At 39.7% G+C, this 57,671-nt stretch carries 62 protein-coding genes, 1 pseudogene and 2 riboswitches (2 of these 65 cut by a window edge); of the genes and pseudogenes, 11 read left to right on the forward strand and 52 right to left on the reverse strand.

The window, feature by feature from the left end; genetic code table 11:
- The 10 genes from solA to ACAN53_RS09780 all read right to left on the reverse strand — a co-directional run.
- A protein-coding gene (gene solA / locus ACAN53_RS09735; protein WP_379969416.1) for an N-methyl-L-tryptophan oxidase crosses the window boundary here: on the reverse strand, window positions 1-108 show its start. Its footprint begins 1,026 nt before the window's first position; only the first 108 of its 1,134 coding nucleotides appear in the window; it begins with the start codon at window positions 106-108; the stop codon falls past the left edge of the window.
- Between the two features lie 56 nt (window positions 109-164).
- Entirely contained in the window at window positions 165-1,442 is a 1,278-nt protein-coding gene (locus ACAN53_RS09740; RefSeq protein ID WP_379969418.1) for an acetylornithine deacetylase, read from the reverse strand.
- Between the two features lie 200 nt (window positions 1,443-1,642).
- Window positions 1,643-2,437 carry an urease accessory protein UreD gene (locus ACAN53_RS09745; RefSeq protein WP_379969420.1) on the reverse strand — a complete coding sequence of 265 codons (795 nt, stop codon included), beginning with the start codon at window positions 2,435-2,437 and terminating at the stop codon, window positions 1,643-1,645.
- Between the two features lie 11 nt (window positions 2,438-2,448).
- Window positions 2,449-3,060 carry an urease accessory protein UreG gene (ureG, locus tag ACAN53_RS09750; protein ID WP_379970301.1) on the reverse strand — a complete coding sequence of 204 codons (612 nt, stop codon included), beginning with the start codon at window positions 3,058-3,060 and terminating at the stop codon, window positions 2,449-2,451.
- A gap of 20 nt (window positions 3,061-3,080) precedes the next feature.
- Window positions 3,081-3,764, reverse strand: coding sequence for an urease accessory protein UreF (locus ACAN53_RS09755; RefSeq protein WP_379969422.1), 684 nt, complete (start codon window positions 3,762-3,764; stop codon window positions 3,081-3,083).
- On the reverse strand, window positions 3,757-4,203 hold the full coding sequence (gene ureE, locus ACAN53_RS09760; RefSeq protein WP_379969424.1) for an urease accessory protein UreE: 447 nt from the start codon (window positions 4,201-4,203) through the stop codon (window positions 3,757-3,759). The genes ACAN53_RS09755 and ureE overlap by 8 nt, the downstream gene beginning before the upstream one ends.
- 9 nt (window positions 4,204-4,212) lie before the next feature.
- Window positions 4,213-5,922, reverse strand: coding sequence for an urease subunit alpha (gene ureC, locus ACAN53_RS09765; RefSeq protein ID WP_379969426.1), 1,710 nt, complete (start codon window positions 5,920-5,922; stop codon window positions 4,213-4,215).
- On the reverse strand, window positions 5,919-6,242 hold the full coding sequence (locus tag ACAN53_RS09770) for an urease subunit beta (protein WP_379969428.1): 324 nt from the start codon (window positions 6,240-6,242) through the stop codon (window positions 5,919-5,921). The genes ureC and ACAN53_RS09770 overlap by 4 nt, the downstream gene beginning before the upstream one ends.
- Window positions 6,243-6,254: 12 nt before the next feature.
- Window positions 6,255-6,557 (reverse strand): urease subunit gamma, encoded by a 303-nt coding sequence (locus ACAN53_RS09775; protein WP_379969430.1) that lies wholly within the window; start codon window positions 6,555-6,557, stop codon window positions 6,255-6,257.
- A 340-nt stretch (window positions 6,558-6,897) separates the two neighbouring features.
- On the reverse strand, window positions 6,898-7,788 hold the full coding sequence (locus tag ACAN53_RS09780; RefSeq protein WP_379969432.1) for a DMT family transporter: 891 nt from the start codon (window positions 7,786-7,788) through the stop codon (window positions 6,898-6,900).
- 128 nt (window positions 7,789-7,916) lie between these two features.
- Between ACAN53_RS09780 and ACAN53_RS09785 the strand changes: the two genes are divergently transcribed.
- From ACAN53_RS09785 to ACAN53_RS09795, 3 genes are all read left to right on the forward strand, one after another.
- A complete protein-coding gene (locus ACAN53_RS09785; RefSeq protein WP_379969434.1) occupies window positions 7,917-8,609 on the forward strand; it encodes a response regulator transcription factor in 693 nt (230 codons plus the stop codon).
- Window positions 8,596-9,972: a sensor histidine kinase gene (locus ACAN53_RS09790; RefSeq protein WP_379969436.1), complete on the forward strand. Its 1,377-nt coding sequence runs from the start codon at window positions 8,596-8,598 to the stop codon at window positions 9,970-9,972. Before ACAN53_RS09785 ends, ACAN53_RS09790 begins: the two co-directional genes overlap by 14 nt.
- Before the next feature lie 74 nt (window positions 9,973-10,046).
- Window positions 10,047-10,721, forward strand: coding sequence for a DUF2202 domain-containing protein (locus ACAN53_RS09795; RefSeq protein ID WP_379969438.1), 675 nt, complete (start codon window positions 10,047-10,049; stop codon window positions 10,719-10,721).
- 103 nt (window positions 10,722-10,824) lie between these two features.
- Here the strand turns inward: ACAN53_RS09795 and ACAN53_RS09800 are convergent, their stop codons facing one another.
- Both ACAN53_RS09800 and ACAN53_RS09805 read right to left on the reverse strand, forming a co-directional pair.
- The gene (locus tag ACAN53_RS09800) at window positions 10,825-11,634 is read right to left on the reverse strand and encodes an undecaprenyl-diphosphate phosphatase (RefSeq protein ID WP_379969440.1); all 810 of its coding nucleotides are present in this window, start codon (window positions 11,632-11,634) and stop codon (window positions 10,825-10,827) included.
- Between the two features lie 149 nt (window positions 11,635-11,783).
- A complete protein-coding gene (locus ACAN53_RS09805) occupies window positions 11,784-12,662 on the reverse strand; it encodes a LysR family transcriptional regulator (protein ID WP_379969442.1) in 879 nt (292 codons plus the stop codon).
- Between the two features lie 131 nt (window positions 12,663-12,793).
- Here ACAN53_RS09805 and ACAN53_RS09810 point away from each other — a divergent pair, with 131 nt between their 5' ends.
- Window positions 12,794-13,153 (forward strand): CidA/LrgA family protein, encoded by a 360-nt coding sequence (locus tag ACAN53_RS09810; RefSeq protein ID WP_379969444.1) that lies wholly within the window; start codon window positions 12,794-12,796, stop codon window positions 13,151-13,153.
- Complete coding sequence (locus tag ACAN53_RS09815; protein ID WP_379970302.1) at window positions 13,153-13,830, forward strand: LrgB family protein; 678 nt, start codon at window positions 13,153-13,155, stop codon at window positions 13,828-13,830. Before ACAN53_RS09810 ends, ACAN53_RS09815 begins: the two co-directional genes overlap by 1 nt.
- A gap of 11 nt (window positions 13,831-13,841) precedes the next feature.
- Here ACAN53_RS09815 and ACAN53_RS09820 read toward each other — a convergent pair whose 3' ends face one another.
- The 6 genes from ACAN53_RS09820 to ACAN53_RS09845 all read right to left on the reverse strand — a co-directional run bounded on the left by ACAN53_RS09820 (window position 13,842) and on the right by ACAN53_RS09845 (window position 18,790).
- Window positions 13,842-14,150, reverse strand: a complete 309-nt coding sequence (locus ACAN53_RS09820; RefSeq protein WP_379969446.1) for a MazG nucleotide pyrophosphohydrolase domain-containing protein — start codon at window positions 14,148-14,150, stop codon at window positions 13,842-13,844.
- A 519-nt stretch (window positions 14,151-14,669) separates the two neighbouring features.
- A complete protein-coding gene (locus ACAN53_RS09825) occupies window positions 14,670-15,389 on the reverse strand; it encodes an ABC transporter ATP-binding protein (RefSeq protein WP_379969448.1) in 720 nt (239 codons plus the stop codon).
- 24 nt (window positions 15,390-15,413) lie between these two features.
- Window positions 15,414-16,229 carry an ABC transporter permease gene (locus ACAN53_RS09830; RefSeq protein WP_379969450.1) on the reverse strand — a complete coding sequence of 272 codons (816 nt, stop codon included), beginning with the start codon at window positions 16,227-16,229 and terminating at the stop codon, window positions 15,414-15,416.
- 15 nt (window positions 16,230-16,244) lie between these two features.
- Window positions 16,245-17,216, reverse strand: a complete 972-nt coding sequence (locus tag ACAN53_RS09835) for an aliphatic sulfonate ABC transporter substrate-binding protein (RefSeq protein ID WP_379969452.1) — start codon at window positions 17,214-17,216, stop codon at window positions 16,245-16,247.
- An 89-nt stretch (window positions 17,217-17,305) separates the two neighbouring features.
- A riboswitch (SAM riboswitch) is annotated at window positions 17,306-17,417 on the reverse strand.
- Between the two features lie 81 nt (window positions 17,418-17,498).
- Window positions 17,499-17,684 carry a hypothetical protein gene (locus ACAN53_RS09840; RefSeq protein ID WP_379969454.1) on the reverse strand — a complete coding sequence of 62 codons (186 nt, stop codon included), beginning with the start codon at window positions 17,682-17,684 and terminating at the stop codon, window positions 17,499-17,501.
- A gap of 32 nt (window positions 17,685-17,716) precedes the next feature.
- Window positions 17,717-18,790, reverse strand: coding sequence for a response regulator aspartate phosphatase (locus tag ACAN53_RS09845; protein WP_379969456.1), 1,074 nt, complete (start codon window positions 18,788-18,790; stop codon window positions 17,717-17,719).
- 256 nt (window positions 18,791-19,046) lie between these two features.
- On the opposite strand from ACAN53_RS09845, the gene ACAN53_RS09850 reads away from it, so the two are divergent.
- A complete protein-coding gene (locus tag ACAN53_RS09850) occupies window positions 19,047-19,868 on the forward strand; it encodes a hypothetical protein (RefSeq protein ID WP_379969458.1) in 822 nt (273 codons plus the stop codon).
- Between the two features lie 38 nt (window positions 19,869-19,906).
- Here ACAN53_RS09850 and ACAN53_RS09855 read toward each other — a convergent pair whose 3' ends face one another.
- The gene (locus tag ACAN53_RS09855) at window positions 19,907-20,200 is read right to left on the reverse strand and encodes a hypothetical protein (protein WP_379969460.1); all 294 of its coding nucleotides are present in this window, start codon (window positions 20,198-20,200) and stop codon (window positions 19,907-19,909) included.
- Window positions 20,201-20,540: 340 nt separating this feature from the next.
- On the opposite strand from ACAN53_RS09855, the gene ACAN53_RS09860 reads away from it, so the two are divergent.
- Window positions 20,541-21,830: a prepilin-type N-terminal cleavage/methylation domain-containing protein gene (locus ACAN53_RS09860; RefSeq protein ID WP_379969462.1), complete on the forward strand. Its 1,290-nt coding sequence runs from the start codon at window positions 20,541-20,543 to the stop codon at window positions 21,828-21,830.
- Between the two features lie 56 nt (window positions 21,831-21,886).
- On the opposite strand, the gene ACAN53_RS09865 is transcribed toward ACAN53_RS09860, so the two are convergent.
- The 23 genes from ACAN53_RS09865 to ACAN53_RS09975 form a co-directional block, all read right to left on the reverse strand.
- Complete coding sequence (locus ACAN53_RS09865; protein WP_379969464.1) at window positions 21,887-22,303, reverse strand: RDD family protein; 417 nt, start codon at window positions 22,301-22,303, stop codon at window positions 21,887-21,889.
- Between the two features lie 184 nt (window positions 22,304-22,487).
- Window positions 22,488-25,883: a right-handed parallel beta-helix repeat-containing protein gene (locus tag ACAN53_RS09870; protein ID WP_379969466.1), complete on the reverse strand. Its 3,396-nt coding sequence runs from the start codon at window positions 25,881-25,883 to the stop codon at window positions 22,488-22,490.
- A 934-nt stretch (window positions 25,884-26,817) separates the two neighbouring features.
- The gene (locus ACAN53_RS09875; RefSeq protein WP_379970303.1) at window positions 26,818-27,015 is read right to left on the reverse strand and encodes a WYL domain-containing protein; all 198 of its coding nucleotides are present in this window, start codon (window positions 27,013-27,015) and stop codon (window positions 26,818-26,820) included.
- A complete protein-coding gene (locus ACAN53_RS09880; RefSeq protein WP_379969468.1) occupies window positions 26,946-27,260 on the reverse strand; it encodes a helix-turn-helix transcriptional regulator in 315 nt (104 codons plus the stop codon). The genes ACAN53_RS09875 and ACAN53_RS09880 overlap by 70 nt, the downstream gene beginning before the upstream one ends.
- A 12-nt stretch (window positions 27,261-27,272) precedes the next feature.
- On the reverse strand, window positions 27,273-28,940 hold the full coding sequence (locus tag ACAN53_RS09885) for an ABC1 kinase family protein (RefSeq protein WP_379969470.1): 1,668 nt from the start codon (window positions 28,938-28,940) through the stop codon (window positions 27,273-27,275).
- 307 nt (window positions 28,941-29,247) lie between these two features.
- Window positions 29,248-30,246, reverse strand: coding sequence for a hydrogenase expression/formation protein HypE (gene hypE, locus ACAN53_RS09890; RefSeq protein WP_379969472.1), 999 nt, complete (start codon window positions 30,244-30,246; stop codon window positions 29,248-29,250).
- Complete coding sequence (gene hypD, locus ACAN53_RS09895) at window positions 30,246-31,358, reverse strand: hydrogenase formation protein HypD (protein WP_379969474.1); 1,113 nt, start codon at window positions 31,356-31,358, stop codon at window positions 30,246-30,248. The genes hypE and hypD overlap by 1 nt, the downstream gene beginning before the upstream one ends.
- Window positions 31,330-31,566: a HypC/HybG/HupF family hydrogenase formation chaperone gene (locus ACAN53_RS09900; RefSeq protein ID WP_379969476.1), complete on the reverse strand. Its 237-nt coding sequence runs from the start codon at window positions 31,564-31,566 to the stop codon at window positions 31,330-31,332. The genes hypD and ACAN53_RS09900 overlap by 29 nt, the downstream gene beginning before the upstream one ends.
- Before the next feature lie 2 nt (window positions 31,567-31,568).
- The gene (gene hypF, locus ACAN53_RS09905) at window positions 31,569-33,839 is read right to left on the reverse strand and encodes a carbamoyltransferase HypF (RefSeq protein WP_379969478.1); all 2,271 of its coding nucleotides are present in this window, start codon (window positions 33,837-33,839) and stop codon (window positions 31,569-31,571) included.
- On the reverse strand, window positions 33,827-34,483 hold the full coding sequence (gene hypB / locus ACAN53_RS09910) for a hydrogenase nickel incorporation protein HypB (RefSeq protein WP_379969480.1): 657 nt from the start codon (window positions 34,481-34,483) through the stop codon (window positions 33,827-33,829). Before hypB ends, hypF begins: the two co-directional genes overlap by 13 nt.
- Window positions 34,480-34,839: a hydrogenase maturation nickel metallochaperone HypA/HybF gene (locus tag ACAN53_RS09915; protein WP_379969482.1), complete on the reverse strand. Its 360-nt coding sequence runs from the start codon at window positions 34,837-34,839 to the stop codon at window positions 34,480-34,482. Before ACAN53_RS09915 ends, hypB begins: the two co-directional genes overlap by 4 nt.
- A gap of 9 nt (window positions 34,840-34,848) precedes the next feature.
- Window positions 34,849-35,271: a hypothetical protein gene (locus ACAN53_RS09920; protein WP_379969484.1), complete on the reverse strand. Its 423-nt coding sequence runs from the start codon at window positions 35,269-35,271 to the stop codon at window positions 34,849-34,851.
- Window positions 35,268-35,744, reverse strand: a complete 477-nt coding sequence (locus ACAN53_RS09925; protein WP_379969486.1) for a HyaD/HybD family hydrogenase maturation endopeptidase — start codon at window positions 35,742-35,744, stop codon at window positions 35,268-35,270. The genes ACAN53_RS09920 and ACAN53_RS09925 overlap by 4 nt, the downstream gene beginning before the upstream one ends.
- Window positions 35,731-36,513, reverse strand: coding sequence for a Ni/Fe-hydrogenase, b-type cytochrome subunit (gene cybH / locus ACAN53_RS09930; RefSeq protein WP_379969488.1), 783 nt, complete (start codon window positions 36,511-36,513; stop codon window positions 35,731-35,733). The genes ACAN53_RS09925 and cybH overlap by 14 nt, the downstream gene beginning before the upstream one ends.
- A gap of 13 nt (window positions 36,514-36,526) precedes the next feature.
- Window positions 36,527-38,251, reverse strand: coding sequence for a nickel-dependent hydrogenase large subunit (locus tag ACAN53_RS09935; RefSeq protein ID WP_379969490.1), 1,725 nt, complete (start codon window positions 38,249-38,251; stop codon window positions 36,527-36,529).
- Entirely contained in the window at window positions 38,248-39,321 is a 1,074-nt protein-coding gene (locus ACAN53_RS09940) for a hydrogenase small subunit (protein WP_379969492.1), read from the reverse strand. Before ACAN53_RS09940 ends, ACAN53_RS09935 begins: the two co-directional genes overlap by 4 nt.
- 147 nt (window positions 39,322-39,468) lie before the next feature.
- Window positions 39,469-40,209, reverse strand: coding sequence for a twin-arginine translocase subunit TatC (gene tatC, locus ACAN53_RS09945; RefSeq protein ID WP_379969494.1), 741 nt, complete (start codon window positions 40,207-40,209; stop codon window positions 39,469-39,471).
- A 119-nt stretch (window positions 40,210-40,328) separates the two neighbouring features.
- A complete protein-coding gene (gene tatA / locus ACAN53_RS09950; RefSeq protein WP_379969496.1) occupies window positions 40,329-40,547 on the reverse strand; it encodes a twin-arginine translocase TatA/TatE family subunit in 219 nt (72 codons plus the stop codon).
- A 1,093-nt stretch (window positions 40,548-41,640) separates the two neighbouring features.
- Window positions 41,641-43,065, reverse strand: coding sequence for a TIGR00366 family protein (locus ACAN53_RS09955; protein ID WP_379969498.1), 1,425 nt, complete (start codon window positions 43,063-43,065; stop codon window positions 41,641-41,643).
- Between the two features lie 13 nt (window positions 43,066-43,078).
- Window positions 43,079-43,402, reverse strand: coding sequence for a Zn-ribbon domain-containing OB-fold protein (locus ACAN53_RS09960; RefSeq protein ID WP_379969500.1), 324 nt, complete (start codon window positions 43,400-43,402; stop codon window positions 43,079-43,081).
- A gap of 5 nt (window positions 43,403-43,407) precedes the next feature.
- Window positions 43,408-44,568: a thiolase domain-containing protein gene (locus tag ACAN53_RS09965; RefSeq protein ID WP_379969502.1), complete on the reverse strand. Its 1,161-nt coding sequence runs from the start codon at window positions 44,566-44,568 to the stop codon at window positions 43,408-43,410.
- A gap of 11 nt (window positions 44,569-44,579) precedes the next feature.
- On the reverse strand, window positions 44,580-44,990 hold the full coding sequence (locus tag ACAN53_RS09970; protein ID WP_379969504.1) for a VOC family protein: 411 nt from the start codon (window positions 44,988-44,990) through the stop codon (window positions 44,580-44,582).
- Window positions 44,983-46,557 (reverse strand): AMP-binding protein, encoded by a 1,575-nt coding sequence (locus tag ACAN53_RS09975; RefSeq protein ID WP_379969506.1) that lies wholly within the window; start codon window positions 46,555-46,557, stop codon window positions 44,983-44,985. Before ACAN53_RS09975 ends, ACAN53_RS09970 begins: the two co-directional genes overlap by 8 nt.
- Before the next feature lie 186 nt (window positions 46,558-46,743).
- Between ACAN53_RS09975 and ACAN53_RS09980 the strand changes: the two genes are divergently transcribed.
- Together ACAN53_RS09980 and ACAN53_RS09985 are read left to right on the forward strand one after the other, a co-directional pair.
- Window positions 46,744-47,355: a TetR/AcrR family transcriptional regulator gene (locus ACAN53_RS09980; RefSeq protein ID WP_379969507.1), complete on the forward strand. Its 612-nt coding sequence runs from the start codon at window positions 46,744-46,746 to the stop codon at window positions 47,353-47,355.
- A gap of 142 nt (window positions 47,356-47,497) precedes the next feature.
- The gene (locus ACAN53_RS09985) at window positions 47,498-48,058 is read left to right on the forward strand and encodes a DUF1697 domain-containing protein (protein WP_379969509.1); all 561 of its coding nucleotides are present in this window, start codon (window positions 47,498-47,500) and stop codon (window positions 48,056-48,058) included.
- A gap of 64 nt (window positions 48,059-48,122) precedes the next feature.
- Here ACAN53_RS09985 and ACAN53_RS09990 read toward each other — a convergent pair whose 3' ends face one another.
- From ACAN53_RS09990 to ACAN53_RS10005, 4 genes are all read right to left on the reverse strand, one after another.
- The gene (locus ACAN53_RS09990; RefSeq protein WP_379969511.1) at window positions 48,123-48,251 is read right to left on the reverse strand and encodes a hypothetical protein; all 129 of its coding nucleotides are present in this window, start codon (window positions 48,249-48,251) and stop codon (window positions 48,123-48,125) included.
- A gap of 72 nt (window positions 48,252-48,323) precedes the next feature.
- Entirely contained in the window at window positions 48,324-49,241 is a 918-nt protein-coding gene (locus ACAN53_RS09995) for a ketopantoate reductase family protein (protein WP_379969513.1), read from the reverse strand.
- A gap of 319 nt (window positions 49,242-49,560) precedes the next feature.
- Window positions 49,561-50,193 carry a hypothetical protein gene (locus ACAN53_RS10000; protein WP_379969515.1) on the reverse strand — a complete coding sequence of 211 codons (633 nt, stop codon included), beginning with the start codon at window positions 50,191-50,193 and terminating at the stop codon, window positions 49,561-49,563.
- A 137-nt stretch (window positions 50,194-50,330) separates the two neighbouring features.
- Window positions 50,331-50,957 carry a hypothetical protein gene (locus ACAN53_RS10005; protein WP_379969517.1) on the reverse strand — a complete coding sequence of 209 codons (627 nt, stop codon included), beginning with the start codon at window positions 50,955-50,957 and terminating at the stop codon, window positions 50,331-50,333.
- A 97-nt stretch (window positions 50,958-51,054) separates the two neighbouring features.
- Here ACAN53_RS10005 and ACAN53_RS10010 point away from each other — a divergent pair, with 97 nt between their 5' ends.
- Window positions 51,055-51,345 carry a hypothetical protein gene (locus tag ACAN53_RS10010; RefSeq protein ID WP_379969519.1) on the forward strand — a complete coding sequence of 97 codons (291 nt, stop codon included), beginning with the start codon at window positions 51,055-51,057 and terminating at the stop codon, window positions 51,343-51,345.
- A 75-nt stretch (window positions 51,346-51,420) separates the two neighbouring features.
- Here ACAN53_RS10010 and ACAN53_RS10015 read toward each other — a convergent pair whose 3' ends face one another.
- A complete protein-coding gene (locus ACAN53_RS10015) occupies window positions 51,421-51,762 on the reverse strand; it encodes a hypothetical protein (RefSeq protein WP_379969521.1) in 342 nt (113 codons plus the stop codon).
- Window positions 51,763-51,923: 161 nt separating this feature from the next.
- Entirely contained in the window at window positions 51,924-52,265 is a 342-nt protein-coding gene (locus tag ACAN53_RS10020) for a hypothetical protein (RefSeq protein ID WP_379969523.1), read from the reverse strand.
- Between the two features lie 176 nt (window positions 52,266-52,441).
- On the opposite strand from ACAN53_RS10020, the pseudogene ACAN53_RS10025 reads away from it, so the two are divergent.
- Window positions 52,442-53,146 (forward strand): annotated as a pseudogene (locus ACAN53_RS10025) (IS1595 family transposase); the annotation flags it as partial.
- Window positions 53,147-53,454: 308 nt separating this feature from the next.
- Here ACAN53_RS10025 and vanZ-A read toward each other — a convergent pair.
- From vanZ-A to ACAN53_RS10045, 4 genes are all read right to left on the reverse strand, one after another.
- Window positions 53,455-53,937 (reverse strand): glycopeptide resistance protein VanZ-A, encoded by a 483-nt coding sequence (vanZ-A, locus tag ACAN53_RS10030; protein ID WP_379969525.1) that lies wholly within the window; start codon window positions 53,935-53,937, stop codon window positions 53,455-53,457.
- A gap of 585 nt (window positions 53,938-54,522) precedes the next feature.
- Window positions 54,523-55,860 carry an LLM class flavin-dependent oxidoreductase gene (locus tag ACAN53_RS10035; protein ID WP_379969527.1) on the reverse strand — a complete coding sequence of 446 codons (1,338 nt, stop codon included), beginning with the start codon at window positions 55,858-55,860 and terminating at the stop codon, window positions 54,523-54,525.
- Between the two features lie 12 nt (window positions 55,861-55,872).
- The gene (locus ACAN53_RS10040; protein WP_379969529.1) at window positions 55,873-57,072 is read right to left on the reverse strand and encodes an acyl-CoA dehydrogenase family protein; all 1,200 of its coding nucleotides are present in this window, start codon (window positions 57,070-57,072) and stop codon (window positions 55,873-55,875) included.
- Between the two features lie 150 nt (window positions 57,073-57,222).
- Window positions 57,223-57,343, reverse strand: a riboswitch (SAM riboswitch).
- 108 nt (window positions 57,344-57,451) lie between these two features.
- Window positions 57,452-57,671, reverse strand: partial view of an O-acetylhomoserine aminocarboxypropyltransferase/cysteine synthase family protein gene (locus ACAN53_RS10045; protein ID WP_379969531.1) — the 3' end only. 1,091 nt of this gene lie beyond the right edge of the window; the window shows 220 of its 1,311 coding nt (coding positions 1,092-1,311); its start codon lies off the right edge, out of view — the gene reads right to left on this strand; its stop codon occupies window positions 57,452-57,454.

A 57,671-nucleotide genomic window follows, 5' to 3' on the forward strand; every position in this document is an offset into this window, starting at 1 on the left:
TGGATCAAAGGAATCGAGCAACAACACATTCTTCCCTTGTTTTGCTAAAAAATAACCGGCAGGCATTCCCATCGAACCTGCACCAACAATAATAGTGTCATAGATCATGATGATTACTCCTTTTTCTAGTATAATTATGATGTTTTTTGTCCCTAGTAAAGCTCTTACCCTTTTCTCGTAGAGCACCATTCATAGATAAAAGCTAGGACGACTTTCGTAAATGTAAGGAGCTGCTCCACTTCAACTTTTTCATTGACAGAATGGGCTTCTTCTAAGGAACCTGGTCCATAAATGACGGCGGGAATGTCGAATTCGCTAAACCAGCCTCCGTCGGTTACGGTGGGTGACATATCTAGGACTGCCTTCTCTTGAAACATAGTTTCATGCACAGTTGCCAGCGTCTGAATTGCTCGGTGATTTGGATCAATCTCAAGTGATGGAAAAATCTCACCTCGGTCTACAATCATTGATTCCCCGCCCCATGTAAACTGAGGAGGATTTTGTTTTAACCACGGATCGGCGTTTGCAATATTTCGAATGAATTCCTCAACTTCTTCGATCACTTGATGATGCGTTTCATTCGGATAAAAATGAACCGTTATCCAAAGCCGGCATTCATCTGCGATAAACGCAGCATGCCGCCCGCCTTCAATAACCGCAGGGTTAATCGTCATCATGCCAGCAGGATATCCTTTATATGTTTTCATAACAGCCCAGTAGCGTTCTAATTCCTGCAGGCCTTGGATAATTTTCATCATCTTCTCGATAGCACTGGCACCAAACAACTTGCCGCCTGCATGGAGCATCTGTCTTCTCGTTGCATCATGGAATGTTTGCGGGCTTTTTACCGTAATCCATCCGGTAATAACGCCGCCCTGCCCTTGCAAATGACACTCGCTCGTATCGACCACCAAAGCAAAATCTGCATCATACCCTCGCTTACAGCATTGCAAGGTTCCTGCTTCACCGACCTCTTCACCAATAACCGATTGAAAAAGCAAATCGCCAGGCAATTCAATGCCAGCCTCATGCAGCAGCCCAATCGCAAACAGCGCACCGGCGATGCCGCCCTTCATATCGGAAGCTCCTCTTCCAACTAAATGGCCATTCTCTACATAAGGCTGAAATGGGCCGGTTACCCAAGGCTCATCTGCAGACACTTCTGCGACGTCAATATGACCGTTTATGATTAAGCTTTGAAATTGATCAGAATCTGTCCCTTTGCGAATTCCTACCACATTGGGATCTCCAGGATACACATCCCACCTATCTACATCAAAGTCCCGTTCTCGTAAAATAGAGGAGATATATTGCTGAATATCACTTGTATTACGAGCCGGAGGGGCAGGCGTTTCAAAGGAGATAAGCGTTTTTGCAAGCGCAATCAATTCTTCTTTCCTTTCATCAATTTGTTGTACTAAAGATGAAATCGTATCATTCAACTTAAAAATCTCCTATCATTTTGTGTCTATTTTACTATCGTACCTCGAAATCGTCTGATTTTTTAGCATTTTCTTTAAAATTATTTGAATAAAGTGTGAATTGTTAATTTTGATTGTAAATGGGTGCTTCCTTTTTTCTTTCGCTGAGCACCCAAAAAGCAAAAAGAACCTGCTTTCTCAAAGTCAGGCTCTTTCCTATATTAATATTTTCTTATCGATATAACTGGTGCTTGCTGTTTCTCACGAATGGAATCCATACACGCTTGAAACAGTCGTTCAATGGCCTGCGTTTGATCCGCAAGCACTCGGATAACGAAGCCGCCTTCCTTCAGTAGCGAAACTCCGCCGTGCAAGGAATCTGAGCGGGCTTCTACGAGTTCTTTTACCTCATTCACCCAAGCAGACTGCAGTTCTGAATCAATGACAAGCAAGCTACCAAAGTGTGTATAACCTTCCATTTGCAAAAGCTCTGTTAACTCCTGTTCACTCGGATGCAAAAATACATGATCGTATAGCTGCAGCTTTCCATCGACATACACTTTTACTTTCGAACGAATCCAGTCATAGGAAAAATGCGTTCCGTCTTCTGACCAACCCGGCGTAATGATATCGCTATAAAGCAGGCGTGCCCCTTTTTCCATCCGAATGGTCGTCTCCTGCAAGAACCGAGCGCCCGCATAGGCGATAATCGGATCAGGGACAAACGCAAGATAGCCTCCTTTTTTCAAAGAAAGTTCTGTTTGCTGTGTGACCGGATGTTTCGGTGTTTTGTAGATTTTCGTAGCAGCCTGCGTTGTGACCGTTAGCATAGCATCTTCTTCCAAACTAATCTCTGTAAGATAGCGATCACCATCGACATAACCACCGCCGACGTGGATGCAATAAACAAAAGGGTATCCATCTTCATACACTGGACGCGTTACTTTAAATGTTCCTTGAAACTGGCAATCCTGCAGGACGGTTCGCTCTCCTTTGCGAACCGCTCGCATTTTCATCGATCCTTCCATTATGCAAGACCATCAAGCAGGGCGTATTTTTTAATCCAAGCGACAACCTCATTCAAGCCCGTTTCATCTTTTAAATTCGTAAAAATATACGGTTTGTTTCCTCGTGCTGCTTTTGTGTCTTGTTCCATCACTTCAAGGCTCGCACCGACATACGGCGCAAGGTCGGTTTTATTGATGATGAATAAGTCCGATTTGATCATCCCTTGTCCACCTTTACGCGGAATTTTCTCCCCTTGTGCCACATCAATGATATAGATGGAGAAATCGACGAGCTCTGGGCTAAACGTAGCCGCTAAGTTATCGCCGCCACTTTCAACAAAAATGAGATCCAAATCGTCATGTAATTCGTTTAATTCATCAATCGCAGCAAAATTCATCGAAGCATCTTCGCGAATGGCGGTGTGCGGACAACCTCCCGTCTCTACTCCAATAATCCGGTCTTCTGGTAACACACTATTTTTAATTAAAAAGAGGGCATCCTCTTTCGTATAAATATCATTTGTGACAACTGCCATACTTAGTTCATGCCGCATTGCTCTCGTTAATCGTTCGACTAGCATTGTTTTTCCTGCACCAACTGGACCACCCACACCAATTCGAATTGGTTCCACCATCGACGTACCCTCCTCCTTTATGACATAAACAACCGTACAGACAGCTGTTCATGCCGCATTTGTGCAATTTCGAGACCAGGTGCACTTTGTCCTAGCTCTTCCTCGCTACTCATTTCAATTTGCCCTGCGATTTCTTCCATAACAGGTTGCATATGTAGCAGCAGCCTTTGTCCATCCGTTTGACCAAGCGGGATTGCCCGCACACCGTTTTGGATGAGCGATTGAATCGATGAAAACAAATAGGACGCTAACGTTTCATGTCGGTCGATCCCTATTTCACTACAAACTATTGCAAACGCAAGCGCACTATGGCCAGAAAGCTCTTTTTTTCGAATGCGGTCTTTATATTGTTGCAGCAGCTCACTCTCATACAAATTGCAAAATAGCTTCACCATTTGCGCGCCAATTCTGCGATTTCCTTCCCTTGTCTCCCTGGCAAGCATCAGGCTCGAGAGAATCGTATCTAGCTCCCAAAGTTTTTCCACCTGCTTATTTTGCACGCATTCATAAGCAATTCGACACGCAAGACCATCGGTATAGGCGATTTGCGTTCGCATATACGCTTCTAATAAATGCGAAAACGTCTCAGCGTCGTAAACCTTCTGCTCATAGATGTACGTCTCTAACCCAAAGGAATGAGAAAACGCACCTGAGGGAAAATTACTATCGCAAATTTGCAGCAAGGACAACAGCTTAGTCATGATGATGTCCGATATGCCGAAACGGTTTCATTACCGTTCTATTTTCTCTTGTAAACGGAACGCCAAGCTGCTTTAGTAGCTCCTCAACCAAATAATCGTACTGAACGAGCATGTCCGCTCCTTCAAACTGGGCAGGGAGGTGACGATTGCCAAGTTGATGCGCGATTTCGCCCATTTGCTGCATAGAGCTAGGCGAAATAACAAGTAGATCATCTGCAAGCACGCTAACGACAATCATATTTGCATCGTCCATGTATAAAATATCACCATCCTGCAAATCGACTGGCTCCTTTAGCCGAATTCCGATATCATGGCCGTGATCGGTCGTTACGCGAAGAATTCGTTTCACGAGCTCGTCACTTCGCAAATAGACGCGCTCGGTATGATTTGGCCGCGAAGTTATTGTTGCTACATTACCAATTATATGTTCAATGATCATCGTCTCACCTCAAAATAAGAAATAGCGCTGCGCCATCGGCAGTACGCTGGCAGGCTCACAAGTCATAAGCTCTCCGTTTACTTTTACTTCATATGTTTGCGGATCTACCTCAATTTCAGGTGTTTCGCCGTTATACTTCATATCTTTCTTTTGCAGCGAACGTACGTTACTAACGACACCAATTTTTTTCTGCAAGCCAAGCTTTTCGTGGACACCGTTATCAAACGCAGCCTTCGACAAGAACGTAAGCGACGTTTTATACTTTGCCTTTCCAAAGCTTGCAAACATCGGCCGGTATAGCGCTGGCTGCGGCGTTGGGATGCTCGCATTTGGATCACCCATCACACTATGAGCAATCATCCCGCCCTTTAAAATAAGATCCGGCTTTACCCCGAAAAAGGCTGGGTCCCACACGACAAGATCGGCAAATTTTCCGACTTCCACCGAGCCGATATAGTTCGAAATGCCATGTGTAATCGCTGGGTTAATTGTATATTTTGCAATGTATCGTTTCACTCGAACGTTATCGCCTTGCGCCCCTTCCTCTGGCAAAGCACCGCGTTGCTTTTTCATTTTATCTGCCGTTTGCCACGTGCGAATAATGACTTCGCCGACACGCCCCATCGCCTGCGAGTCCGAGCTAATCATACTAAATACGCCTAAATCATGGAGAATATCCTCTGCCGCGATCGTTTCCTTTCGAATACGTGAATCTGCAAACGATATATCCTCCGGCACAGAAGGATCCAAATGATGACAGACCATTAGCATATCGAGATGTTCATCGAGTGTATTAACCGTATACGGACGTGTTGGATTCGTAGAGGACGGTAAAATATTTGGATAGCTTGCCGCTTTAATGATATCCGGTGCATGCCCGCCCCCGGCTCCTTCCGTATGATACGTATGAATGACGCGGCCATCGATAGCAGCTAGTGTATCCTCGACAAATCCGCCTTCATTTAGCGTATCGGTATGGACGGCGACCTGTACATCATACATATCTGCAACGCGCAGAGCATGATCGATGGCCGATGCCGTTGTGCCCCAGTCTTCATGCAATTTTAATCCGATTGCACCTGCCTCGACCTGCTCGGCAAGCGCATCAATGGAGGATGCATTTCCTTTCCCTAAAAAGCCAAGATTCATCGGGAATTCCTCTGCCGCCTCTAACATGCGGTGTATATTCCATTCACCCGGCGTACACGTCGTCGCATTCGTTCCCGTAGCAGGTCCCGTTCCGCCGCCGATCATCGTCGTCACACCGGAAGCGAGCGCTGTTTCAATTTGCTGCGGCGCGATAAAATGAATGTGGGAATCGATGCCACCAGCGGTTACAATCATTCCTTCTGCTGCAATAATTTCCGTAGCCGCCCCGATCGTCATCGTCACCCCGTCCATTAGTAACGGATTTCCCGCCTTACCAATCGCCGCTATGTTTCCGTCTTTTACACCAATATCTGCCTTATAAATACCGCTATAATCAACGATAATTGCATTCGTCAACACCAAATCCATCGATTCTTCGCGGGTAGCAAGCGGATGCTGGCCCATCCCGTCACGAATGACCTTACCGCCGCCAAACTTCACTTCATCACCGTAAATGGTATAGTCCTTCTCAATTTCAATAAACAACTCCGTATCAGCAAGGCGGACACAATCGCCTTTCGTCGGCCCAAACATATCAGCATATTGCCCCCGAGACATATGAAACGTCATTTTTCTGCCCCCTTATCAAGCGGACCATCCACTTTATTATGTAAACCATATACGCGGCGCTCGCCGGAAAACGGCACAAGCTGAATTTCCTTCGCATCACCTGGTTCAAAGCGCACAGCAGTACCAGCTGGAATGTCAAGATGCATCCCAAATGCAGCGCTGCGTGTAAATTCGAGCGCATCATTCACCTCAAAAAAATGAAAATGCGAACCTACCTGAACCGGACGATCTCCGCGGTTCAATACAGACAGCGTTATACTCGGTTTGTCTTCGTTACACACAATCGGCGTTTTTTGCAAGCGATATTCTCCTGGTATCATCGTACGCTCCTCCTATCTAATCGGATCGTGAACCGTTACAAGCTTTGTTCCATCCGGAAAGGTTGCCTCAACCTGGATATCTGGAATCATTTCCGGAATTCCTTCCATAACATCTTCTCTAGATAAAATCGTCGCACCAAATTGCATCAGCTCCGTCACACTTTTCCCGTCACGCGCTCCCTCGACAATTTCATATGTAATAAGTGCAATCGCCTCCGGATAATTAAGCTTCAGCCCACGCTGCATACGGCGCCGCGCCAAATCCGCAGCTACTACAACGAGTAATTTTTCCTGTTCCCGAGTTGTTAAACGCACGTCCATGCCCCCTTTTCGAATCCTATACATATTTCTTATTGCCTTCACACGGTTTTGTATTTAGGATGTTCCAAACTTTACATATTTTGAATAATTCTTGCAAATTAGTTTATATGTAATGTTTTCTTACATTATCTGTTACTTTTATTATAAGGGATTTTGTTTGATTTACAATGCTATTTTTTGAGAAGGGAAGGAGATTGGTTAGGGGCAAATTTGGAGTTTTCGTTCCAGCCGTGGCGATTTTTCCTCCGATACGAGCGCGATTTCTTATATTAAATAATCTCATAAAAAAAAAGCCAGCACGCCGCTACGGCATACTAGCTTTCTCCTCTCTCCCTTACGCAGCTTTTTTCACGACAGCTGCGTTCTTTTTACTCGTCATATATACCCCGCCGAATACGAGCAGACCCCCAATGATTTGGATCATCGTAATCGGTTGTCCTAAAAATGTACTTATAATTGCAGTAAAAACCGTGATTAAATTTAAATAGATTCCCGCACGGCTTGCCCCGATTTGTCCAACCGCAATATTCCAGAAGACAAACGAACCGACTGACGGAAAAAGTCCAATGTACAAAATCCCAATCAGGGCTCGTTCACTATGCGGCACATGTACACCCGTTGCAAGTACGAACGGTAATATAAGAAGAAGACCGAGAAAGACAGAAACGGCTGTTGCCGAAATCGGCGGTACTCCTTTTAACTTTCTTCCTAACAGCGAGTACACCGTCCAAATTAAAATAACAAATAGCATAATCAAATCGCCGACATTATAATGAATTGTAAATATCTGCTGGAGCTGTCCTTTTGTTAAAATTAACAACACACCAAACAAGGAGAGAAAGAGACCGAAAATATTTTTCCCAGCTAGTTTTTCTCCTAAAAATAAAAAAGAAAACAAGACAATTAACGCCGGATTTAATGAATTAATAAGGGCTGCATTTAAAGAAGTCGTATACTGAAGCGCTATGTATAAGAAAAAATTATACCCGATAATACCGAGCGCCGCCATTGGTAATAGGAGCTTCCACTTCTTCCACACGCTCTTCCAGTCTGGATGTTCGATAAAATGAGCAATTGGAAATAATAAAACAACCGCAATCATCCAGCGAGAAAATGTAATTTGGAGCGGAGACAGTTCAGCTACTACATATTTTCCGAATACATAATTGCCGGCCCAAAGTAAATTTGCTAAAACGAGAAAGAGAACAACAACGGACTTTTTCATATAAAACCACCTTCTATATTACAATACACTTATCTTCCATAGTACTACCGTTTTAAGTAGAAAGAAATGACTACTTTTTTCTTTCGTATCATGATTTACTAGAAACAGAGAAGAAAGGGGTGAAAGCAATGACAACGATTTGCATAATAGAAGATGATTCTTCTTTACGAGAATTATTAACGATGATGCTAAATAAAGAAGGATATGAAGTTGTATCATTTCCAGATGGATCACAGGTTGTAGAATATTGCTTAAGTATTGTGCCGGATCTTGTTATTTTAGATTGGATGTTACCAGTAAAAGATGGTATGACCATTTTAAAAGAGATTCGAAAAACATCCGATATGCCAGTGCTCGTTTTAACTGCAAAAGATACAGAACAAGATCAGTTAACCGGGTTTTTATACGGTGCAGATGACTATGTGACGAAACCATTTAGCTCACAAACCCTTTTGGCAAGAGTACGTGCCATTCTACGAAGAACTAGTCATCAAAAGATAAAGGACACAGAAGAAGAAACCATCATCCAAGGTGCACATTTTTTTATTCAAGTAGATGCCCATACAGTTTTTATTTATAACGAGGCTGTTAAAGATTTAACACCAAAGGAATTTGAACTCCTCGTTTTCTTTGCAAAGCGGCCCAATCATGTATTTTCAAGAGAGCAGCTGCTCGAACAAATATGGGGATACGATTTCTACGGGGATGTAAGAACGGTTGATGCGCACATCAAACGATTACGTAGAAAAATGGGGAATGTTGCGAGCAATTGGATTCAAACAGTATGGGGAGTGGGGTATAAATTTGATGAAACCACATAAAAGAACGATTCGTTTTTTTCATAAATTACTGGCCAATCACTTGCTCGTACTACTCCTTTGTTTTCTATCGCTCTTTCTGGCAACGAAGTGGTTTATTCCTTCTTTCTTGTATGATTTAAAAAGCAAAGAACTTATTCGTGTAGGGACTTTTTTAGTTAAAAATCCAGCTTCTATTTCCGAACAGATGGCGCCGCCAAGTGATACATCCTATCATGTAAAACGGATTACTGAATCGACCGAATACCCCGGCGGGTTCCAATTAACAAAGGAAAATTGGGATTCACTTAATTCCAATACCGTTCTTACCTTTAAGCATATACGTTTGCATCAACAAGACTCTGTAACGATTGTCATTCTACCGATTAAGAACCACGAGGCATTGATGTTGGTTTCCCCGATTACCGATACAGAAGAGGCAATTAACAAGGTTGAATCGGTATTATGGATGATTGGCGGAATTGCATTACTCGTTTCCATTTTACTTAGTATTTTCTTATCTAAACACATCGAGCAACGCCTCATGCAAATGCAGCACTTAACAAGGCAAATAGCGAATGGGAATTATAGCAACCGTCTTCCTGTTCAAGGTCATGATGAGCTTGCGGATTTATCAATGGATTTAAATAAAATGGCGGCAACATTAGAAGAAACGGAGCGCGAAATCAAACGAATGATGAACGTGCAATCCCAGTTTCTAGCTGATGTGTCACATGAACTAAAAACACCCTTAACAACAATGCGGGGCTTCTTAGAGATTCTTCGGACAAAAGAATGTTCTGACGAAGAAGAACAGCGAACACTGTTCCTACTTGAACAAGAAACAATTCGTCTCATTCGCCTTGTCCTTAGTGTAATGGACTTAGAAAGATTGCGAAGCGGAGAAACGCACTTACATTTACATGTCCATGCTCTTAAACCTGTACTTTCCGCTGTTACCGAACAAATGTCGATCCTTGCCGAAGAAAAAGAACTCGAACTCATATTAGTTCCATTTGACGATGTAGCTCTTGAAATGGAAGAAGATCGGTTTCGTCAAATTTTTATCAATCTAATCCGAAATGCAATCCAGTTTACAAACGAAGGAACCATTACCATACAGATTACCCAGCATACAAAGGATGTAGCAATATCGGTACAAGATACGGGCATTGGATTTGATGTAGATCAGCAACAAGATATTTTTGAACGTTTTTATAAAATTGAGCCTTCTAGACAAAAAACAGAAGGAGAAATGGGTCTGGGTCTAGCACTTGTAAAACAACTTGTACTCGCACATCATGGTCATATTGAAGTCACAAGCGAAGTCGGAAAAGGGTCTACTTTCACCGTCATTCTTCCTCTTTCTACAACTCAAATAGGCTAATTTCTTTCTTACCTTCGTCATAGTTTCGTCATACTTCCTTGTTATTCTATACACAAGGAAGGAGATGAAAGACGATGAAAACAAAGAAAATCATCGGAATGAGTATTATTACACTTAGTCTACTGGCAGGAGGCGTTTATGGAAGCACCCAAATGAATAAAACAGAGGCTGCAGAAGCAACTGCTCTAGTTGGAAGTAAAGCGGCATTGGAAGATTCCTCTATCACTGTCAACGAGGCCTTACAATATGCAATGCAAGATGAAAAATTAGCTGCAACTGAATACGAAGCCATTATAGCGAAATATGGTTCCCAAACAATCTATGAAAATATTCACAAGGCAGAGCTCCATCATATCGACTTACTTAAACCACTTTTGGAAAAATACGGGGTTACATTAGAGGACAGTGATTACAGTAAACTGATTACCCTACCAGATCAATTACAAGATTCTTATGCAGTAAATGTACAAGCTGAAAAAGACAATATTGCGATGTACAATAAATTTATTAATGATCCCTCTATTCCTAGTGATGTAAAAGATGTATTCCAGAAGCTATCCTTTGCATCTTCTCACCACCAACAAGCATTTGAAAATGCCGTAGCTGGAAAAACAATGACTCCTGGTGTAAATGGAAAGCAGCATCAAATGAATGGAACTTGTAACGCAGAACAAGGTATGGGTAACGGAAATGGTGCAGGACAAGGTAAAGGAATGGGTCTCGGTAATGGATACCGTAATCAACAATAGAAACTTGCAACAGCCCAATCGAAGGAAACTCCCCTACGAATGGGCTGTTGTATGTAACAAAAAAAGAACTGTAGAAACAGTTCTTTTTAAAGTTGAACGTATATTAGAATAATTGGCTCACCAATACAATAATACCTACTCCCCAACAATAATAGGCGAACGGACGCATTGCGTTGATCTCTTTCGTTTTAAACCAGTTCATTAAAATCCAAACGCTGATAAAAGCAAAAATACCAGATGCTAAACCACCTAGGAGAGACATTTGCATCAAATTTCCTGCGTGGGATTTTAGAAGTTTTGGAACTTCAACAATGACTGCCCCTAAAATAATCGGAGTTGCCAAAATCATCGAAAAGCGGGCCGATGCTTCTTGCTTTAATCCCATCCAAAATCCAGCGGTCATACTAGAACCAGAACGAGAAAATCCTGGAATAAGAGCCAAGGATTGAAATAGACCAATAATTAGAGCCTGTTTCCCATTTAAATCCTCAATTTCTTTGTTACCCTTAAAACGTGCTCTTTCTCCAAAGAATAGGAAGAAACCGTTAATAATTAAAAAGATAGAAGCGCTCGTTACATTGCTGAAGATATTGCGGAGTGGCTTCTCTAGAACAATACCAATTGCCGCTGCTGGCAACGTTGCAACAATAACTAAGAGTAATAATTTTTTGCTACCAGTGAAAATAGATTTTATTATTTCAAACCAGTCTTTCCAAAAGTAAATAAATAATGCAACAGCTGTACCAAGATGAAGCATTACAACATAGGGAAGAAAATTTTCCTTCAAAAATTGCGGATCTAAATTCCAATGAAATACATACGGTGTTAATACCCCATGAGCTACACTACTAATCGGAAATAATTCTGATATTCCTTGAATAATAGCGAAAACCAATGTTTGTAAGATTGTCATGTACTTGTCCAGCCCTTCATTATTCACAATATATTATTAAATGCAAAAGACGTTTTTAGTATAGCATAATATTTATTGTTGTATTTGCATAAATATTACCTTACGTTTTTTGGTTTTTAACAATTATGAAGATATGAAAACTAAGCCATCTACTTCATCAATCGTAGTACCTCTATAAAATTTTCCGTTTCCTTTGACATTCTTTCCTTTTCATAGGAAATCGCCATTTTGACGGTTTGTGTCAAATCTTCAATTTTCCGATACACAACTTCCTTTAATGTGAAATTTTGCAGGGAAGCAGGAACGATAGCAAGACCGACACCTGCAGCCACTAACCCAATCACGGTATGGTATTCCGTCGTCTCTTGTTTAATACTTGGATTAAATCCAACATGGTGACACATCGATACAATTTCATCATAGAATTCTGGCCAAATTGGACGAGAAAGAAGAATAAAGGAATCATTTCGTAGTTGTGACAGGGTAATTCGTTTCTCTTGAGCAAGTGGATGATGAATCGATAAGGCAAGTATGCAGGGTGCCTCGTGGATTACCTCTGTTGTTAAAATATCGCTCTCAATAGGCGGCCGTAGAAATCCAATGTCTAATTTACGATTGTGTAGTTCCTCGATTTGCTCAGGTGTTGAAAGTTCTCTCAGCTTGATTTCAACATTCGGATATTGATTGCGATATGTTCGAATAAGAGGCGGGAGAAAGTCATACGTAGCAGCACCCACAAATCCAATGGTAATCGTACCAATTTCGCCTCGTGCAGCCCGTTTTGTTAATGAAATCGCAGCATCTAATTGTTCGAATACCCCTTTTACTCCCTCTAAAAACACCTTACCTGCATCAGTAAGTTCTACAACCCGTTTTGTCCGCCGAAATAATACTTCCCCTAATTCCTCCTCAAGTTGCTGAATTTGTTGGCTGAGAGGAGGTTGCGTCATCTGCAGCCGTTTCGCCGCTCTTCCAAAATGAAGCTCCTCTGCTACCGCTATAAAATAATGCAATTGACGTAACTCCATTTATTTCCACCTTCTATTAATATGTTTTCCATATTAATCTTACCTAATATATATATTAGACACAATATAAAATCCACATTACAGTATATGTATAGTATTTTTCTTATTAAAAGATAAAGGAAGAGATCCCCTTGAGATTATTCACAATTGGCTTACAAATTCTTTTTCTATACGTATTCGTATTTATAGGTAACACCATCGTTGCCTTTACTCACTTGCCTATTCCGGGAAGTATAATCGGTATGCTTCTATTATTCATCTGCTTTCGTTTTAAAATGATTCCGATACAATGGGTAGCATCTGGTTCAAACTTATTGATTAAAGAACTACTCTTATTCTTTATTCCATCAGCTGTAGCAATCATACGTTATCGTGACATTCTTATGACAAATGGAATGGGAATTTCGGCTATCCTCATACTGAGTACACTAATGGTTATTGTATTTACTGGTATCTTTGCAGAAAAAATGGGGGGACGAAAAGAAGCATGATGATTCAAATATTCTTTCTAGGATTAACTGTATTTACATATCTATTTTCGAAAAAAGTATATCAAACCTATAAATGGACGCTATTAACACCGATGTTAATCACGCCAATTCTATTGATTGCTGTGTTACTACTATTTCATATTCCCTATGATCATTACGCACAAGGAGCGACGTGGTTATCAAAATTACTAGAACCAGCTGTCGTAGCATTTGCGTACCCGTTGTATCTATACCGGAACACATTAAAAAAATATGCAGTTCCGATCGTGCTAAATGTATTGGCAGGCTCGGTTATTTCGATTATTGTTTCAATGCTCTTAGCAAAAGTATTTCATTTAAATTTAGCCATGTCCGATAGCATCGTACCGCATATCGTAACGACACCGATCGCCATGCAAATTAGTTCGATGGCTGGAGGAACAAAGGACTTAACTGCTCTCTTTGTCGTGTTAACCGCCATCATCGGAATTATTTCAGGTCCATCCATCATACGAATTCTTCGCATCCGAACAGCGGTAGCGAAAGGCATTGTAATGGGTACAAGTGCCAATGGAACAGGAGCCTCCAGAGCATTTGAAATGGGACAACTAGAAGGAACAATTGCTACTATTTCCATGCTCTTAACCGCAACCTTTAACGTATTTCTCGTACCCCTACTCCTAGAGATCATGCCCTAATCTCTAGGTTTTTATTTTTTCTTTTTTTCCCGCTTGTATTGCTCCTTAAGCCGAAAGCATTCTTCCATATCAATATCATGCGCGTTCGCAATCGCTAATACATAATAGAGCACATCATACAATTCCTCTTCAATTGTGCCCTTAATCGTACCTGTTTCAGCCAATCGTCTATCTTTCCGAAGAACCTCCGAAAGCTCCCCTACTTCTTCGATTAACTTTTGAAAATAGATATTTTTTCGTTCTGGGTCTGCATCCTTCATTTTTATAAATTGCTGCAAATTATGTAGCGTAATATCTTGCCGAACAAATGTCTGTGCCATCTTTATTCTCCTTCAAGTGTTTTACTATCCTTAAGTAGGGTACATGGTTTTGGAGAAAATGAAAAGTGAAAAGTTGTAACAAAGACCCAAATTTAATGCCAGGAGGAAGTTTACCTGTGTTTAGACACTGATGGAGCTTGTTCGTTCATGATTGGGTGTTTCTGGTATTTTAGGAAATGGGTAGGATTCTTTTATTCCCGCTCAAGCCGGTTTTTCTGAGAGGCGGGCACGATTTCAGGACTTTTGTTACCGCTGTAGTCGATATTTCTGATGTACAGGCACAATTGACTCTCTTTTGTTACGGTCAACTCTCTTTTCTTTCGCTTTCGGGCTCAATCTTCCTCTTTTGTTACCGCCAGCTCTCTTTTTCCTCGCTTCTAGGCACGATTCCTCCCCTTTCAATATCGTTTTTTACTTTTCCCCATTTGCGGGCACGCAAATACGTTCCTCTTCCCCATTTTCTGCATGATCAAAACAGGTTTTTCAGCCAACAAAAAACTTCCACAAAAAACGTGGAAGTTATACAAGAGCATTTTCTTCAAAATGAAGCAATTGTAAAATATAATGCTTTAGATCGAGGTTTGCATCGCGCGTTCGCTTTTCCTTTACTTCTACAATGTCAACAAGTTCGCCCGGCTGTCCGCGAAGAATAACAATTTTATCACATAGATAGAGGGCTTCCTCGATATCATGTGTTACAAGAAGAATTGTCGCTTGGTCTGTTTCCCATATGTGACGGACTAGATTTTGCAATTGCATTTTCGTAAAAGCATCGAGTGCGCTGAACGGTTCGTCAAGAAGTAACAATTCAGGGCGAACAGAAAGGGCGCGGGCTATAGCAGTACGCTGCGCCATTCCTCCTGAAAGCTCTTTTGGATAGTGATTTTCAAATCCTTTTAGGCCAACGCGTTCCAATAATGCTAACGCCTCTTCCTTCTTGTTAGCCGACTTACTTGCAAAGGCCACGTTATCCAGGACCGATAACCAAGGCATGAGGCGAGGTTCTTGAAAGATAAAACTAAGATTGGTTTTTGTTTTTTCTATCGGTTTTCCGTTCCATAGAATATGACCGGACGTTAGCGGATCAAGACCTCCTATCGCTCGAAGAATCGTACTCTTTCCGCAGCCGCTCGTTCCAAGAAGACCGATTACCTCTCCTTTTCCTGCAAGAAACGAAACAGGCTGGAAGGCATGATTTCCGTTATCAAATTGTTTTTGTGCTTGTTGTATCGATAGCATAACATTACCTCCTATTTCTCATTTCTATTTGGCTATTCGATCTTGGTAAAAGAGTACTTTGGCCTCTAATGCTTTCAGCAAGGAATCCGATAGCTTCCCAAGAATGGCAAAAAGAACAATGCTCGATAAAATAATCTCGGGTGCATACGTATTTTGTCCGTTCACAAGAAGAAATCCTAATCCTTGGCTTGCTCCCATCAGTTCTGCTGCTACGACGAACATCCAGCCAAGTCCGAGTCCGCTACGAAGTCCAGTTAAATAACTTGGCATTGCTGCTGGTAAAATGATGCGATAGATTAGTTCAAACGTAGAAAAATGATATAGCTTCCCTACTTCTACTAGCTTTCGGTCCACATTTTGAATTCCACTTACGATATTTAAATACACGGGGAAGAATACCCCAACAGCAATTAAAACAACCTTTGACTCTTCGCTAATTCCCATCCAAAGGATAAATAGCGGTACCCATGCAAGGGAGGGAATCGAACGAAATGCTTGAATAATCGGGTCTAGGAGTGCCTCAACGGTGCGATTTAATCCTACTAAAGAGCCGAGAACTGTAGCAATGACAATACCAATCGCAAAGCCAGCGGCAATCCGCACTAACGTAAAGCCAATATGCCCCCATAGCGTGCCATCCTGTGCCATCGATCCAATTGTTGCTAGAATAGTAGATGGAGAAGGTAAGAGATGTGCAGAAATGATACCAAACCGACTTGCCCACTCCCAAATAACTAATAATAAAACAGGAAAAATCGTGCCAAGCAACCATTTGGAGCTATTGCCGGACGTCTTCGCCTTCTTTGCGGGAAGTGAAACGACAATTGTTTTTTCACTCATTTGTAATCCTCCTTTTTATTTCACTACTTCCTTCGCGAAAGAAGGCTGAATTAACTCATCAATTGTTTTTTTCGTATCCGTATTTGGCGGAATAATTTTTTCTTTAAGAAGAACAGTAGATGCTCCCTTTAAGGAATCCTTCACTGCATCATTCGGAATAGCATTTGAGAAATCACTGCGTTTTAATTCTAGTTTTGCAATTTCCGGGTCGAGCTTCGCTTCTTTTGCAAGAATTTGTGCTGTTTCTTCCGGATGCGCAAGTGCCCATTTTCTTGCATCTTCATAGGCTTCGAGTACAACTTTGACATAGGCTGGATATTGCTTTGCAAATTCACTTCGTACGTGAAGGAGACTGTACGTATTCCAATCAACTTGTCGTTTAAAGAGTGTTGCTTTTGATTCGAGTTCTACTTTGGCCATATGCGGATCCAAGCCGGCCCACGCATCAATTTGCTTAGTTTGAAGAGCAAGTGCACCGTCCGTATGCTGCAAGTTAATTAACTGAACATCCTTCGAAGACAAACCTGCTTCATCTAGTGCGCGCAGTAAGAAAATATGTGGATCTGTTCCGAATGTAGCGGCAACCTTCTTGCCCTTTAAATCTGCAACTGATTTTACGGATGAATCAGGTAGCGTAACGAGTGCGGTCCATTCTGGCTTCGACGCAACATAAACACTCTCAATCGGTGCTCCCTTTGCCTTCGCAATTAGTGCTGCACCTCCTGCAGCAGAACCAAAGTCCACACTGTTACTATTCAAAAATTCTAATGCCTTATTACTTCCTTGACTTAATACATATTTAACTGGAACTCCGTCTTTCGCTAATCGTTTTTCTAAGAAGCCTTGATCTTTAAGCACGAGACTTAGCGGAGAATAATACGCATAATCGATTCGAATTTCCTTTGGCTTTGCGGTAGCTGCGTTTGATTGGCAGCCCGTGATCAGTAGTGTGAATACAAGTAGAACAACTGCAATGATTTTCTTCATGTAACTTCCCCCTTGTTTTTGTCCCCATTTCCAAATAAAAAAGTCGACCTCATCTAGATAAGAGGTCGACTTTACATACCAGATCGTCCCTCTCATCTTTCAGAATAAGTATTCTGCTGGAATTAGCACCGTTTGAAGCTTTCGCATTCAATGGTTGCCGAGACATCTTAGGGCCAGTCCCTCCGTCTCTCTGGATAAGAGTGTTATATTTAATTATTATTAAACTTATAGGTTTTATTATATTTATAGTTCACAGAAATGTCAAAATATTTTTTTGCTTATTTAAATTAACTGAATAATGAAGATAAAAAGCACTAACAAAAAAGAGAGATTCACTCTCTCTTTTCCCTTCTCATGGTACCACGTTTCACCATGATCCTTTACCTGCATATGAAGCGCCGCTTTTATCGTTTGATTTGGAGATGTATCAGTGAGTCTGTTACCACCTGTTACGAGAAAAACGACCAATAGGCTGACACCTACTACCTATATCAAATTTTTTAAAGCAAAGCCTCTTTCTCATACGATTTTTTCTTTGCCTCATGACTTGTTAAGAAGTATGCACTTGCTTGTTCAAAAAAGCTGTGACGATGTAACGCTACGGCTACCATATCGCAATATTCTTCCACATACTTCCAAAGCCCTTCTTTTTTAAAGTAAAGGATAGCCTTACGTACCGCTTGCTCTAGTCTTTCGACTGGATATACGGTTACGACTGCTTTAAGAACGGAAAAATGATGCTTATATTCTTCATCACAAGATTTCATTCCTTCTGAAATTAAATCTTGTGCTTTACGATCCATGCCAAGCTTATTGTATTCTCTCGCAAGGAGAAACATTGTTTTCGGATTATCTTTTACTGCCTCTAGCAAATACGGGATAGCCAAATTAGATAGGCCTTGTTCAGCATATAAGAATCCTAGATTGTGACTTACTTTTAGAATGAGTTTCTTCTCATCTAACTTAAGTAATTGCTTTAACGAAGTAAGAAAATAAGTTTCTGCTTGGTCGAATTGCTTTAATAAAATGCAACTAAGACCCAGAACATTATCGCAAGAAGCTATATTTCGTTCATATCCGAAATTCTCTAAATAAAAGTAGCGTGCATTCGTGATATAACGAATCGAGTCTAGCGGTTGGTGTATATGATAATAAAACGTACCCACGCGGTAATAAAATTCTGCTTTTTCCGCTCCATCTGGAACGAAATCAAGTAAGACTTCCGCCTTTTGATAGTGAATACGTGCATCGCTATATTGACCGTTGTTCATCGCATAAATACCTTTAAACAAATGATAGTAATAAGTAAGGAAATCATCCATACTACTTTCATCTTTTTCAATATTTTGTACGGAGGAATCAGCATGTACCAAACTTTTTACGAGAATGCTATGACGGAAATCGAGAAGTGAATAATAGAGGAGTACGTTTTGATTTTCTTCCATATAAGAAAGCTTTATCTCAACTTCACGTTTATACTCCTCAGCCTTATTCACATGCTGCGAACGAATAGCTTGATACCATTCATTTAATAGATTTGTGATGTATGCGCTACTAATTACTTGAACTGACATCGCAATCTTCCTCCCTTATATTGTAAAGGTAGATTAATATTAGCAAATAAAAGATCATATGTATATTATTTTACTAAATATTTTTCTAAATAGTAACTTTTATTATTATAATAAAAGTTTTATACGTTATATTCTTTCATTTTGCATACTATTTAAGATTATTTTCAGGGATAGGATTCCTTTTCTTCCAACCTATTTCATGTTACGATAATAACAATTTTGTAGACCTGTGTTAGGTTAGATAAGGATGATTATAATGGGAACTTTTTTGATTACCCTACTCGTAACGAGTTTTATACAGCTTTGTTCCTGTGTTGGTGTAATTTTATTAATTGGGTTTGTGCTAGGTTTTTTTCAAGATTTGTCGCGCAGATATTGGACGTCTACATTTGGACGAACTGGCTTTCTACTTACTGCTTGGATTGGAACACCTATTCATGAACTTGGTCATGCAATGATGTGCCTTGTCTTTAGACATAAGATTGTAAGTGTACAGTGGTTTCCGACAAATACGCAAGGAGGACAGCTTGGCTTTGTCAGTCATACCTATAACCCGAACAGCTTATATCAAAGAATCGGGAACTTTTTCATTGGAGTTGCTCCTGTATTTAGCGGCATTGCGGCACTTGTCATTCTCATGTATTCCTTCGTTCCACAATCCTATCAATTGTTAATGAAGGATATATCAGCTATAAAAATGGATGGAAATTCCAGTGATGTTGCAAATCACATCTTTTCATCAGCTTTTGTATTATGGAAAAGTCTGTTTACAGTAACTAACTTCGCCCATCCTTCTTTTTTACTATTTCTATTTTTATCTGTTTGCATTTCTACTCATATCGCCCTAAGTCGTCCTGATATTGATGGTGCACTAAGTGGTGTAATCACGATTTTTATCGTCCTTCTTGTAATAAACGGAGCATCTAGCTTTCTTCATCTATCTAGCTATGGTCTCATGCAACTGCTTGGAACTTTCAATGCCTATGTACTTGTTTTTTCCAGTGTGGCGCTCATTTTTTCTTTTATGAGCTTACTAATAAGCTATATCATGTTCACGATAAAAAGGATTCTTCCATAAAAAGAGCGTTCTTAGTTAATGAGAACGCTCTTTGTTCATTATGAAATAAAAGTTAACCCGTACACCAATCCGTACCAAATGATTGGAAACAAACTCCATAATACAGTGTTACGGTAGTTTCCTTTCATATACTCTCTCCAAGCCATGAATGCGCTAACAATGATAAAAATCGGATAGCTTCCGATAACTAGCCATAGGGGCATTACCAATTCTGCAATGGCAAAAATAAATCCCATAACCCAAATGACTAGTGTACATGCTAGTAGTACCTCGCTTAGTATCAGCCATATAAATACCAGGCGCTTTCCATTTGACATTTCAACCTCTCCCATTCTACACCTCCTAGCTGTCATATTTTATTATTTATCTCAAATGACTCCTTGAGTAAATTTTTTTATATCGATATAACACTAGAATTTCTCTGCTATTTACATTGTATTTGTTTTATTTTATTATTTCCATTTAAATTTTGTAAAAATAAAATCAGTATACAATCCATTCCTTACTCTTGTACTTTTTTTCTCCATTCTTTACATACACCTTCACCCTGTAAATGGTACAATATTACTGGGAAATCTTACTTTTTGAACACTTTTGAATCTAATAATTGAATTCCCCCCAAATCGTACGTAATTATAATCTATTTATACTTAAAGTAAGGACGGTGAAGCGATGCACATATTGCGAAATGAACATGGTCTCACTTTAGTCGAATTGCTTGCTGTTGTTGTTATTTTAGGAATCGTTTCTGCCATTGCCGTTCCGTCCATTGGTTCCATTATTGAAAATTCAAAACGAGATGCACATATTGCCAATGCCCGACAAATGATTGAAGCGGCGCGGATTTATGCAACAAATGAAGGAGCGACAACTAATAGCGCTACCTTAGATGAATTAGCAACCAAAGGGTATATTGACTATCCAACAGATCCATTTTCCTCACAGCCCTATACAAAAAATAACGAAAACAAGGTAACATGGGACTCCCAAATACAAACCTTTTCAGTCACATTATATTGTAGTCAATCAAAATATAATATTATCGGAAAATCACTAGATGCCTTGCTAAACAGTACAAGTGCGTTTGATGGAACCTCATCTACTAATGGCACAACAACCGGTTCCACGGGTAGCACGACCATAGGAACGGTTGCCTTCCAGAATGCGAGTGATTTTACGACAAAGCTCGTGCTAAATCCAAATGACTATAATCCTGTAACGTTAAACGCAAACCAATGTACATATACGGGGAATGCACAGCTACAGCAAAGTAACTTTGCAGGAAATGTAAACTGGAGCCCATGTCCAGACACTCATTTTATTCAAGGGAGCACATATTTCAGCAATGGATTGAATCTGTACAATAATCTTTCTGTGACCGTTGATAAAGATATGTATGTGAACAATAGTGTTCAGTTTGCACCCGGAACAGCTACTGTAAGTGGAAATGCCCTTATTCAACAAAACTTAGTTCTTAATGGTGCTTCTAAGATGGATATTGGCCAAAATTTATATGTAAAAAGTAATACCAATCTTACAGATAATTCTTTACTTAATGTAAGTGGTAGCTTTCGAAGTGATAAGGGGCTGACAACATACGGAACTTCTGCAGTAACAATTGGGGGAAACGCTTTTATTACAAATAATACAACGATTTCTGGGACGATGAATGTAAAAGGAAATTTCCAAAGTGATAGCAGTCTCACGATTGACACAAATGGTGCGGTAACGATTGGGGGAAATATGGAAATCTCAAATTCACTTACACTAGGAAACAATTACCCTCTTACCATTAATGGAAATGCGGTGTTTACAACCCCCATTACAATTGCGAGCTGGGGGCATCAGCCAATCAATGTAAAAGGATCTGTTACAATTGGAAATCAAGTGTATACAAAAGATTTTGTCTACTATAATAGCGGAGATCCGTACAATGGAATTACATTTTTAATCGGGCATTAGGATAAGAGAGGAATAAAGACTATTCAAATTGAACAGCCTTTGTTCCTCTCTCCTTATTATTTCCGTATCGTCACATACGTTCCTGCCAGGTAATCATGAATAGCTCGTTTGTCCTTAAGAAAGGCAACCATAAATATACTTACTAAAATCGTTACACCAAATGTAAGTACACCTAGTCCCCATAGACCAATCCCTTCCCTAAGCAGCATCGTCATGTAATCGAGTCTTGTACCATTTCGTTTTACAATGCTAACATTTACTGCACGTTTGCCTATCGTGCATCCATTCCACAATACAGGAAGAATAGCTAAATAGAGAACGATTAGTAACTGATATCGCCAGTCATTAGGAATTTTTTGCAGAAGAGACATACCTGTTATCACACTAATAATGGCAGCAATGATACTCATTAGAATGAGATCTATAAATGTAGCAACTAGACGCGCAAGTAACGATGCAGATTGATAAATCATCGTAGTTTGCTCCCTTCCGTTTGCAAATAGACAGCTTCTATTCTTACTATACGCTGGAAGAAGGAGCAATAGACTCCAATTAAATAAGCACCTATCCGCAAAGTAGGCCACTGAAAAAGTACTACATTTCAGTGGCCTACTTTGTAAGTTAAGAAAGGAACGATATAGTAGAAATTGTTTCGGTTTATTTACGGTGTAGACGCTTTGCTTTTTGGTTTGAGCGTTGCATTTTTACTTTACTGTTCCAATATTGTGGTTTCAGAAGGGCAAATCCAGATTCGACTCGCTTGTTATCCGTAAATTCCATTTCTTTAGCAGTGTCGACCCAAAAGGCAGATAAGCCATTTTCCAGGCACTCATTGCTATTGACTGATCCAATAACGTAATCGGAGATACGGATGCCGTAGCGTTTGTTTTTGATAAATGTATTCTCTTCGATTTCAACACTAGCTTTATCCTTTAAGTAGACGCCATTGCTATTGTCACTTACTTCGTTTTGTACCATTTCGAGATGGGAAGATCCTTCGCATAATACACCCGCAAACCCGTGATTGGACATCTTATTATTCACAAGCCAAACTTCCCCGTTCATGCTTACCATAACGCCATTTTCTTCGTTCGCATCAAATTGATTTTTTTCAATCTTTCCAGTTGCCGCCCCGCCAATACTTATGCCATTTTTTCGGTTATGATGGAAGGCGTTATCCTTACATGAAGGAAGGCTAGTCCGGTCAAGAAGCATCACACCGTCCCCCTCATTTTCCTCAATTGTATTCTGAAGAAGAATGAGTTCACTATCATGACGGGCAAGAATACCATTTTCACTTCCTGTAATCGTATTTCCTGTTAGCTTGGATTTTGCATATTTTTCAAGAATGATAGAAACTTTATTAGTACGAAATGTATTATTTGACAGTACAGGCTTTGCTTCATCCGTTACAAAAACTGCACAAACCTTTGCACCCGTCATTTCATTATTTTCAATCATTACCTTCGATGCATTACTACAAATCATGCCATATGCAGCAAGATTGGAGAATTGATTATCGGATATAACTCCTTCTGCAGAATCTTTACATTCAATTGATGCGTGCTGACTTGTATCAAAGAAATTGCCAGTTACCGTCGTATAGGAAGAGGCAGCTAACACAATCGCTGTTTCATTGTTCTGAAATGAGGACGCGGAAACACGAAATCTTCCTCCGGATGACATCTCTATCAGCCCACCGTTAATCATACAATTATTTATACTTCCTTCTGTCATGCCCGATACTTTTATGATTGTTTGATTCGGTTCTGCAGCAAGTATGCTACAGTTTTCTACAATCAGTGAATAGCCGTCTATTGCAATGGCTACGTCTTCTGCATGATCAAATTCAATTGCTACATCTTCAAATTGGAAGGAATCGTGACTATTTGTATTGGAAAGCGGACTTTTTATGATAAGCTTTGTCTTTTCTTTTCCTTTTCCTACAAATGCTGCGGATTTCGAAAGCGATGCGGTATGTAGAATAAATTCACCTTCATCTAAGAAAAACGTAGTGCCTGATGTAGCATGATCGAGACGAATAGATAAATTTTCACCGTTAGCAACATTCATACGTTCTGTTGCTGTAATGAGTTTGGATCGATTGTCAATTCGGTGCTGTAACTCGGTAATAAGCGTAATTTCATTTTCTAACACCGAAAGCTCTTCATCAACTGTTTTCATCTCATCCTTCAAAAGTACCATAAGTTTCTCAATCCATTGGATAGAGCGATCGATTTCATTCTTTGCACTTTGGAAGACTCGTTTCGGATAATTATTGTATTTTTCTACCATGAATTCTTCATAATACATGTCAGAAAACTGAGTGATTTTTTCGTTTAAATCTTTTTCTGCAAAACGAACCGCAGCATCAATATCATATTTATATTTTGTTACATACTTTGTTTTATGAAAAACGAGAAGAACCTTGTCCTTATAAGGAGTTGTATAAGATTCAACGTTAATATGATTATCATACATTTTCATGTTGCGAACAATTGCTCGCTTTCCCGCTATTTCTATTTGATGTGGCAGAACTTGCAAAGGATTCGGAATGAAGTCAATCGACTTTGGATAGCGTAACCCATATTCGTAAATTACTTGATTTACACGTGCCATTTCCTTGCGCGCTACATCGTAAAGTAACTTAAAATAATTCTGCGAAGATTCTTGAAACTGCAAGCCGGTATTATAAAAGTCACTGACTTGTTCCGGAATATTTTCAGTATCCTTTTTAATCCATAGTGCAAGCAATTTACGTGCCTCATCAATCGCTTCTTCTTTTTCTTCGAAGCCTTCATTGGTTGTATGATACACATACGACGACATAGTAAATGTAAATGGACGCATTAGCTCGTCCTTTTTCAGAAGCGCGGCTGCTTGCTGTACATGCTCCTTTAGCTGCTCTGCTTTGCTATGATGCTCTGCTAACAATGAAATGAGCTGGTTCATATTCTCTTCTTTTTCCTGTTTTTCTTGCTTTTTTCGGTCTACATACCTGGAAAGCTTTTGTACATTTTTTTCGAAGCTATTACTCATTTGTCCAATGTAGCGCATGACGCTTTTTTGCAGGGCATATCTGACAGCCTCTTTTAAGTGTAAAAAGGCCGGTATTACGATTTCTTGTTCTATCATTGGAATACCACTTTGTTGAAAAAGAGATTGTAATAAAATCGTTTCATCCGTTGTATTGTTAAGTTCTTCCTCCCGTATATAAGAGGAAAGCTCCTGCCAGTAGAACTCGGAATGCTCCATACCCTTCTCTATCATCCGGGTATACAACGCCGTTTTCGCACTAACGGGAATACATTTTGGACTGCGTATACCAAATGATTGAAGTAATTGCATAATATCCTGTATAGATGCCTCTGGATCAATATGTGCAGTTGTTCGGTAATCCATTTTATTTACGATAAATATTGCTTCTTCCAGTAAATCCGGACGAATATCTGCTAATACACGCAAGGTTCTCTCATCATGAGGATTACTAGCATCAAAAATATAAAATAGTAAATCGGTTTCGAGCATGTCTTCCTTAAACCGTTTCAGTGCGTACTCTTCACTTGTATCCAAATCCACACTCGGTGTGTCAATAACAACAAAGTCAATCATTTCATGGGAATCCTGCTCTTGCAGCGCATGTAATTTATGATGAACTCGAAATTGAAATTTATCTTTTGTCAGCGTTCCATTTTTCATTTCCTGATGAAACGCATAGGATAATGGATTTCCTTTAATAGCGCGACTTTCACCATTGTCATATTCTATCATTACTTGATCATCGTGATCAGCAAATACAATTCGCGTGCTCGTACTAGAGGGAAGCCCAGTACCGTTCGGGATGAAATCTTCTCCTAGTAAAGCATTGATAAACGAAGATTTACCAGCTTGCTCTGTACCGGCTACCGAAATAACGAAATTAGGATGTTGCATTTTATCCTGCAAACGTTGGGAATGTAAAATATGATAGTCGGCAAGAGACGGAATGGAATTAGAATATTTTTCGATTTCCTTTTTAACACTTCGTAGGTGAGATTGAAATAATTCAAACACGATATTGTCCTCCTCCAAAAACCGTATTGCTGTCATATGTATAATAGATTTCATAGTATGATAGTTTCATTGTATAATACTAATAAAAAAATGAGTATAAATTCTATATGTTTTTGTGAAAAATTATATAAATATTAAAAAAATAGACACTATTAACATTAATTATATCGCTTTTTTCATATAAATAATGTAATTATATGAAAAAATATTATTAAAAACCTTTTTTATGCATAGGAAGAGACATATAGTAGAAAACCGTGTCATATTTTCTTACATTTTTTGAGGAAAAATCTAAACTTTCATTTACACTAGGGATATAAAGAAACGAAGATGGAGTGAGACAATGGATATTCTATTAACTATAGTATTTATTGGCATCCTAATCATTTTTGATTACCAATTTTATAGACCGCTCATGAGTAGATTAAAAGAACGTGAAAATAACGATTTCTAATAAAAAAGCTCTTTCTCCACAAAAATGAAAGAAAGAGCCCGTACATGTATAAGTTACGCTGCATTCGATAATGATTTGTCCTTACGAAAAACCCCCATAAGAGAGCCAATTTAATGAATGTTACGTTAAAGTTCACATGAATGAGAATGATACCTTTTTTCTGTGCCTAGTCCATGCTGGATCACGAGGCTTTAATCTGTCGTTTAGTTACCGCTTCGCTCGTATATCACGCTTGCCGGGCTCTAATCTGTTGCTTTAGTTACCGTTTCGCTTGTATTTCACGTTTACCGGGCTTTAATCTGTTGCTTTAATTACCGCTTCGCTTGTATATCTCGCTTACCGGGCTCTAATCCACCTCTTTGATACCCGCTACACCCATATATCACCTCGGGAGGGCACCAATCCCTCGCTTTGCTGACCGAGCCTCTCGAAAGTCACGTTTGCCGGGCATAAAGGCATTCGCACCAAAAAAAGAGTTTCTTATTCCCCATACATGTTCAATTGCTCCCGCATTTCCTCGATCATTTCATCGCGAAGTGACTTTGGTTCCAATACTTTCGCGTTCGTGCCCATGCTGCGAATCCATTTTTTAATTGATTCCTTTCCGCTCATTGTTGCTTCAAAATAAATGCTGCCATCAGGCTGGGCGGTGATTGTTTGCTGCTCTCCCCAGATAATTTGAGCGCTTCTAGCTCTTCACTCGTTATATTGCGTATATGAAGGAAGGAATTCCGATTTAGCGAATGGCCTCCATCCGGTCCTCTATCACTATCAATCATAATATCCGCTTTTATTAATTCAGCTCGGTAATTTCGAACCATTCTCTCATTTACTTCTAATAGGTTTGATAATTCAGCTATCTTCGTCTTCCCATTCGAATGTAAGATTTCAATCATTCGTAGTGCATTACTTAACTTACTCATACCACGTCCCCCCTACATCCGTCCAGAGCGAATAATAGAAACAATCATAAAAATAAACATTAACGTTGCAACAACCGATCCAATTTCAATCGCCGGAAACTTCCATAAAACGGTGGCTTGACCGGCGATGGCAGAGCCGACTATGAGACCAACCATCAAAATACTAAAAGAGAGTAATATAATACTAAAGGACAGACGGTTTACAATAGTATCAAGCTTTTGTAAGAAGACTTGCTGCTCAGTTACATGGATATCAAGACGCATTTTTCCTTTTTTAATCGTCGTGGTGATTTCTTTCAAGTCCTTCGGAAAATCAGATAACATTTCTGCATTTTCTACCAATTGATCCCATGATTTTTTTGCAATAGTTTTTGGATTGTAGCGGTTTTTCAAAAGGGTTTGTCCAAATGGCTTCGCTGCCGTCATGATACTAAATTCTGGATCTAAGTCTTCCACAATTCCTTCCACCGTAAGAAGCGCTTTACCAAGAACCGTAAAGTTAACAGGAATTTGAATTTGATGCTTAAATGCGACCGAAAATAAATCTGAAATCGTCCCGCCAAGACTCATCTTACTTAATGCAACATCGTAATACTTCATTTGTAAATCTTCTATGTCATCGTACAAACTATTCATATCGATATCATCTGGTAAAATTCCCATCGAGGAAAACGTATGTAATAAGCCTTTTGTATTGCTGCGCTGTAAATGAATGACGAGAGAGGCAAGATGGTATTTCATTTCTTCATTCAGCTTCCCAACCATACCAAAATCGATAAAACTAATTACTTGATTTGGCAGCACATAAATATTTCCTGGATGAGGGTCCCCGTGAAAGAAACCTTCAATTAATATTTGATGAAGCATTGCATTTGTCAGCCGCTCTGCTACAATTTTTCGATCATAGCCCTGTCCATCTAAATCTGCTAAATGGCTTACTTTAATCCCTTGGACATACTCCATTGTAAGTACTTTTCTTGTAGAATAATCCCAGTAAACACGAGGAATATGAATTTCAGGCTGATCTATAAATTGTTTAGCAACACGTTCGCCGTTTCTTCCTTCAATTGTGTAATCCAGCTCAGCAAATAAAGATTTAGAGAATTCTTCAATTATTTTGCGAATTTGATATGTTTTCGCCCAAGCTAATTTTGCCTCCATCAACCCGGCTAAATCATCTAAAATTTCTAAATCCGTATTAACAATCTTCTGAATGTCCGGTCGCTGAATTTTAATAGCAACTTGCTCTCCTGTTTGCAGCGTAGCAAGATGAACCTGGCCAATTGAAGCGGTCGCAAGTGGTTCTTCGTGAAAATCGGTGAAAATTTCTTCTACATTACCGCCTAGTTCCCCTGCAATGATCGCGCGAACCTGTTCAATAGAAAAAGAGGACACTTGATCTTGTAATTGTTCCAGTTCACCTGTAATTTCTTCGGGTATAAGATCTCTTCGTGTACTCGCAATTTGTCCAAGCTTCACAAAGGTAGGTCCTAATTCTTGTAGGGCCATACGAAGTTTCACACCAATCGTACGCAAGTTCATATCTTCCTCTGCTTCTATCGATTTTTTAGAAGGCGATTTGTCAAATAAACGATAGACAACATAGCTAAAACCGTTCCGTATAAAAGCATTGCTTATTTCCTGATAACGTTTCGCGTGTTTCATTCGTTTGCCAATCATGTAATTCCTCCAATTGCCAGATTCCCATTTAAGTAAATTGTTGCATCCTGTTCTCTATCATACTGTATGATACGTTGATTCCCAACTCTTAAATAAAAACAACTCCTATACGTGAGGACACTGAAAAAGCATAGATTTCGAAAAAAATGCGATGGAAACGTATCTTTGTAGACATTTTATTTCCGCTACCTTTCCTCTTTCCACGTCTTCGGGCTCAATTCACGCCATATTTCCCCATTTAAAGCCCATGAATAAGGCCACTGAAACATCATACGTTTTCAGTGGCCTCGATAAGGGAGGAATCGTCTTAGCAAATCCGCGGAAACATCGTTCCGGATAGTCGTGTCAACATTCGTTTAGAGCCAATTGGGGTTTCCAAAAGGAGTTGCCCTTTTTCTTTTCCGATGATGCTTCCAATAATTGCGGCATCCTTTCCTTCAGGACAATCACGCAGAATTTGAAGGACCTTCTCTTTCTCACTGTCTGCTACGATAAAGATGGATTTTCCTTCATTCGCTAAATAGAGTGGATCAAAACCGAGAATATCACAGGCGCCGTGTACTTCTTCTTTAATCGGAAGCTGGCGTTCCTTGATTTTCATCGTGAGCCTAAAATCTTCTGCAATTTCTACAAGAGTTGTCGCAAGTCCGCCTCTTGTTGGATCACGCATAATGCGGACGCTGTCGCACTCGTCAAGCACCTTCGCAATCATACCATTTAGAGAGGCGCAATCGCTAAGCGTCGGAGCGGAAATGCCAAGATCTCCTCGCGCGGTAACAACCGCAACGCCGTGGTCGCCTATTGTTCCAGAAATAATAATGGCATCGCCCTCTTCGAAAGTAAGGCTGCAACCTCGGCTTGGTTCATAGATTCCAATACCAGTCGTGTTAATGTACACGCCGTCCGCGCTTCCTTTTTCCACGACCTTTGTATCTCCTGCAATAATGGAGACGCCTGTTTTCTTCGCTTCATTTGCCATGTCAGCAACGATTTTCTTTAAATCAGAAATCGGAAATCCTTCTTCAATAACAAAGCCGCATGTTAAGTATACCGGCTTTGCACCGCTTACCGCCAAATCATTAATCGTACCGGCTACAGCTAATTTCCCGATTGAACCACCTGGGAAGAAAATCGGTTTAATGACGAAAGAATCGGTTGTTACGGCGATTTTTCCGACTGGCACTGATACAGATGCCGCATCAAAGAGAGCATCCTGCTCGCCAAATGCTGAGACAAATACATCGCGGATGAGGCGATGAGTTAGTTCACCGCCATCCCCGTGTGCTAAGTTGATGAACGTTTCCATTACAAACTCTCCCTCATATATTGATAATAAGCTGCGCAGCTACCTTCTGCCGAAACCATACAAGGTCCAATTGGATTGAGTGGCTGACAAGCCTTACCGAACAACGGGCATTCATTTGGTGAAATCAAGCCACGAATGACTTCGCCGCAGCGACATTTCGTTTTCCGCGGTTCCCCGACTTCCACTTTGAACCGTTTTTTCGCATTATACAAATCATACTCTTCCTTTAAATCCAAACCGCTCTCTGGAATAACTCCGATACCGCGCCAAGCTTCATCACATGTCGTTAAGTATGTGTCCATCCATTGCTGCGCTGCGGCGTTTCCTGCTTTACTTACGACAGACGTATAGTTATTTTCGATTACTGCCTTTCCTTGCAGAGCAAGATCAATTAACTTATAAATACTCGATAACAGTTCCGCTGTTTCAAAGCCTGTAATCACGCCTGTAATGTGATATTCATCTACTAGATATTTGTAAGAATCCTCTCCTAGTACAATCGAAACGTGCCCAGGTAGGATAAAGCCATCTAATTTCACATCGCCTGCTTCTAATAAATAGCGAAGAACGGGCTCAACCAATTTCGTTGTCATCCAAATCGAGAAATTCGTAATGCCACGTTTTTTCGCTTCCGCAACCATTAGCGTTAAAATCGGAATCGTTGTTTCAAAGCCAATCCCTAAAAAGATGACTTCTTTATCTGGATTTTCCTCAGCGATTCGAACGGTATCAATGGGAGAATAGACAACACGAATGTCATTACCGGCAATTTTCATATCAAGCAACGTTTTGTTCGAACCTGGAACACGCATCATATCGCCAAATGTACACAGAATTCGGTTATCCCCTTCTGCAAGAGCAATCATCGCATCAATAGAGCGTTGATCCGTTACGCATACAGGACAACCCGGACCAGAGATTAGATTAACTTCGTCTTTTACGCACTGCTTCACACCTGTACGGGCTAATGCCATCGTATGCGAGCCGCATACTTCCATAAAAGCAGGCTTACGTCCAAATTTGACTTGGAATTCCTTTGCTTTTTCAAGAACAGCTTCTACGAGTGGCATACAGATATCTGGATCATTCGACTGCTTCAGAATTTCTTGCATCGACTAACTTCCTCCATTCTACCACGCTGTCCTTTGCATATTGTTCATCGACAATACTCATCGCTTGACCCGCATGTACAATAACATAATCTCCAACTTCCACTTCAGGAACAAAGATAATTCCTACTGTCGTTTTCGATCCCATTACATCTACAACCGCTGTATATTCATGCTTTATTTCAACCTTAGCTGGTACACCAACACACATGTTTAGCCCTCCCTATTTGCCGCTGCAACGATTAATTGTCCGTATGACAGACCGCCATCATTGCAAGGCATTTGTTCTGGTACAAATACGGAAAATTCCCGTTTTGATAATTCTTCTCGCAATCGTTTTCGAAGGTATCGATTATGCATACTACCGCCGCCAAGTACGACATTTTGAACAGCCGTACCTTCACTTTGTTTTTCCATAAACGTTACAATTGATTGGACGACCGTTTCATGGAAACGTCCGCTAATGCTAGCTACTTCCACACCTCTTAAAACATCCTCGGCAATTTCCTTTATCATCGCATTCATTTGGATTTGAATTGGTTCTTTGTCTGAATATGCATACGAATACGGTTCATACACTTCGTTTTCATCGGCAAGCTCCGAAAGTGAGATAGCCGCTTCTCCGTCGTAGCTAGCTATTTTTGTAATACCGCAAAGTGCGCTCACCGCATCAAACAAGCGGCCACACGTACCTGCTTGGACTACATTTATATTCATTTCAATCATTTTTTCTAAAATATCGATTTCTTTCTCTTTTCCCGGAAATAACAATTTCGCTAGCTTCTTTCCTTGCTCACCGTGCATTGACATTAGCATGGCAGCAGCATTTCGCCATGGCTCACGAATACATTTCTCTCCGCCTGGTAGCGGTGTATACGCTAAGTGGGCAATCCGGTCAACACGTTCCGCATCTCCGTAAAATAGCTCAAAACCCCAAATGTTTCCGTCTAAACCATAGCCCGTTCCATCAAGGATTATGCCATACGCTTTCCCCTCAAGCTGATGTTCTCCCATACAAGCTGCCATATGTGCGTGATGATGTTGTACTTCAAATACAGTTTCAAATGGATACGCCTTTGCTAGTTCCCGCGTTTCGTAGGAAGGATGTTTATCAAGAACTGCTACATCTAGCGGCGTTTCAATCCATTTCATCAAGTGCTCATATTCCTGCTTGTAATGGTTCATCGTTTCTATATTTTCTAAATCCCCAATATGCGGGCCAAGAAAAATTTGTTCGTTTCTCCCAATCGTAAAGGTCGTCTTCTGCTGACCGCCAAAGGCAACAATCCCTGAAACATCCTTGTTTGCTACAAAAGGATCTGGGACAAAGCCACGAGCTCTTCGGAAGAAATCCAAGCGGCCATCGCTTATTTGTACGACTGAATCATCGACCGGATGAAGTATTTCTCGGTTATGAACGAGATAATAATCAGCGATTCCTTCTAAATGGGTAAGAGCTTCCTCGTCCTTATAAACCAGGGGCATTCCTGACGGGTTCGCGCTCGTCATAACAAAGCATCCGTCCTCATGCCGCTTAAATAATAAATGATGCAGCGGTGTATACGGTAGCATCACACCAATGGTTGTCATCTTCGGTGCTACACTCTCAGCAAGAAATGAGCCTTCCTTTTTCTTTACGATGACAATCGGTGCCTCTGGGCTTGTTAGTAGTTTCTTTTCTTCTTCACTTATATACGCCATTTCTTCAATGATAGACAGTGAAGCTGCCATCACCGCAAGCGGCCGTGCCGGACGATTTTTACGTTTCCGTAGCTTTGCCACCGCTTCTTCATTGGTTGCATCGCAGCAAAGATGATAGCCACCAAGACCTTTAATTGCGGCAATGTGACCTTCTTGCATATGCCGTGCTACTTCTTGAATCGGATCAGATACATCTACGCTGTTTCCTTTATCATCAAGCAGATTTACTTTCGGTCCGCAAGTAGGGCATGCAATCGGCTGTGCATGATGACGCCGATTTGCAGGGTCCACATATTCCTTCTCGCAATCTGGACACATCGGAAAGTGCTTCATCGATGTGTACGGGCGATCATACGGAAGTGCTGATATTATTGTATACCGCGGTCCACACTGCGTACAATTTATAAACGGATATTCATAACGAAAATCATTCGGATCATTCATCTCACGTAAACAGTCATCACAAACAGCGGAATCAATTGGAATGACAAGAGAGGATGTTCCGGCGCGCTCGCTTTCGATAATGGTAAAGCCTGCTATCCCACTTGGCGCGGTATCGCATATAGTCATACTGTTAATACTGGAAAGACGTGGTGCTTTTTCCTTAATATCAAGCAAAAACTGCTCGACATCCGCCATACGTCCTTCCGCAATAATCTTGACCCCATCCATATTATTCTGCACTGTACCTGTTATCTGATGAACATGGGCAAGCTGGTAGACAAACGGTCGAAAACCAACCCCTTGTACACGCCCGCGAATGCTCACTTTTACTGCACGCATTTTTTATACGCCTCTTGAATCCATGCATACCATTCCTCAAGTCCAGCTCCCGTTCTTGCAGAAAGAGAGATTAACTTCGAGTTCGGATTAATATCGGTTAAATCCTTCTTCGCTTCCTCTACATTAAAATCGAGATAAGGTAACAAATCGATTTTATTTAAAAGAACAAGCTCCGTTCGCATAAACATTTGTGGATATTTTGGAATTTTATCATTCCCCTCTGGAACGCTTAAAACAGCAATCTTATGATCCTGTCCCAAATCATATCCGGACGGGCAAACGAGATTCCCGACATTTTCAATAAACAAAATATCAAGTTCATCTAAATCAAGTTCTGCTAGACTTGCTGCAACCATTCTCGCATCTAGATGACAGCCGCCGTACGTGTTGATTTGTACCGCCTTTGCGCCAAGTGCCCTGATGCGGTCCGCATCTCTCTCCGTTGCTAGGTCTCCTTCAATCACGCCAATTCGGTACGTTCCTGCCAATGCCTTAACTGTTTCTTCTAGTAGCGTTGTTTTTCCAGCACCTGGTGAGCTCATAATATTTACAACAAGTGTATTTGTCTTGTTAAACAAATCACGATTAAATTCAGCTGCTTTATTATTATTCGTTAACACATCTGTTCGAAGTGTTATATTCATGTTTCCTCGCTCCCCTCATAGGATAATATTTGAAACGTTTCTCCTGATATAATTTTACCTGATGGAATATTACAATTCGGACATACCGCTATCTTTTGGGTTGGATGATACGAATGACCACATAACACGCATTCCGCTTTCGCTTCTTCCTTATGAATGATAAGCTGCGCGTTCTCTGAAAAAAGGTGCAAGTTCTGATCGCGAAAAATGTCAAATGCCATTCGCAAAGCATCAGGCATGGCATTACTTATTTCACCCACAATCAATTCCACTTGCTTGACTTGTACGACGCCCCGTTTTGCTGCATCCTGTTCAACAATTTGGAGGATATCCCCCATCAACGCCATTTCATGCATAACAATCACCTACAATCCGTTGTTATAACCAACAACGTACATTTGGTCTTTCTTTTTCACTTGCAACGCTGTAACAGCAAGCTCACCCTTACCTGTTTTCAGATGGTATTCCTTTTCGCAGTGCATGCAGGACGCCACATTATCATATCCACGTACTTGTATGAGATTTGAGCAAACTGGGCAAATACCGCTGATTGCAAGTACTTTCTCTTCATGAGAATAGAGAATGACCGGCTTGCCAGAAATAAAATGTATTTCTGACTCCCCCGCCATTTCTCCCACTTTCATAATAGGTACCCATGTAACTCCAAGCGCTTTGTCTGCGGCTTCTTCAATCTTTTTTAAATCATCAGATAAAAATGGCTCGTATACATATTTTACCGTTTGGATCATGCTTCCTGCCACTTCTTTTAGAAAGTCAAGGCGATTCATGACGCCTGTCTCCAACGATTGACTTGATCCATAACCGCTTTTGCTAGTTCTTCTAACTTTGCCTGATTTGTTTCCGTTAATTCTACACCAAGCTCTAACGAAGTGGGTTGCATTCCATACATCACAATGCGCTTTGGATACCGTTCTCTCCACTTTGCCGCAAATAGAACCTCCTGAAAGCCCATCTGATGTACCGACATTTTCAGTCCGAAAAATGCTGGAATTTCTTCCCCCTGTAACGAAAGAATCGTGCCACCTTCTACACCCGCATTAATCGCATCAATAATAATGAGATTTTCTGCTTCCTCTACGGGCTCTAACAGCTTCATTCCGTCCGTTAATCCTTCAATAATTTCAATTTGCTGATCACCCTTATATGCTTCTTCAAGAAGGGGTAACAAGTGAATGCCAACACCCTCATCTGTGAAGAGGGTGTTGCCAATTCCAAGTATAGTAATTTTATTTTGTTTCATCTTTTTCATCACCAACCAATTCTTTCGGTTCCGTCTTATAACCTGTAAAGATGGATGACATCGTACCATTTCGTTCGAGATAATCATCACGGAATGCCATGTAAATATGGATTACCATAAAGAGCATAAATGCCCACGCTACTAAATGATGCCAAGACCGAATCGTATAGCTATCTCCGCCAAATACGGCTGGTACCCATACGAAAAGTTTGCCCCAAAACGATTCTGGCTGCGGTTCAAAGTACATATAATAACCTGTTAATAGCATAACCCATGAGCCAAGACCGATAAAAATCCAGTAGCTCAGCTGTGCAAGCGTATTGTGACCGACGTAATGCGGTTTCTTATTTTTTAAGAATAAGTAAAACTTAATTGTTTCCCATACTTCTTTCCAAAAGATAAGACGAAACGGATTTGATGTTGCATACTTATTTCCAATAAACGCCCAGAATAGACGATAGAACAAATTAATGGTAAACAAAAATGCCGCGAAAAAGTGAATGTATCGTACCCATCCCATTAGGAACGAATAATACGCTTCCTCTTGTACATTTGAACCAACAAGAGGATTTCCGATATACATTCCTGTAATCATAAGTAAAATAATCGCAAGCACATTGATCCAGTGAAATACACGAACAGGCAACTCCCATACGTATACTTTCACCGCATTTTTTGCTTCCTTATACTCAATTTTCCGTTCCGGATGAAACGTAGATTCACTATTAGGCTCATGAGTATGATGTTGTGCTGGCATGAGGTCTGACATAGTTTGCCTCCTCCTAACCTAGTCGAATTTCAGTCGTTTGGTTTGATTCTAAATCTGTTAAATGTACCGCACAAGCAAGACACGGATCAAAAGAGTGAATAATCCGTATAATTTCTAACGGTTGCGTCTTGTCTGCCATCGGTGTACCTTTCAGCGCAGCTTCATATGCACCAATTTGATCCTTTGCATCTCTAGGCGAAGCATTCCAAGTCGATGGTACAACTGCTTGATAGTTTTTCGTTTTTCCATTTTCAATGTCAATCCAGTGTCCCAGTGCTCCGCGCGGTGCTTCTACCCAGCCCACACCTTGCGCTTTCTTCGGCCATGTGCTTGGCTCCCATTTTGAGCCGTCAAACGTAACTTGGTTACCGTTCTTAATATTTTTCAAAAGCTCATCCATATCATTGCGAAGCCATTTTGACATAAGAACCGTTTCTAGTGAACGTGCTACCGTACGACCGAGCGCTGATTTCATTGCTGAAATTGGTAAATCCAATTTCTTAAGCGTATCATCCATTACACTCACAATTTCATTGTTCTTCGCTGCATAACCGACCATCATGCGGGCAAGAGGGCCTGTTTCCATCGGCTGACCTTTCCAGCGCGGTGTTTTCAGCCAGCTATATTGCTTTTCTGTATCAAGATTTTTATAAGGCGCTTTCGGACCTGTATAATGAAGTGTCGTTTCTCCGGCAAACGGATGCTTTCCAACGCCCCCGCCTTCCTTGCCATCGTACGTATACCAAGAACGATCGATAAACTCTTGTACTTGAGCCGGATCTTTCAAATCCACATCATGCACTTCATTGATATTTCCGTTTAAAATGATGCCGCGCGGGAAGCGGTATAATTTCGTATCGTATAACGTACCTGTTGAGAAATCCCCGTAGCATAAGTAGTTTTCCAAACCGCCGCCATACGTCCAGTCCTTGTAATAAGAACCGATAGCAAGAACATCCGGCACATACACTTGATTCACAAATTCAATAGCTTGGTCAATGATTTGTGATACGTGCATTAAGCGCTCTGCATGAACACCGTTATCGCTATTAATATCAAGCGGCGTTGCCATCCCTCCGACTACATAGTGCGGATGCGGATTTTTCCCGCCGAAAATTGTTTGTACCTTTACAACTTCTTTTTGCCAATCAAGTGCTTCTAAATAATGCGCAACTGCCAGTAAATTCACTTCAGGCGGAAGCTTGTAAGCATTATGTCCCCAGTACCCATTCGCAAAAATTCCAAGCTGTCCGCTATCAACAAGCTTCTTTACTTTATTTTGCACATCAGCAAAATAGCCCGGTGAAGATTTTGGCCAGCTAGAAATCGACTGCGCCACGCGTGACGTTTCGGCAGGATTTGCCTTCAAAGCGCTTAGCACATCGACCCAGTCAAGTGCATGTAAGTGATAGAAGTGAACAACATGGTCATGGAAGAAAATAACCATATTCATAATGTCACGAATCAAATGAGCATTTCTTGGAATTTGAATCTGCAGTGCATCTTCTACAGAGCGTAAAGATGCAAGGGCATGCGTTGATGTACAAACACCACAAATACGCTGAATATAGGCCCATACATCACGAGGATCGCGGTCACGCACGATTAATTCGAGTCCGCGAACCGCTGTTCCTGAACTAAATGCATCCTTAATTTTACCTGTATCGTCAATGTCAACTTCGACGCGAAGATGACCTTCAATTCTTGTAATTGGATCTACTACTATACGTTCGCTCATTCGTCTTCCCCTCGTTTGTCATCAATTTTTTTCTTTACTACAGTTCCTGCTGCATGCACGGCAATGCCCGCAGTCGTTACGCCGACCGCTGCAAGTCCGATTGTATCCGGACTAATCGTCATTTGTGAACCAGGAATTTTCGCTCTTCTTGTGTAAAATGGACCATTGTCCCAGAAACCTTTTTCCGAACAGCCAATACAAGGATTCCCGGACTGAATCGGATAGCTTACGCCGCCATTCCAGCGCATTTCTGCACATGAATTGTATGTAGTTGGTCCTTTACAACCTACCTTGTATAAGCAATAGCCTTGTTTTGCTCCTTCATCATCAAAGGATTCTACAAACAATCCTGCATCAAAATATGCACGGCGGTTACATTTATCATGAATACGATGGCGGTAGAATGCTTTCGGACGACCAAGATGATCAAGTTCTGGCAATGTTCCGAAAGTAATAATATGTGCAATAACCCCTGTCATTACCTCTGCAATTGGCGGGCATCCTGGCACAAGAATCGTAGGCGTACCTGTTTGGAAGCTCGTAATTGGCTGTGCGCCTGTTGGATTTGGATAAGCAGCCGGAATACCACCCCATGCCGCACATGAGCCGTAAGCGATAACCGCTTTTGCGTTTTTCGCCATTTCTATGTACGTATCTTTCCCAGTTTTACCACCTATCGTACAGAAGCCCTCCTGCGGAATACTTCCCTCGACGGCAAGAACATATTGACCCTTATAATCCTTCAGAACCTTCTCCATCGCTGCTTCAATTTGAAATCCAGATGCAGCCGAAAGAACTTCTGTATATTCTAGGGAAATCATGTCGAATAGAACGCTTTCAACTTTTGGCTGGGACGAACGAATAAACGACTCTGAGCAACCTGTACAATCTTGAAATTGTAGCCATACAACTGGAACTCTTGTGCTCGTTTCCATCGCTTTTACCACTTCATTCGTTTGTGTAAAATCAAGGCCAACAGCCGCAGCGACTACGGTACACATTTTCAAGAAATCTCTGCGGGTAACCCCATTATCAATCGCAGTTTCATAAATTGTTTTTTGCTTTTTCATTTGCTAGATCCCTCCATTTTTCATGGAATAACTGTGTAAAGCTCTTAAATTCATGGTAAATGTAACATAACAATAAGGCTCTCGTCCTAGCATGTAGGAATTGTTCACAGAAACTCCTTTAACAAAACTTTTGTATGGTTAACATTTTTAGTAAGAAGCCTCTTCTTCCTCTTCCCTTTGCCGTTTCAACCGTTTTCTGTAAACAATCTTAGAAAGTGAAATACTAATTTCATAGAGCACTAATAAGGGAATCGTAACCAGAAAATCCGACATAAAGTCTGGCGGTGTAATGACAACAGCAATGACAATCAAAATAAAATAAGCATACTTACGCACGGTTGATAAAATAAAAGGATTAATGATACCAAGCGATGTTAAAAACATAATAACTACCGGAAGTTCAAATAATACACCAAACGGCAATGTCATATTCAACATAAATCGAAAGTATCGCTCAGCTGTAAAATTAGACAAAAATAAGTCTTTCCCTAATTCGATCAAAAACGATAGTATCATAGGGAAAATGACAAAGTACCCAAACGCAAGCCCAGCAATAAATAGCAAAAAGAGTGCTGGCACATAGGTTAGTGTAGCCTTTCTCTCCTTCGGTTTCAGCGCAGGTTTCACAAATAGCCAAATTTGCATAGCAACAACCGGAATCGTACATGCAATAGCAACAACAGTAGCGAGCATGAAATAAATCCACAATATATCACTTGGACCAAGTACAGCTAATTTCATCTCGATGCTTTTTGCAAACCATTTATAAATATCGATGGCGTACACAAACCCAACGATAAAAAAAACAACAAATGCAACGACCGATATAATAATCCGCTTCCGCAATTCATCCAAATGATCCAATAGCTGTAATTCTTTATCTTCCATGTCCGTCCCCTACCTATTCATAAGGTTCTAAGTACTGATTCACAAAAAAACGACTCGCATATAGAACATACGAAATCGTTTCATGCAAAAGAGTAACCTGGCACATTATATGCTATACCTTATTTCGTTTCAGCCTTAGTCTCTTCCTTTTTTTCCACGATCTTCTCTTGCTTTACTTCACTAACTACATCATTTGTTAGCTCAGCAGTAGACTTCTTAAATTCCTTTAACGTTTGTCCTAAAGCACGACCAATTTCGGGGAGCTTCTTAGGTCCAAACAAAATAAGTGCAAGAACTAGAATTAAAATTAAACCGGGTACGCCAATATTTGAAAACACGGCATCCATCCCCCTCCACTACTAATATGTATTTCTAAGATTGATTATATTATTATCTAAGTGAAATTGGTGTCAAACTGTGAAAGATTCATAGGAAATTCAAATATGTAGAAAATGTGTCAGGGGTTGTTTTTTTTGGATGGAAAACTCCTTTGGCGTGGTCACTTCGCGGTGGAGGGCCGTTTGGATCGCATCTTCCTCTTTTTCTTTCCCGTTCAAACAAAAAACGTCTACTATTTCAAAGACCACTGAAAAAAATACTATTTTCAGCGGTCTTTGAAATAGAAATATAGAAATATGGATCGAATTGTGCCCACTCTCGAAAAAAAACATGCGAGTGGTAACAATAGTTCTTCGTTTGTTCCCTCTCTCGGGAAAAAAACTTGCGGGTGGTAACAATAGTTCTTCGTTTGTTCCCTCTCTCGGGGAAAAAGCTTGCGGGCGGTAACAATAGTTCTTCGTTTGTTCCCTCTCTCGGGAAAAAACTTGCGGGTGGTAACAATAGTTCTTCGTTTGTTCCCTCTCTCGGGAAAAAAGCTTGCGGGTGGTAACAATAGTTCTTTGTTTGTTCCCTCTATCGGAAAAAAAGCTTACGGGTGGTAACAATAGTTCTTCGTTTGTTCCCTCTCTCGGGAAAAAAACTTGCGTGCGGTAACAATAGTAGTCAAGTCCAAATTTATGTGTAAAAGTGTATACAAGGTTTTCAACAAAGTTTATTGAATCAATAAGATTATATCGGTTTTTGGTTGAGGAAGGGGACGAATATCTTACTTCCTATTTAGTAGGCATTTGGTTAGGAACTACAATGATAGTAGGTGCTCTTTTGCATGTGAGAATCAAGGATCCGTTCAAAGAAATAACACCCGCTCTTGTGATTATGGTACTTGCACTTATAGTTTCTATTTTAAACTTATAATTTTAAACAAACTCCGTAGTTATCCTGCTACGGAGTTTATTTATCTAGAAAAATTCAAATCTATAAATTTACAAAAAACAGCTGAAACTTTGAAGTTGATGAAAAGTAGTCTAAAGCATCCTAATATAAAAGGAGTAACTGAAAGAGCAGCTACCCCCTTCATGATAATTACTTTGGTTATAGATTTAAAGGCATGACAAACATCGCAATACTCGTAATTACAATATAAACAAGCAACAACATTGTACAAAAGCCAGCAATTTGTCCAAATTTTATTTTCGTAATGTCAAGTAAGGCAATCGCCCAAAATGGCTGAATAAGATGAGACATCATATCTCCCCATCCGTATGCAATGGTCGTACTTGCCGGGCTAATACCCAATTCCTTCGCTGCCTTTAACAGATACGGTGCTTCGATAATCCACTTTGATCCACCTGAAGGTACAAAATATCCAAGCACCCCAGAATACCAATATACAATTGGTAAAAAAGTGTGGGGATTCGAAATAGAAATGAAGAAAGTCGTTAGCACATGACCTAAATTTGTATAGGAAATCAGTCCAAAAATTCCTCCGTAAAGCGGAAATTGGATTAAAATTCCCCAAGCACCTTGCACTCCTTTTTTACAACTCTCTAAAAATACGATTGGACGCCATGTTAGAAATAGAGCAAGTGTAAGAAACAACAGATTATACGTGTCTATACTCCAACCAGCAATCCCCTTTGATGTAAAAGTCTGAACAAGCAAATACAGACAAGCAATACCAACAATAATATTCCAACCAGGCCACCATGCAAGACGATCTGCTGGGCTTAAATGAGCGGGTCGTTCCATTTTATTTTCTTGTGTAATTGAATCAAGAACTTCTTTATCCATTCCTGTTCCTGCTTTTTTCGGTGTCAATAATGTTAATATCAATGCCGTAGAAATAATAGTAATAAAGACAAGGATAATATTAAACGAAGAAAAAATCGTACGAGATACAGGAATAATCTCCGTTAAAATTTTATCTTTTAATAAGAAATTATCAGGTGTCGCTACAAGTAAAGTTGCTGATCCCGAAAGACCTGCGTGCCACAACGTTGCAATTCCAACATACGCTGCTGCTACTAGCATCCGGATATCTGATTTCGGATTATGCTTTGCCACAAACGGAACAAGCGTTGCAGAGACAACAATGGTTAATGCCCAGTTCACAAATCCTGTCATTAAAGAGACGATTGCTACAAGTAAAGTTGCCTGCCATGGTTTATTGGGATTTGTCCGAGAACCCAGCCAGTTCAGCGCCGTTTTCGTAGCAGGTGCGGTAGCACAAACATATGCTACGATAATTGCAAAACTAAATTGAGCCATGAGCGGAAGCAAAACCCAAAGACCCTTTCCCCAAACTTGTACAGCCTGATTGGGTGAAGCGTTTCCAAATGAGAGTGCCATTCCAAAGATAATAAGCGAAAGAATAATCGCAATAATCCATGCATCCGGAACCCATTTTTGCGTCCAATTACTTGTTGTTAACGCAAAGTCTCTAAATTTATTCAAAATTCCTCGATCATTCTCGTATACAGAAGTTTCGAACTCATTTACTAGTTTTTCTTGCTCCATACCTATTACCCCCTTATTTTATAATTTGAAAAACAGGTGTCCCTTCTCTCCATTCGCTTAACTCTACTTTTGACCCTATTACTACTTCACTAGACTGTAATTTTTGCATTCTACCAATTAACCGTAAACCTTCTTCACACTCTACAACTACCACCGTATAAGGCGTTTCATCCTTCAATTTCAAATCGCCAACATGAATCGTAGTATAAGAGAACACAGTTCCTTTCCCTTCTACTCTCTTTGACAGATAACTATGCTTACTTCGACACTTCGGACAAAATTCATAGGTCTGCGCAGCAAGATGATCACATTCCTTACACTGATACACATCTATCATCATGTTTACCTCCTACGGTAAATATGAACGGCACATGTACCGCCAGATCCACCTAAATTGTGTGTTAATCCGATTGTTCCGTTTTCAATCTGACGTTTTCCAGCTTGTCCCCTTAGCTGATACACAATCTCTACGCCTTGCCCGACTCCTGTTGCACCAACTGGATGACCTTTTGCTTTCAGACCACCACTCGAATTAATTGGTAATTCCCCGTTCAGGCGGGTACGTCCCTCTAAAGCAGCCTTTCCTCCTTCGCCTGGCGCAAAAAATCCTAGGTCCTCCGTAGCAATAATTTCGGCAATCGTGAAGCAATCATGAACTTCAGCAAAATCGACGTCAGATGGCTGTATACCTGCCATTTCATAGGCCCTGGAAGCAGCAAGCCTGGAAGCCGAAAAAAATGTCATATCATCATTTGTAAAAATTTCAAATGAACCTGTTGCCTGACCCGATCCCACAATATCAATTACATCGTTTCGGTATGTCTTGGCAAGATCAGGAGCAGTAAGTACCATTGCTGATGCACCATCAGAAATAAGGGAACAGTCAAAAATACTAAACGGCTCAGCTATCATCGTTTGGCTAGCACATACATCTGCCAAACTAATTTTTTTGTGCATATGAGCGTTCGGATTCAATAAGGCATGATCATGATTTTTCACTGCTACAGCAGCGAGATGCTCCTTTGTCGTACCATATTGATACATATGGCGCTGTGCTACTAGAGCAAAAACACCTGGAAAGGTTAAACCGGCCTTTCCTTCCAGTTCCATATTACTAGCCTGAGCAAGAACCCCTGTTACACCAGCAGTAGGGAGTGAAGTCATTTTTTCTGCACCTACCACTAGTACACGTTTATGCAGTCCGCTTTTGATTGCCAAAATGGCTTCCCGAATCGCTAATCCACCAGAAGCACATGCGGCTTCCACCCTTGTCGCTGGAACTCCTTTCAGCCCTATTACAGAATTTGCATATGACGCAAGATGATTCTGATTAAAAAATTGATCACCAGCAAAATTTCCAAGATACAAAGCGTCAATTTCGTCCGGTCCCATGTTGGCATCAGCTAATGCCTTACTTGCAGCTTCTTGTACGAGTTCAGAAAAACTTTCTGTGAGAACACCATATTTCGTACTTCCAACCCCAATAACCGATGCAAGCACCATTGTTCTTCCCCCTACTCATTTATTTTTGGTTGTACGAATTCAATCGTCACCCCATTAAACCCATCATTCTTAGCAAATGCTACAGTAGAGCCATGAGCACCGGGACGCGGAATCGTATCCTTCATCGGAATCCCTCCCTTTTGCATGTTCGTAATTGTTTCTTGAATATCGTCCACTTCCAATGCAATATGATGAAGACCTCCGCCTGTCTCTCGCAAAAAATCGACGAGTTCACCCTCTTCTCCTAATGGTTGCACCAGTTCAATTTGCGTGTCTCCAATTGGAAGAAAAGCAATGTGTACATTGTATGATGCAACATATTCAATTTTTGTTGGAATAAGGCCGAGTAGCTTTTCATAAGGGAGGAGTGCTTTTTCTATATCATCCACGATAACTGCGATGTGATTGACTTTCTTACTCATTTATCTTTTCTCCCTTCTCATGCCATTTTCGCAAAACGTGTTTTTGAATTTTCCCAACGGACGTACGTGGAAGATCATGAACAAATTCGACAAACGCAGGCACTTTAAATTTAGCTAGGCGGTGCTTGCAATACGCAACAATTTCCTCTTCCGTCACCACTTGACCATCCCGTACAATCACATATGCTTTCATCGTTTCATCTCGCACTTCATCTGGAATTCCAATAATCGCACATTCATATACACAAGGATGCTCGCAAATGACTTTCTCCACTTCACTTGCTGCTACATTTTCACCAGCACGCTTAATCATATCTTTCACGCGATCAGCAAAGAAAAAGTAACCGCTTTCATTTACCCTCGCATTGTCCCCTGTGTACAGCCACCCATCCCGCAATGCCTCTTCTGTCGCACTCTCATTTTTAAAATAGCCTTTCATCAACGTACGCCCAGGAATACCCTTCACAATAATTTGTCCTATCTCTCCTTGCGCACATTCATTTCCGTCTTGATCGACTACCTTTACTTCATAGCCAAGCGTCGGTTTACCAATTGACATATTATTTCGAATGCCATCTAGTGGATTCATTAATGGTGTCCCAACTGTTTCAGTCATTCCATACAATTGTAGTAATTTCGTGTCGTAATTGGTTTCAAAATCATCTAACTGTTCATTAGTTATCGTTTGGGCAAACCAAATCATTCGTAACGAATTGTCACAATCAGATGGATCATACTCCTTTGCTAGAATCATTCGAATCGGTGCTGCAAAAAGCGAGCCAACTGTACACCCCAACCGTTTTGCTTGTTTAAAATAATTACTAGCACTAAACTTCTCAGTTATTGCAACACTTGCTCCAACCATTAAAGCAGACATAACGGAATAATACTGGGCATTCCCATGAAAAAGTGGTAAAACAATAAACTGACGATCTTCTGGTGTAAGTCGGATAGACTTGGACATTACTTCGCCTGCAAACAAGTAATTGGCATGCGTAATTAAAACCCCTTTTGGCCTCGATGTTGTTCCAGAAGTATATAGCATTGCCGCTACATCTTCTGCAAATAGAGGCACGTCAGGTAAGGTTGTTGATGCATGCTCCATTAAATAAGATAAACTTCTGTTCAACTCATCTTTCCCTTTATACCTAGCAAGTAAAATATCACGAAGCTTAGGGACATGATTGCGGATATGCTTAAATTTCTCCAAATATGTTTCTTCCGTTATGAGTAGCACAGACTCAGAGTGTTCTAGAATAAATTCCATTTCACTTTCAGTTGATAGAATATTCGTTGGAACCATAACTGCTCCAATTTCAGCTAATGCAAACCACGCTGTCATAAATTCCATACAATTTGGCAAATGCAAGGTCACTGTATCACCTTTACGTACTCCAAAATCCAATAGAACACTTGCAAGCCTCTTCACATCAGCTTGAAACTCACCATACAGCAACGAAAAATCCTGTTTCTCTTTATCTTCAAACAAAAGAAACAGTTTATCACCGTGCAAAGCAACTCTTTCATCTAGTACATTCCGCAATGTTTGATTTCCAATACTATCCATTTTCATCTCCCCCTATTTTAAAAACAGGTTGAATTTTCACATGTAACACTATTAAGATACAATCATAGCTAAAATGGCAAACTATAGTCTCAGACTATAGTCTCTGATTGGAATTATCTTATAATATATGTAAATTTATGTCAAATATATTTTTATATATTATAAACTACGATAAGGAGATGAATTATGACCAAGTTAACTCCTCGCCAAATTAAGGCATTGGAAACAAAAAAGAAAATTCTTGATACTTCATTACATTTATTCACATTAAGAGGTTACAACCAAGTAACAGTCGATGAAATTGTCAAAGAAAGCGGTACTTCAAAAGGGGCATTTTATAATCACTTTCAATCGAAGTACGAAATTTTCCTAGAAAAGTTCAAAGAAATCGATGATTTTTATGTCAGCTTTCAGCAGACCATTTCCTTAGACTTAAACTCTACCGAAAAAATTCTCACCTTTATTAACGCACAAATGACATTCATTCAAAATCAGCTTGGAAAAGAAGTAATGAAAGTAATTTACATCAACGTCCTAAATCCCAATCCTCATAATTATTTATTAGATGAAAACAGACATATGTATAACATACTCAAGGATTTTGTTACGGAAGGACGAAATAAGCAGGAATTACGAAGTGATTTATCCATGGAGAGTATGATAAAGATTTTGACTCGTTCAATGAGAGGGTGCATTTATGACTGGTGTATGAGCGGGGCAGGATTTGATCTTGTGAAGGAAAGTAGAACATTTTTTATGGTCGTACTTCAGGGATTTCAGCAAAATACGCAGAGTTGACGATAAAGGAAAGATCAAAACCATATGATAATGCAAAATATTCTTTTTTAACGTTTTCCCATACCAGTATAAGGAAATATTTGTTATAATTTCAAATAAGTTATTTTAAAAATCTATTATATTGGAAAAAAGGAGCGTTCCTATGAAACCCTATATCGCCCTATTACGAGGCATTAATGTCTCTGGTCAGAAAAAAATAATAATGAATGATTTAAAACAAGCGTTTCTTGATCTTGGTTATACCGATGTAACGACCTATGTACAAAGCGGAAATGTTGTATTTCAAGTAGAGGATCGGGATACGAATGAAATGCTATTGAAGCTGCAAATTGAAAAACAACTGAAAGAAGTGTTTCATTACGATATTCCGGTTACAGTACTATCACCGGATAATTTGAAACATACAGCAAGTCAAAATCCTTTTCTCTCTGCGAAAAATACAACAATTGATATGCTCTATATTTCCTTTTTATCTGAAGAACCAACAACGGAACACATAGACTTACTTCAATCGTATGAAAATGAAATTGAACTGTTACATTTTGGAGAAAAGGTTGTGTATTTACTATATCGGAATGGCTATGGACGTGCTAAAATCACGAATAATTTTATTGAACGGAAATTGCAAGTAAGCGCTACCACACGAAATTGGAAAACGGTGAACAAGCTGATTGAGCTTTCCTCTCAGATGGCGCATAAATGAAGAAGAACTGTTCACAGGGATAGCACTGAAAAACTTTTTCAGTGCTATCTCACCAGGTCACTTGTTAACAAGCATAGATGACATCACGAATAAACAAATGAAATAAGTAGGGTTTATACACGCGTTCAGTCCATGTAGTATGAGCATCCATTCCGTACACTCCGATATTAATAGCGAAGTGCTGTACATTCATACTTTCACCCCGAATTTGTATGTAAAAAAAGGGATGCCTCTGACAAGTTCATCCCTTGAATAGCCTATGCCGTTACATGGCCGTTCTCTCCTGATCCTTTAGCAAATAATACATACTTTCAATCGTTGGAATGAGAACATTTTGTTCCTTTGCGACTCGAATGACATGCCCCATAATCGAATCTAATTCCATTTTTCTTCCGCTTTCTAAATCCTGCAGCATGGAGGTTTTATGATTTCTAACAAATTCATTTGGGTACAGGACATTCGATTTCATTTCTTCTTCAAACGTCATTCCAATCGACTCTACTACGTTCAAGTATTCCTCAGTAACGCGGTTCATAATGTGATAGATTTGCGGATCCGCAATCGCCTCTCCGACTGTCTTTCGCGTGAGTGCAGTAATGGGATTATAGCTAATATTCCATAATAATTTTTCCCATTTCGCTTTTTTCATATTATCTGCTAAGATAACGTTCACACCTGCACGCTGAAATGCTCTAGCAAGAAGCTGAAGACTTTCTGAAGATTGATTGTTCCATGAACCCATCATTATATCTCCGCTTGCAACATGACGAATAAAACCAGGCTGTTCCACAATGACGGAGGCAAAAGCAGACGCTCCGATTATGGTTTCCTCTCCGAATCGATCGGCGAGTATTTCTTCATTGCCGATGCCATTTAATACACATACGATTTTTGTTTTTTTCGTTACAAGCTGATCTAACTCACCCATCACATCTGCTAACGCCGTTGATTTCACGGTAAGTAGCACGTAGTCGCACGCTTGTACTTCATGTAATTTTGTTGTATCTATGGCATGAACCGGCATAGAGTAATCGCCCCATATACTTTGAACGATCAAATCTTGTTGCTGCAATTGCGTAAGCGTGTTTCCACGTGCAACAAACGTAACATCTTCGCCAGCCCTCGCTAATAAACTTCCATAAAAACATCCGATTGCTCCGGATCCTACTACTACAAATTTCATCGAACCACCTCTTTCATCAAGTATTGTCGACGCAAGATCAACTGGCCCGCCCATCATGACATTCTCTATCTATGTAATATTTTATAACAGAAATTGAAGATTTCTTAATTTTTGTAAGATTATATAACAAGGAAAATAAAATGAGGGGCTACCGCTTATATGTGGCAAGAGAAGAATTGACGAAGTCGTCGGATGAGTTTGTTCATTTCACCAACCAAAAAATGGCTCCTAGCGACAGTTAGCTAAAAGCCATTCCTTTTCATTTACAAGAATAGGCAAGTCACAACCTCGTTCCCAAACTTTTTTTAATCTTTATCTATCAAAATCCCATATACGAATACTCAATCGTTCCATCTGGAAGAACTTGATATTTAACATGATTTGTCTCAAATATATGGACGATTTCTTGCCTTTCCTGTGTATGTAACTTGTTACTTTCATTAATGAATGTGTTGTATTGATCACTTAGATTTTTTGTGTAGGTATCGTTGTAGTGAATGCTGACAAATTGGAGCGTTTGCTGAGCAAGAGCCAATTCTTGTTCATAAATGTCTTGGAGTGCTTGTAGCTTCGGTTCTGTGGTAATCATAGTTTTCATTTCGTTATCCAGCTCCGTTATTTTTTGCTGGATATCTGCTTGGGAGCTTGGATTTTGACGTTGGAGAACTGAAAGTGACATATCGTACGCTTCCTTTTGCATCTTCTCCATTCCCCTAGATTTCAGTAAATATTGATGAATTGTCGGTGAAGCCGTATTCGATGGAGCTTTTGGAAATATATCTGTATTGTAATAAATAATAATTCCGATAAACAAGAAAATCCCAACCCATCCAACCGGTCGCTTCCATACTCTCCTCGGCCGTCTCGTATTGGAATAAATCGTATCGTCATATCCGTTCTGATTTAATTCCTTCATTTGCTTTCGAAAATTTTTCTGTGTTTGATTAAGCATACCTTCACTCCTGCTCTTTGGAATCTTCCTCCTATCATTTTAGTAAAATATTACATATAATAGCAATATGTACTATCAAAAAAATGCTACTCCTTTTTAAAAGAAGTAGCATTTTTTCACAATTTTTAAAGATAATCTTACAACAGCAAATTCGAATAACTCAAAACTCCATCAGGAAGCACTTGATAAGTGAGATTGTACTTCACCAATAGATTAATAATCTCTTGTCTTTTCTGCGATTTGAGTGTGTTAATCTCTCTCATGATGACAGCATAGTTTTCATTCACTTCTTGCGTAGCGTTTCCATCCGTATGTTGATAAGCAAACTGAAGCGCCTCTTCCGATAATGCAAGCTCTCGTTCATTGCACTCTTGAACAGGTTGTAAATAGGACTCTGTTGTTAGCATATTTTTCATCGTATCATCGATTTTATCTATTTTACGCTGGATTTCTTCCCTTGATCCTTTGTATTCATGATTAAATACAGCGATCGCAGTCTCAAGCGAATCTATTTTTATATCATTTACATCTTTTGTAGCTACAAGATAGTCATGTATCGTTCTTTCTGTATCATAGATTGGATTTCGTGCAAGGATTGTAATGTAAACAAATAGGAGGATAATACTAAGTAATAGAATGGCGAACCATTTAACAGAGCGCATTTCATACCAGCTTGGTCTTGGAAGGATAGTTAGCTGAACATTCTGCTCGTTCATTGCTGCCTTCTTTGGTTTTCTTAATTTTATCTTTTTTTGATTTACCATCGTTTCATCCCCAAGTGAGCAGTCTCATACTATAATTTTATAATACAATACTTCAATTCTCTTTTGGGTTAAAACTTTATTGTGCGGAGGAATCGTTGTGGTAAAACTAATCCTTACACTACTTACAATACCTTTGATTATCATCCACTTTAGCATTCTTTATTTTTGGATATTTGATTGGAAACGTTTAGTTACAGAGGTTGGATTAATCTATTGGATAGGTTCCATTGTAGTAGGAATCCTACTTTACATTGTATATCGTAAGTGGATTACAAATGGAATAGTTATCACAATTAATAGACGAATACTATGTTCGACAACAGTAATGACGATTGTGTTAGGAATTCTAGCTTTGATGATCGAATCCATTGTTAGATCTATGCCTTAAGGAGAGTAACGTAAATAAGGGGGCAATTGCCCCCTTATTTACGTTATTCTCTCAAACATTCGTATTCAAACCCTTTTATGCTTTCTTACGGATTTGCTGTTGGAAGTAAAAAAAGACTGGCAACGGTATGATAATCAAACCTAAGTTTTTTAGAATTCCATTTAAAGCATTTTCTTTTATTCGTTGTTTCTCTAATGCCACTACTTCGTTATACGATTGCTTCAACTTTGCTTCTGTCAGGTTTGCTTTATCAGAAGGAGCTTGCTTTTCCATCATCATGGTGTAATCTGCGAAGGATTGATAATACGAACTAGGAGCAATATAATCAGCCGCTGACATGAATACACCAACACTACCGCCAATTGACATCATAAGCGTTGCAAATAACACGAGATAATAATAGTATTGTTTAATCATAGCCTGAGACTCCCCTTCCTGTAGTGGTTGTTTATGTTTTTGTTTAAAAAGAGGGATAGCTATACCTGCTATAATAAGAATTACAACAATAACAAGCGCCGAAAATATAATTGTCCTCACCCCCCATATACAGTTATAAACATCGTATACATGTAGCATGTTCAGGATTTTTCTTTTATACGCATTTGCCGTTGAAAGTAAAAAAAGATTGGCAATGGTACAATAACAAAACCTAGTTTTTTTACGATTCCATTTAAAACACCATTTTTTATTTTTTGCTTTTCTGATACTATTGTATCTTCATAGGATTGTATCAACTTATCTACTGTAACAGTTGTATTATCTGAAGGTTCTTGCTTTTCCATCGTCATTGTATATTCTGTTAAAGAGTATGTGCTGGGCGCAATATAATCCACTAACGCTCTATATACAATAACACTTCCGATAATTGACATCATCAGCGTTGCAAATAACACGAGATAATAGTATAAATGTTTAATCATACGCTCAGATTCTCCTTTCTCTGTAACGAAGATTGTATACTATTTTTATATAGGAAGTAACCACAGTCCCTATTTCAATTATAAAACCATCTTTAGACTGTTTCATCGTGTATATTCGACATATTTATGTAATATCGTATGTAGAAGGTATTCGCCCTTAACTACAAAAATAGGTCAAGTATATCGAGATGATGGTTGAAGGATGCACGTTGCCTAAAATTGCCGAGCACCTAAAAATTCATATTTCTACCGCATTTTATTGGAGACACAAAATCTTGAACACATTAGGAATACACGGGTTTAATCAATTAACTGGAATTGTCGAAAGTGATGAAACTTTCTTTCGTGAGTCAATGAAAGGTAGAGAAATCACTCATAGAAAACCAAAAAAGCGTGGAGAAAAGGACAAAAAAAGAGGTATCTCCAATCAGAAAATAGCTGTTGTGTTCGCCCAAGACAGAAACGGCAATTCGATTGCTCGTAAAGCTGGTACAGGGCGTGTTAAAGCTGAAGAAATAGACGCAGTAATAGGTGGATATATTAATCCAACTTCTTTGCTATGTACGGATACAGCTACTAACTATAAAAAGTTTGCCAAGATGAAGAAATTGCAGCACGAACCTGTAAACGAACGGCAAAAGCAACGAGTGAAAGAAGGCATTTATCACATTCAACACGTTAACAACTTTCATAATCAGTTAAAGAAGTGGATGGAAAGATTCCAAGGAGTTGCCACAAAATACTTGGATAACTACTTGTACTGGTTCCGTTGGCTTGATTTAGGTAAAAATCTAGCATTTGAAAAACAAGTGGAACAAATTCTTATTTTGGCGTGCCAAAAATCAAGTTATATGACGATTGAAACTTTCAAAAGTGCATAAATAAGAACCCAACAAAATTGGTGTCAATTTGAGTGTCAAAATTATGTCTATTTAACCTAAACATAATAAAAAACTAGACATAGAGTGCCTAGTTTTGAGTGATTATGAATTTCTTGTTTTTTAGATAAAATGAATAACATAGACTCCACGTTTTTTCATTTACCACTACAAAGATATACGAACTTCCACCATCCATCGTTTTATAAAAATACTGTATAGGTATTTTCATCCATTGGAAAACCACCAACATCCGTTAATACATCATTTGTATTAGAAGGAAATAAATGGTGTAAATTGAGATGAATAAACTAATATTTAATTCTTAGATGGGTACGGAAATAGAGCAATAATACGAGCAAAAGTATACCAACAAAATTAATAACTCGGTCTAATTTTTTATTATTGATATACTTATTACTAAAATCATATAATTTCAGTCCAAGAAAGCCTCCAACAGTATTTGTAATTGCATCTGTTATGTCTGTCGCTCCAATAGCGAAGGTAAATTGGATTAATTCAAAAGTAAGACTTAAACCCAGTATAAAAGAAAACTTAGGTAAAAACCCAACTTTTTTGAAATTGACATTCAAAAGCAATCCCAAAGGAATAAAGACTATGACATTTTCTATCATCTCTATGAAATGGTCTCCTGAAGCAAATGGAATCAAGTTAAGACTCCTATGATGATAATTAAATACTGACGAAATATTGTACACTAATTTGAATAAAACTAACCAGATTAGTATCACTAAATATAAAGCTAGCAATCCTCTAGATAATATTTTTCCCATACAATCTCCTCTAAATTTTTTGTTTAAGTGTATCAAAAATATGCCCTGTTCAAAATCCGAAATTTCCACTTAAAAAATTGGGTATTGAAAAATCTCAAGTTCGCTTTTTATTAGGGATTGTATAAAAACCTTTAAAGAAGACTTAGTGAATGGATTCCAAACTGGTAAAAAGGATGTCAATTGACATCCTTTTTACTCTAATTATAGACAATTAATCGACCAATCTCAATGTCAAAACACTTGCCAAATCAAAATTTCAACCTCTTAACTGAACCCGTTACAAAATTGTTGAGTTCTTTCAAATTCCTAATTATATCTAAAATCCTAATTCAAGCCAAAATCCTAAATCAATCCTAATTCCTAAATCTAGAATCATTATGTCATATATTTTACTAAAATAAATATAACCCTTCAAAAACAACAAACTTTGCGAAAACAGCCTATTTTAAAGACGACTTCTACATTTGCACTTTATCCTCTCCATGCTTATGTCACGGATAATTAATCAGCGACTTTTTCGTTTTATCGACTATTTTCAACTATCAAAAAAAAAGGAATCCAGACTTCTGGATTCCCCTTTCTCTATCAAACTCTCACTACCCCGCCAACCTTCGGAAAATCCAATCCCAAGTTCTCACGTAGTGTATTCCCTTCATATTCTGTACGGAACAACCCGCGATTTTGCAATTCAGGAGTTACGAAGTCTACAAAGTCCTTTACGCCGCCTGGAAAGTACGGAAATTTCACATTAAATCCATCACATGCACCGCTTAGGAACCATTCTCCCAGTTTATCCGCTACAGCATCACCGGATCCGTATAAGAACAAATGTCCTTGCCCCTTAACAAAGAAGCGACCTAGCTGTTGGATTGTTAAATTTTCTTTTCTGGATAGCTCGGCTAGTAGTTCAAAGCGGCCTTTTTCTCCGTTTACTTGGTCAACATTTTTCAGTTCAGGAAGAAAGGAGTCTGGTGCATATTGAGATAAGTCATGGTCAACATAGCGGGATAACCAGCCAATGCCTAGCTCTGGCAAAATCAATTCTTGAAAATGCTCATATTTTTCCTCTGCTTCTTTTTGCGTCTTTGCTACGATTGGTACGACGCCAGGCATGATTAAAAATTGATCTTTATCTCGGCCAAAGCTTGTTACACGTTGTTTCATATCATCATAAATCACTTTTGCCTTTGCAATGGAATCAGGAGCAATGGTAAAGAATGCATCCGCATGCTTAGCAGCAAATTGCTTTCCATCCTCTGAAGAACTTGCCGTGAAAATCACCGGGTGTCCTTGCGGTGGTCTCGGGATATTAAGCGGACCTCTTACTTTATAGTATTTTCCTTCATGATTGATGGGATGAATTTTACTTCCATCGAGAAAACGGCCTTTTTCGCGATCAAAGAGTAGCGTGTCATCTTCCCAGCTATCCCATAGATCTTTTGCAACCTGGACAAACTCCGCACATTTTTCATAACGAAGCTTGTGGTCCAACTGATGATCAAGACCGAAGTTTGCAGCTTCATGATCGTGGGCCGTTGTCACAACGTTCCAAGCTGCGCGCCCACCGCTCATATGGTCAAGCGTTGCAAATGATCTTGCTACATTAAATGGATGACTGTAGGTTGATGATAAGGTAGAAACTAACCCGATTTTGCTTGTGACAGCGGCAAGTGTAGCCATAATTGTCGTAGCCTCAAAGCGAATTTGCGGTGTAAATTCAATGTCTTCTTCATTGTGAGCAAGTACATCGGCAATGAATAAAATATCAAATTTCCCTTGCTCGGCAAGCTGCGCAATTTCTTTATATAAACTGAAGCTCGTCACTTGTTCTGTTTTTGTATCTGGATAGCGCCATGCTGCTAAATGATGACCCAAATAAGATGTCATAAAAGCACCAAGATGCATTTGCTTTTGCTTCGTCATGTATGATTCCTCCTAGCTAAGCTGAAATTCTTTTTTTGTATTGCGATAACTTGTGATGGCGGAACTTGAAAGTTGTCTTACAACCATATCGTTATGTGGCGGGTTATACAGACCGCATTGCACATCGCGGAAATATCTCTCAAGTGGTAAATCCTTAGATAAGGCATGACCACCTGCTATTTTCATCGTCAAATCTACAATGCGTACTGCGTTATTACAAAGTACATATTTCGTCACCGCTACTTCATTGCTTAATTTGTCACGCCATTTTTCTTCTTGATCCCACTTTTCAGCCAGACCGTACAAGAGCGAACGGGAAGAGGTAAGCAGAATTTCGATTTCTCCTAGCTTTTCCTGAACGTGAGGTGCTTCTAAAATAACTGCACCAAGGCTTGGTGAATAGCGCGAATCCGCATATTCCAAAATAAAATCTCTTGCAGCAGTTGCAATTCCAAGATAGATGGCTGGAATCTGCAACGTATATGCGCTACTTAGCCCATTAAACCGGTTCGGAACGCCCTTTTCTGAATACGCAAGTAACGCTTCATCTGGCACGAATACGTCCTGAAGATCGATATCATGACTACCTGTATTTCTCATACCAAGTGTATTCCACGTCTCAATAACCTTTACCGATTCATTCTTTTCAATTAAAAATTCAGCAACTTTATCTTCTTCTTCGATATAAGCCATTACCGTAAAACGCTTCACAATCGGTGCAAGCGTTGCGAATGCTTTCCGGCCCGTTATGATATAACCGCCTTCTGTTTTCTTCGCGATTGTTGATGGATTCGCGCCGCGTACAATATTTCCCGTCGCCCGTTCTGTTGCATACACATTTAAAAGTGAGCCGTCCTCGACCGCTTCCCTACAAATCCTAGCAAAAACATCCTCTTTCCACGGACGGAAATAACGTAAGCTAAAAAACGTCATCAAATGCCAGCCCGCTGCAAGAGCAGTGCTACCTGAAGCTTTTCCTAGTCGCTCCTGTACAAGCAAGATTTCATAGAGAGAAAGACCTTCTCCGCCATATTCCTTAGGAATGGTAAAATTCAAAAATCCCTCTTTTTGTAAAATTTCAAAATGTTCAAATGGAAATTCGCCCGTTTCATCATATTTAGCAGCCGTTTTCGCGATTTCCTTTGCAATTCGATCGGCATGTTCCACAAGTTTTGCATCGCGATCATTTCGGATTACATATTCACTACTCATCGCATGTTGTCCCCCTTTTATGCACTTCTTACAAATATATAAGTATACATATATAAAAACACTGAATTAAAACAATATATCTCCAGAAGTACGCTAGTCAAACAGAAAAACCTTCTCCAAAAGAAGAAGGTTGTGAGTATACAGCTCTTCTTCTTATCTTCCAAGTTATCATCATAACTTGCAGGAATTAGCACCGTGGTAATAATAAAAAATATTAATACTGGTTGCCGAGGCGTCAAAGGGCCGGTCCCTCAACCTCTCTTGATAAGAAACAAAATATTAAACTAATTTTATTTGATTAATAGGAATTAAATGTATTGTATCATTGTTTTAAAAAGTTCACAATGAATTTTTCGAATATTTCAATTGTTCATGCTTTTTATTTGCTAGAAACAAGCTTTCTTGCTACAGTTAGTGCTTGCTCGATATCTGCAAGAATGTCTTCAATATCCTCTAACCCGACGGAAATTCGAACAAGCTCTGGAAAGACGCCGCTTGAGATTTGCTCTTTGGAAGACAATCTAGCGTGAGATGTGCTTGCTGGATGAATAACCAACGTTTTGGAATCCCCTACGTTGGCAACATGGGACAGAAGTTTA

Origin of the sequence: Ectobacillus soli (assembly GCF_042610425.1) — a bacterium.
GTDB lineage: Bacteria > Bacillota > Bacilli > Bacillales > Bacillaceae_G > Ectobacillus.

Excerpts from the sequence above, each read along its gene's own strand:
- cybH (WP_379969488.1), bottom strand. The coding sequence starts at position 36,513 with ATGTCAGACCTCATGCCAGCACAACATCATACTCATGAGCCTAATAGT.
- ACAN53_RS09935 (WP_379969490.1), bottom strand. The coding sequence starts at position 38,251 with ATGAGCGAACGTATAGTAGTAGATCCAATTACAAGAATTGAAGGTCAT.
- ACAN53_RS09880 (WP_379969468.1), bottom strand. The coding sequence starts at position 27,260 with ATGAGTAAGTTAAGTAATGCACTACGAATGATTGAAATCTTACATTCG.
- ACAN53_RS09815 (WP_379970302.1), top strand. The coding sequence starts at position 13,153 with ATGATTCAAATATTCTTTCTAGGATTAACTGTATTTACATATCTATTT.
- tatC (WP_379969494.1), bottom strand. The coding sequence starts at position 40,209 with ATGGAAGATAAAGAATTACAGCTATTGGATCATTTGGATGAATTGCGG.
- ACAN53_RS09830 (WP_379969450.1), bottom strand. The coding sequence starts at position 16,229 with ATGAGTGAAAAAACAATTGTCGTTTCACTTCCCGCAAAGAAGGCGAAG.
- ACAN53_RS09865 (WP_379969464.1), bottom strand. The coding sequence starts at position 22,303 with ATGATTTATCAATCTGCATCGTTACTTGCGCGTCTAGTTGCTACATTT.
- ACAN53_RS09755 (WP_379969422.1), bottom strand. The coding sequence starts at position 3,764 with ATGACTAAGCTGTTGTCCTTGCTGCAAATTTGCGATAGTAATTTTCCC.
- ureC (WP_379969426.1), bottom strand. The coding sequence starts at position 5,922 with ATGACGTTTCATATGTCTCGGGGGCAATATGCTGATATGTTTGGGCCG.
- ACAN53_RS09940 (WP_379969492.1), bottom strand. The coding sequence starts at position 39,321 with ATGAAAAAGCAAAAAACAATTTATGAAACTGCGATTGATAATGGGGTT.
- hypD (WP_379969474.1), bottom strand. The coding sequence starts at position 31,358 with ATGCAAGAAATTCTGAAGCAGTCGAATGATCCAGATATCTGTATGCCA.
- ACAN53_RS10015 (WP_379969521.1), bottom strand. The coding sequence starts at position 51,762 with ATGATTAAACAATACTATTATTATCTCGTGTTATTTGCAACGCTTATG.
- ACAN53_RS09885 (WP_379969470.1), bottom strand. The coding sequence starts at position 28,940 with ATGATTGGCAAACGAATGAAACACGCGAAACGTTATCAGGAAATAAGC.
- ACAN53_RS09770 (WP_379969428.1), bottom strand. The coding sequence starts at position 6,242 with ATGATACCAGGAGAATATCGCTTGCAAAAAACGCCGATTGTGTGTAAC.
- ACAN53_RS09995 (WP_379969513.1), bottom strand. The coding sequence starts at position 49,241 with ATGAAATTTGTAGTAGTAGGATCCGGAGCAATCGGATGTTTTTATGGA.
- ACAN53_RS09850 (WP_379969458.1), top strand. The coding sequence starts at position 19,047 with ATGGGAACTTTTTTGATTACCCTACTCGTAACGAGTTTTATACAGCTT.
- ACAN53_RS09965 (WP_379969502.1), bottom strand. The coding sequence starts at position 44,568 with ATGGTGCTTGCATCGGTTATTGGGGTTGGAAGTACGAAATATGGTGTT.
- ACAN53_RS09980 (WP_379969507.1), top strand. The coding sequence starts at position 46,744 with ATGACCAAGTTAACTCCTCGCCAAATTAAGGCATTGGAAACAAAAAAG.
- ACAN53_RS09915 (WP_379969482.1), bottom strand. The coding sequence starts at position 34,839 with ATGCATGAAATGGCGTTGATGGGGGATATCCTCCAAATTGTTGAACAG.
- ACAN53_RS09805 (WP_379969442.1), bottom strand. The coding sequence starts at position 12,662 with ATGGAGTTACGTCAATTGCATTATTTTATAGCGGTAGCAGAGGAGCTT.
- ACAN53_RS09955 (WP_379969498.1), bottom strand. The coding sequence starts at position 43,065 with ATGGAGCAAGAAAAACTAGTAAATGAGTTCGAAACTTCTGTATACGAG.
- ACAN53_RS09925 (WP_379969486.1), bottom strand. The coding sequence starts at position 35,744 with ATGAAACAAAATAAAATTACTATACTTGGAATTGGCAACACCCTCTTC.
- ACAN53_RS09785 (WP_379969434.1), top strand. The coding sequence starts at position 7,917 with ATGACAACGATTTGCATAATAGAAGATGATTCTTCTTTACGAGAATTA.
- hypF (WP_379969478.1), bottom strand. The coding sequence starts at position 33,839 with ATGCGTGCAGTAAAAGTGAGCATTCGCGGGCGTGTACAAGGGGTTGGT.
- ACAN53_RS10000 (WP_379969515.1), bottom strand. The coding sequence starts at position 50,193 with ATGCTTAATCAAACACAGAAAAATTTTCGAAAGCAAATGAAGGAATTA.
- ACAN53_RS09825 (WP_379969448.1), bottom strand. The coding sequence starts at position 15,389 with ATGCTATCGATACAACAAGCACAAAAACAATTTGATAACGGAAATCAT.
- ACAN53_RS09855 (WP_379969460.1), bottom strand. The coding sequence starts at position 20,200 with ATGGGAGAGGTTGAAATGTCAAATGGAAAGCGCCTGGTATTTATATGG.
- hypB (WP_379969480.1), bottom strand. The coding sequence starts at position 34,483 with ATGAATATAACACTTCGAACAGATGTGTTAACGAATAATAATAAAGCA.
- ACAN53_RS09860 (WP_379969462.1), top strand. The coding sequence starts at position 20,541 with ATGCACATATTGCGAAATGAACATGGTCTCACTTTAGTCGAATTGCTT.
- ACAN53_RS09795 (WP_379969438.1), top strand. The coding sequence starts at position 10,047 with ATGAAAACAAAGAAAATCATCGGAATGAGTATTATTACACTTAGTCTA.
- ACAN53_RS09800 (WP_379969440.1), bottom strand. The coding sequence starts at position 11,634 with ATGACAATCTTACAAACATTGGTTTTCGCTATTATTCAAGGAATATCA.
- ACAN53_RS09985 (WP_379969509.1), top strand. The coding sequence starts at position 47,498 with ATGAAACCCTATATCGCCCTATTACGAGGCATTAATGTCTCTGGTCAG.
- ACAN53_RS09990 (WP_379969511.1), bottom strand. The coding sequence starts at position 48,251 with ATGAATGTACAGCACTTCGCTATTAATATCGGAGTGTACGGAATGGAT.
- ACAN53_RS09790 (WP_379969436.1), top strand. The coding sequence starts at position 8,596 with ATGAAACCACATAAAAGAACGATTCGTTTTTTTCATAAATTACTGGCC.
- ACAN53_RS09900 (WP_379969476.1), bottom strand. The coding sequence starts at position 31,566 with ATGTGTGTTGGTGTACCAGCTAAGGTTGAAATAAAGCATGAATATACA.
- ACAN53_RS09960 (WP_379969500.1), bottom strand. The coding sequence starts at position 43,402 with ATGATAGATGTGTATCAGTGTAAGGAATGTGATCATCTTGCTGCGCAG.
- ureE (WP_379969424.1), bottom strand. The coding sequence starts at position 4,203 with ATGATCATTGAACATATAATTGGTAATGTAGCAACAATAACTTCGCGG.
- ACAN53_RS10020 (WP_379969523.1), bottom strand. The coding sequence starts at position 52,265 with ATGATTAAACATTTATACTATTATCTCGTGTTATTTGCAACGCTGATG.
- ACAN53_RS10040 (WP_379969529.1), bottom strand. The coding sequence starts at position 57,072 with ATGAGTAGTGAATATGTAATCCGAAATGATCGCGATGCAAAACTTGTG.
- ACAN53_RS09920 (WP_379969484.1), bottom strand. The coding sequence starts at position 35,271 with ATGAATCGCCTTGACTTTCTAAAAGAAGTGGCAGGAAGCATGATCCAA.
- hypE (WP_379969472.1), bottom strand. The coding sequence starts at position 30,246 with ATGGAAACGTTCATCAACTTAGCACACGGGGATGGCGGTGAACTAACT.
- vanZ-A (WP_379969525.1), bottom strand. The coding sequence starts at position 53,937 with ATGGGAAAAATATTATCTAGAGGATTGCTAGCTTTATATTTAGTGATA.
- ACAN53_RS09780 (WP_379969432.1), bottom strand. The coding sequence starts at position 7,788 with ATGAAAAAGTCCGTTGTTGTTCTCTTTCTCGTTTTAGCAAATTTACTT.
- ACAN53_RS09745 (WP_379969420.1), bottom strand. The coding sequence starts at position 2,437 with ATGAAAATGCGAGCGGTTCGCAAAGGAGAGCGAACCGTCCTGCAGGAT.
- ACAN53_RS10035 (WP_379969527.1), bottom strand. The coding sequence starts at position 55,860 with ATGACGAAGCAAAAGCAAATGCATCTTGGTGCTTTTATGACATCTTAT.
- ACAN53_RS09975 (WP_379969506.1), bottom strand. The coding sequence starts at position 46,557 with ATGGATAGTATTGGAAATCAAACATTGCGGAATGTACTAGATGAAAGA.
- ACAN53_RS10005 (WP_379969517.1), bottom strand. The coding sequence starts at position 50,957 with ATGGTAAATCAAAAAAAGATAAAATTAAGAAAACCAAAGAAGGCAGCA.
- ACAN53_RS09970 (WP_379969504.1), bottom strand. The coding sequence starts at position 44,990 with ATGAGTAAGAAAGTCAATCACATCGCAGTTATCGTGGATGATATAGAA.
- ACAN53_RS09835 (WP_379969452.1), bottom strand. The coding sequence starts at position 17,216 with ATGAAGAAAATCATTGCAGTTGTTCTACTTGTATTCACACTACTGATC.
- ACAN53_RS09820 (WP_379969446.1), bottom strand. The coding sequence starts at position 14,150 with ATGGCACAGACATTTGTTCGGCAAGATATTACGCTACATAATTTGCAG.
- ACAN53_RS09845 (WP_379969456.1), bottom strand. The coding sequence starts at position 18,790 with ATGTCAGTTCAAGTAATTAGTAGCGCATACATCACAAATCTATTAAAT.